This window comes from Streptomyces sp. NBC_00667, from assembly GCF_036226825.1.
GTDB lineage: Bacteria > Actinomycetota > Actinomycetes > Streptomycetales > Streptomycetaceae > Streptomyces.
Genome location: NZ_CP109022.1, coordinates 283,321 through 340,373, shown reverse-complemented (window position 1 = coordinate 340,373; position 57,053 = coordinate 283,321). Strand labels below are relative to the sequence as shown.

Genomic DNA, 57,053 nt, shown 5'->3' with positions numbered 1-57,053 from the left:
AACCGGCACGCCGGCCACGCCGACATCGTCCGAGAGCTGATCGACGGCAAGGTCGGTATGCGGGAGGACAACAGCAACATGGATGGCGGCGACGAGGCGTGGTACCAGGAGCACTGGAACCGACTGGAGGCGTCCGCCAAGGAGGCTCAGGCCAAGCAGCGCTGAGGTCGTTCGGGGAGGGGTGTGAGGCTGGGTTCCTCGGGTGCTGTCGAGACGGCCAGGGCGGTGACTTGTGCACGCGCCGTCGCTGCAGTCGCCCGCTGAAGGGCTAGCCTCGGCTCACCGGCCGGTCCGGCTCCGCCGCCCGCACGGGACCTGGCAGCCGAAGGAGTCTTTCCCATGACCACACGTCTCGACAGAAGCCGGCCCTATGCCGTCGCCCTGTTCCGCATCGTCACGGGGCTGTTGTTCGCCTCGCACGGTGCCGCTGCCCTCTTCGGTGTCCTCGGTGGCGCGCACGGTGGCGGCACGGTCGCGTTCGGGGTCTGGCCCGACTGGTATGCCGCAGTCATCGAGTTGGCCGCGGGGGGCTTGGTCCTGCTCGGTCTGGGCACCCGGGCGGCGGCTCTCCTTGCCTCCGGCTCGATGGCGTACGCCTACTTCACCGTCCACCAGCCTCACGCCCTGTGGCCGTTGCAGAACCACGGAGAGGCTTCCGTGATGTTCTGCTGGGCGTTTCTGCTTCTGGTGTTCACCGGACCGGGCGCTCTCGCACTGGACCGGCTGCCCGCCCTGCTTGCCGCGCGGCGCCTGCGCAGCCGTGGAGCCGTCCCCGCCGAGGCCGCTTCTTCCGGGTCACCCCACTGATCCAGGGGAGGTCGCGCCGGGTGGGGCGCGCCGCTGGAGGAACTGTCGTCAGAGTGATGCGTCAGCCCCTTGAGCGCGACCAAACACGCTCCCTAGCCGTAGGGGTTGAGTGCCCAGAAGCGGACGATGTCGCTGCGACGGTCGAACCACAGTTTGGTGGTGTAGCGGCTGCCGTCGCGGTCGAGCTCGTGCGACCGGATCCACTGGGGGTGGTCCGGCCCCTCGCCTTTGAGCGGCTTCTCGAACCACGAGTTGAAGTCATCGGCCGGCCCCTCGGAGACGAAGGCGTGGGCCGTCGTCAGCTCGGCAAGTTTTCCCGGTGCCAGCCGGGCGAGGCCCGAGAGCACCAGTTCCGGCGACGGTACGCCCCGATCGTTGTCCCGGCTGCTTACCCACTTGGCGTCGGTGAGCCGGCCCAGCAGCGGGAATGCCTGCTCCAGCGGCGTGGTGTCGGTGTGCCAGTCCCCCTCGGCCCCGTTCGCCACCTGACGCAGGGTCCACCAGGCGGGTAGGACCGCCAGCCCCGCCCCGATCCCGATCAGCTTCCGTCGCTCCAACGAGATCCCCCTCAGGCCTGACTTCGGAGGCACCTTATCCGGCTCGAGCACCCCACTTGGAGCACGTAGCGATCACAATCACCTACGCGCCCCAGGGGGCCGCAGTCACGCCCCCACAGGAGTGGGGCGAGGGCGACCGGCACTGCCCAGGGCAGAGCCGGCTCCGGCGGCGTCATTCGGATGAAGAAGGGGTGAGCTCGACACAGCACTCGCCGGGGCGGGGGGCGAGGACCGCCTGGACGGCGGTGGCCCGCAGCCCTTGCAGGTAGCCGCTCAGGTAGGCGTGGTTCATACCGCAGACCAGCTCCGGAGCCTTGGCGGCGAGCGGGTGGAAGGGGCAGTTGCGCAGCCTCAGCCGGGTGGGGCCCTCGCGTGCGGGCTCGAAGCCCTGCTGCTCCAGCATCCGTTCGCAGAAGGTCAGACCGCGCTCGGCACCGAGCCGGCCGGGGCGCGACAGCGCACGCTCCGCCTCGCCCAGCTCCCGTCCGCGTTCCCCGGCCGTGCGCATCGCGGCCTCGGCGGCGCTCTCCGAGTCCCCCTCGGTCAGGACGGCCTGCAGCAGCAGATCGGCCAGCAGCTCGTGGCGGCGGTCGGGGATGCTGACGCGGATCGGGGTGTCCGTGGGCTCGTAGACCTTCGGCTGTCGTCCGACCTTCCGGATGCCGCCCGGGCTCTCGTAGCGGGCGCGCAGCAATCCGGCGTCGACGAGCTTGTCGAGGTGGAAGGCGGCGAGCTTGCGCGATATGCCCACACTGGCGGCGGCCTCGTCGCGCGTGACAGGGCGGCGGGCGCGGCGGATGAACTCGAACATCCGCCGGCGCAACTCCTCGCCGAGGACGCTGAGCGAGGCGATGGCGGTGTCGTCTGCAGACGCCGGCTGAGTCATGTCGGAAGCCACACCCCCACGATAACGCCCACTTGTCTGGGCGCATCCCCTTCGCTTGCCTCGTCTTCCCCGCCACTTGACTCGCCTGCCGAATAACACCAAAATTTATTGGTGAAACAGGAAGGCTCGCCGCCCTGGCCCCACCGTTGCAGCACGCGGCGAAGCAGCAGGTCTGCGCGGTGCCTGTCGGCCCGTACGGGCGCGCGTTCCGTCCGGTGCCGTCACGGACCGGAACTGATCGTCAGGCCGTATGCGTACGTACGGCCTCCCCCAACACGTCTCTGGAGTTCTCATGGACATCGCCGCACTCCTCATGTGGGTGGTCACCGCGCTGGGTGGCTTCTCCATGCTCGGCGTCTGGATCAAGCGCGGCGGCCCGCAGGGTGGCAGCAGTAGCCGCCTGCCCGTCCCGGTGGTCTTCGGCCACTTCGGGCTGGCGGCGGCCGGCCTGGTGGTGTGGATCGTCTACGTGATCACCGACAAGGACGCGCTGGCGTGGACCGCGTTCGGCCTGCTCGTGCCCGTCGCGCTGCTCGGTTTCACCATGCTGGCCCGCTGGATCCCCGTCTACCAGGCCCGCGCCACCACGCCGGCAGCCGACCCGCAGGGGCGAGGTGCACCCGCCGAGCGCTACTTTCCGGTTCCCGTGGTCGCCGGACACGGCCTGTCGGCCGTGACCACTGTCGTCCTCGTCCTGCTCACCGCGCTCGGTATCGGAGGCAGCTGAGATGACCCAGCCCTCCACCCTCCCCGTGCAGGCGGGCGACGAAGACGCGCCGATACCCCACCCGCCCACCGTGCGGGTGGCCCGCCAGGCGGCGGGTGCGGACCTGGCCGCGGCGGAAGTCGCCGCCGCGGACTTCCTGCGGGCACTCGGCATCAGCACCGCCTCCGAGAGCCTGAAAGGCACCCCCGGCCGGATGGCCCGCGCGTACGCCGAGCTGTTCACCCCCCGCCCCTTCGATCTGACCACCTTCCCCAACGACGAGGGCTACGACGAACTGGTCCTGGCCCGCAGCATCCCCCTGCGGTCGGTGTGCGAGCACCACTTGCTTCCGTTCGTCGGCACCGCCCACATCGGCTACCTCCCCGGCCACCGCATCCTCGGCCTGTCGAAACTCGCCCGCGTCCTGGAACACTTCGCCTGCCGCCCCCAGGTCCAAGAACGCCTCACCAAGCAGGTCGCCGACTGGCTCCAGACGCAACTGGACCCCAAAGGCGTCGGCGTCGTCATCCAGGCGGAACACACCTGCATGACCCTGCGCGGCGTCCAGGCCACCGGCACCACCACCATGACCTCCACCCTCCTCGGCCTCCTGCGCACCGACGCCCGCTCCAGGGCCGAGTTCCTGACCCTGACCGGACTGCGGGGCTGAACCCACCGGGTGGCACCGGCCTGCCACTGGTCAGCGGGCGGTCAGTGCTGCGACGAGCCGGACGAACTCGGTGCGCTGCCGGCCGGTCAGAGAGGCGTACAACGGCATCTGCATCTCGTCGGTGAGCCGCTCTGCCCGTTGCCACTGGAGGATCAGGGCGGTGTCGACGGGCTGCGGGTCCTGCCAGCCGTAGTGGGCTGCTTCCTCGACACCCAGGTTGATGACCATGGCCGCTTGGGCGCTGAGCCCGCACGCGCGTACGGCGGCCAGGTGGCAGGCGCCCCGATGTTCCCGCAGCACGTGGATGCGCTGCATGGCCGCGCCGACCGGGTCGCCGCCGGGGCAGGGCTGTGCGCGCCAGCCGGCGAACAGCGGCAGCGCGTCGGGGTCGGCGGTACCGATCAGCCGTTGTGCCAGGTGGTTGAAGTGCTCCACGTCGACATCGGCAGGGATGTGCGCCCGCCCCCACGCGCGGACAGCCTGCGCGTAGCAGGCTGCGGCTTCTTCCGCCGGCATGACGAGCCGCCCCTCCATCCAGCCCGTGGTCACGAGTCGCGGGCCGAGGAAGCCCTGTGCCGCCTGGACCACGCCGGCCGGTGCCTCACCGAGTACTCCGAAGCGTCCTCGGCAGTAGAAGCCGCGGCCTGCGGCGAAACCGGCACGCAGACCGATCTCGGCGGTCGCCGCGTCGGACATGAACTCGTCGCCGAAGTCGTGGATGGGGCGGGCGACGGCGGCTATGCACTGGGAGATCTCCATGGACTGATGGTCGCCACCTTTATTCAGTAGATCAAGAAGCGGTTTCCTGGTCTGACCCTTTAGGTAATCTATTGATTCATGCTCGATGTCCGCCGCTTGCACATGCTCAAGACCGTCGCCGCCCGCGGCTCCATCACCGCCGCCGCCCGCTCCTTGGCGCTGACCGCCGGTGCCGTGTCCCAGCAGCTGGCCGCCTTGAGGAACGACGTGGGAGTCGACCTGCTGCGCCCCGACGGGCGAACGGTCGCGCTGACGGAGGCCGGCCGAGTCCTCCTCGAACACGCCGACCGGATCCTCTCCGCCGTGGAGGAGGCGGAAAGCGCCATCGCCGCGGTCAGGGGCACGGTCGGCGCCACCGCCACGCTCGCCGCGCTGCCCTCCACCGTCGCCCGGATCGTGGCCCCCGCCCTCGCCTCGCTCGGTACGTGCCATCCGCAGCTCACCGTGACCTGCTTCCTCACCGACCAGGCACAATTGCGGGAACTGGTGCTCGGCACCGTTGATGTGGTGTTGGGGCAGCGCTATCACCACCTGCCCGACGCGACCCCCAAGGGGATCGACGTCTCCCCCCTGCTCGACGATCCACTGCTCGTCGTCACCGCAGCCGACCAAGGGGACGCCCGGCCCGTCATCCTGCGGGAACTGGCCGCGCACGATCTCGCGCTACCACCGCCGACCACGGATTGCGGACAAGCCATCCTGCAAGGGTGCCGACAGGCCGGCTTCACGCCCACACCCCGCTACGTCACCGCCGACATCGCCGCCCAGATCACCCTCGCACGGGCGGGCCTCGCCACCGTGCTCGTCCCCCGTACGGCCATCGACCCGGCCACACCCGGAATCCGTACGACCCCCCTCGCGGACCACCCGATCCAACGCGTCCTGTTCGCCGCCACCCGTCACACCGAGAACGCGAACCCGACCACCACCGCCGTCGTCACAGCGCTGCGCGCAGCCTCCCGGGACGGGCAACCGGCCTCCCCGCCGCCACGCGAGGAGTGACGTGTCGCCCCGAGGCCGCGAGCGGGACCACACGGGTAGGGTGCGCGGCGGCCAGGTCGAGGAGTTCGTCGGCCGCGCCCGCGCCAGTGCCGCGCTGCGCGTGGGCCTCGCCCGGCGGGGCGCTGTGCACGGACGGCCGGCAGTTCGTGGGAGGTGACGGTCTCCCGTTCAGCTGGTGCGGTTCGGCGGTCCGTGGCGGGGATACGGGAGATCATGGTCGCGGACCGGTCGAGGAAGACACGGGGTTAGGGGAAACACGGTGGGGTTCCACGCGTCCGCGCTGGACGGAGTCGCTCGCAATCCGGTGCTGCCGACCCCGCTGCTGCTGCGCCTGCTCACCTTCGACGGGGACGGTGGCCGTCCGCCCCGTGAGGCCCTCCGGCGGGCCGGACTCCCCGAGCCGGCCGTCAAGGTGATCCTGGCCCACCCGAACCCGGGCGCCCGGATCGACTTCGCCATGAGCGTCAGGGCGGAGCCTGCCCAGCGGGCCCGGCTCGTTGACGATCCTTCTCCCGAGGTGCGGGCTGCCCTTGCGTACGGACCCGAGTGGGACGACCCGCGCACGAAGGTCGCGCCGCTCCCGGACGCCGTGTGCGCCCGCCTGCTCGACGACCCCGCCCCTCCTGTCCGGACGGCACTGCTGAACTCCCCCCATTTGGCGCCGTCGTTCGTGGCCTCGATGGCTACTCACCACAGTTCGGCAGCGCGCCGGGAAGCCGTGCGTGCGTGGGAGATCCTGCCGCCGGGCGAGCGGTCGGCCCTGCTCGCCGACCCCGACTCCGAGGTGCGGCGGGCCGCCGCGCTGGGGGAGTGCCGTCGGGACGCACTCCTCACCGCCGAACTCCTGCGCGATCCGAAGTCCGCCGCCGAAGCGCTGCGCCGAGGTCTCCTGCTGCGCCCCGACGCCGAGCGGTGCGTCACCGGGCGGACGCACCTGGCAGCCCTCGCCGAGAACCCGTCGCTGCCCGCCGACCTCGTGGAGCGGCTCGCCGTCGACGCCGACGAGGCCGTACGGCTCGTGGTCTCCCTCAGACCCGAGCTGGATGAGATGCGGCGCATGGCGATCGACTTCACGGTCGGGGACTTCGACAGGGGCGACGGCGTGCAGTGGGTACGGGACGGGCTCGATGACCCCGAAGTGCTGGGTCGGGCCGCGGCCTCCGCCCACCCGCTGCTCCGGCGCGCCGCCGCCCGCAGCCCCCACCTGGCACTCGACCTGCTGCGCCTCCTCGCACGCGTGGAGGACCCGGTGGTGGAGAACCTCTTGGGCATTCATCATCCCGACACCCCGGAGGAGGTGCTCATGCGTGTGTACGCGAGGCTCGGCGGGACGTTCTCCGCCTGGATGGCGGAGACGCACCCCCGCTTTCCCCGTGAGGGCCTCGCCGCCCGCTACGCGGACCACCCGGACGGGAACTACCGTCGGCTGGCCGTCCGGGACCCGGCCGCCACACCCGCGCTGATCGAACGGCTCAGCCATGACCCCGCGGTCTGGACGCGCCAGGCGGCGGCCGGCGACCCGCGCCTCCCGCTCCACCGGCTCCGCGAGGCGCTCCAAATCCCCGAACTGGCCTCCAGCGCGGGCGCCAACCCGGCGCTCCCCGAGGACGAGATGACCGCCGTCCTGGACCGGGCCGGTGTTCCTGCCTGACCGCCGAGGAGCAGCCGCGGCGCTTTCCGTCCCGATCTCCCTCCGCCGCTGGGCTGCAGGGCAGCGGTGAGCGAGTATGAGCGCATGCTGCTGCCCCACACCCATGCGAAGGCCGAGCTGATCGAGGTCGTCCGTATCACCGACCCCGCCAGGCACCTGACTTCAAAGGATCTCTCCGGTGACACCGTCGAGATCTGGGAGGGCCTGGAAGCCCAGCGGGCTTTGGAGCTGATCGCGGATCTCCCGAGGGGCGAGTGGCATCGGTGCTTCCTCCCGGGCTGGGGAGTCAGGGCACACAGCTCCACTGATCAACTTTTCGAGATCGCTTTCTGTTTCCGCTGTCGGGGTACCCGCGTCTGGGGGCCGGACCTCTCTCGTGAAGAGCAGGGACAAGCCTTCGATGCCGAGAGTCCGGCCGGTCTTGAACTCCTGCGTCGCTTCCGAGAATGCCTGCCGCACTGACCGGTGATCTCTCGCGTGGCGGGGAAGGCCACGGCCCCATGGCCGGGTGCTGTCACCTGCTGTTGTCGCGTTCGGGTCCGGGGTGGGTGGGGGAGCGGAAAGTGCGGCGGTAGGTGTCCGGGGGGACGCCGATGGTCCGGTGGAAATGCCGGCGCAGGGTGGTGGAGGTGCCCATGCCGGTGGCAGTGGCGATGGTGTCGATCGTGTCGTCGGTGGTTTCGAGGAGTTCCTGGGCGTGGCGGATGCGTTGGGTGTGGAGCCACTGGAGCGGGGTGGTGCCGGTGAGTGATTTGAAGTGGCGGCCCAGGTGGCGCGAGCTCATCCGTGCCTGCCGGGCCAGGTCTTCCACGGTGAGCGGCTCGTCCAGACGTTGGAGGACCCAGGGGAAGAGCTCGGCGAGGGGATGGTTGCCGGGGCCGGGAAGCGGGGTGGAGATGAACTGGGCCTGCCCGCCGTCGCGGTGTGGTGGAACGACCAACCGACGGGCGATCTTGTTGGCGTTCGCCGAGCCGTGGTCGAGGCGGACGAGGTGCAGGCACAGGTCCATGGCGGCGGCCTTGCCGGCGGAGGTGAGCACGTCGCCGTTGTCGACGTAGAGGACGTCCGGGTCCACCGTGACGTCGGGATGGCGTCGGGCGAGTTCCCCGGTGTGCGCCCAGTGCGTGGTGGCGCGTTTGCCGTTCAGCAGGCCGGCGGCGGCCAGGACGAACGCCCCTGTGCACAGCGATACGACGCGTGCGCCCGCCGCGTGGGCCGCGCGCACCGCGTCGACGAGTTCCACGGGCGGGTCCACATCCGTGTCGGCCCAGCCGGGAACGATCACGGTGTCGACGTGCGGAAGGTGGTCGAGTCCGTGGTCCATTTCCAAGCGGTAGCGGTCGATCCGCACGGCGCCCGGTCCGCAGAGGGAGAAGTCGTACCAGGGGTCCACGATGTGGGTCAGGTCCGACCCGAACACCTCGATGGCCAGGGACAGTTCGAAATGCAGCATGCCGTCGGTGACGGCCAGTGCGACGGTATGCATGTCCGAAAGTGTATGACGCATGTCGTTCCAGACGCTCGTGAGTGGCGCTGTTCGGCGACAGGATGTTCACAACGGATCACGGCGGAGCAACCGCGGATCGGCGAGTACGGAGAGCAACTCATGGGGTCTGACCGGCAGGTGGCGGTTTTCGGCGCGTACGGGCACACCGGACGGTTCGTCGTGGCGGAACTGCTCGAGCGCGGGTACACCCCTGTGCTGAGCGGCCGTGACGCGGACAAGCTGAAGGCTCTGGCGCACGAGGCCGGCCTGGAGGCCCGTGTGGCATCGGCCGACGACCCGGGCGCACTCGACCGCGCCCTGGCCGGTACGTCGGCCGTGATCAACTGCGCCGGGCCGTTCGCCTCCACGACGGCCCCCGTCGTCGAGGCCGCCTTGCGGGCCCGGATTCCGTACCTGGACGTCGCGGCCGAGATCGAGGCCAACCTCGACACCTTCGCGCACTTCGCCGACCGGGCGCGCGAAGCGGGAGCGCTCATCGTCCCGGCGATGGCCTTCTTCGGTGGTCTGGGCGACCTGCTGGCCACAGCGGCGATGGGCGACTGGACCGAGGCCGACTCGGCTCACGTCGCCTACGCACTGAGCCACTGGCACCCCACCGCCGGCACCCGCCTGTCCGGCGCGGTCTCCCGGGAGCGGCGCGGCGACTACCGCCTCCGCTACACCGGCGGCCAGTGGGAGCGCCGCACCGATGCCCCGCCCGCCCTGGAATGGTCCTTCCCCGCGCCGATGGGATCGCGTGAGGTGATCGGGGAGTTCACCATGGCCGACGTGGTGACCATTCCCAGCCATCTGTCCATCCCGGACGTGACCACGTACATGACCGCCGAGGCGGCCCGCGACGTCGTATCGCCCGACACGCCCGCGCCTGCCGCGAGCGACGAGAGCGGCCGGTCCGACCAGACCTTCCTCATCGACGCCGTCGTCCGATCGGGGGACACCGAACGACGTGCTGTCGCACGCGGGCAGGACATCTACGCCGTGACCGCGCCCCTCGTGGTGGAAGCCCTCGCCCGCGTCCTCGACGGCCGCACCCACGCGGTCGGCGTCGCCTCCGCGGGCCAGATGTTCGACGCCGCCGACTTCCTGCGCGCGCTGTCCCCGCACATCACCCTGGAACTGCGTCCGTAAGGATCGTGGTAGCGGACAGCCCATGACAGCCACTCCCCGAAGGAACCCCGCCATGCCGTACTTCGAGTCCGCCACCGACCGCACCCGCCTCCACTTCGTCGACTACGGCCCCTCGGACGGACCCGTCATCGTCTTCGTCAACGGCTCGTACTTCGGTACCGAGATGTGGGAGTACCAGATGCTGCCGCTGGCGGCCGAAGGCTTCCGCTGCGTGGGCTTCGACCGCAGGGGACACGGCAGGTCCGAAGACGTCTGGGGCGGCTTCGACCTCGACACCCTCGCCGGGGATCTTGGCTCACTCCTCGATCACCTGGACCTGCGCGAAGTCACCCTGGTCGGGCATTCGTTCGGCGCGGTCGAAGTGGTCCGGTACCTGACCCTGCGCGGCAGCGACCGCGTGGCGCGCGTGGCCCTCGTCGGCGCGATCGCCCCGGGCCCGGCCCGCTCCGCCGACCACCCGCAGGGACTGGACCCGGAGGTGATCCGCGGATTCAACGCAACCTTCCGCCAGGACCGGGCCACGTTCTTCGCCGACGGAGCCGACGCGTTCTTCGCCCGTCACCTGCCCGGCCCGCAGGTGTCGGACGCGTACGTGGCGTACATGGTCGACCGCTGCCACGGGGCAACGGCGCGGGCCGCCAACGCCCTGGGGGACATCCTGCCGACCCTGAACCTCGTCCCGGAACTGGTGAAGATCCGCTGCCCGGCCCTCGTCATCCACGGATCGGACGACGCCTCCGCACCCCTGGCCCTCACGGGCCGCCACACGGCGGACCTGATCCCCGGGGCGGAGCTGCACGTGTACGAGTACGCGGGCCACGGCCTGTTCGCAACCCACGCGGACCGCCTCAACGACGACCTGCGCGCCTTCGCTTCCACCCGCGCCTGACAGCCGAGCCCACGACTGAGGAGTGCGGGTACTTCCGCCCCACCTTGCCGCCGAGACACTCACCTGGACGGCGTCCGCCGAAGGACCGCCACCCAGACACCCCGACCCGAGGAATCCCTGCCGCCATGACCGTCCAGCCCACCCGCGCCGCCCTGACCATCGACGGCCGCACCCTGTCCTACCTCGACTTCGGCGGAGCCGGCCGCCCCCTGGTGAGCCTGCACGGCCACCTCTCCGAGGGGGCGTCCTTCACCGCCCTCGCTGCCGCCCTCGGGCCCGAGTGGCGGGTGATCAGCCCCGATCAGCGCGGCCACGGCGACTCGGACCGCGCCCCCGACTACACCCGCGCCGGCTACGTCGCCGACCTCCTCGCCCTCGTCGACCACCTCGGCATTGACCGCGCGGTCTTCCTGGGGCACTCCCTCGGCGCGTTCAACGCCGTCCACCTGGCCGCCGAACGCCCAGAACTGGTCGAGGCCCTGATCAGCGTCGACACCGCCGTCGACCTCCCCGACCACGGCACGAGCCCCCTTGCCTTCGTCCTCGACTTCCCTTACACCGCGGCCACCCGTGAGGAACTGGCCGCCGCCTGCGGACCTCTGGCCGCCGTCCTCGGCCCCGTGCTGCGCCCGCTGCCCGGCGGCTCCGGCTGGCGGCTGCCGTTCCACCCGCAGGACACCGTCGACTCCGAGAACCTCGTCCACGGCGACCACTGGAAGCAGTGGCTCGCCACCGACTGCCCGGCGCTCCTGATCCACGGGCTGCGCAGTCAGGTCCTGCCCGTCGAGCAGGCCCAGGCCATGTGCTCCAGACGACCCGGCACGATCTACCGCCCCCTGGACACCGACCACTTCGTCCAGCAGGCCGACCCCGAGGGCTTCGCCACCGCGGTCCGGGACTTCCTCGCGAGCATCTGAACCAACGAGGGCCTCGCACACGTTGGCTTCAACATGTACATGCCTAGCCGGCTTGCAGAGCGGCGAGGAGCCGCGTTCGCAGTAGCTGTACGGCTGGGGAGTGCCGGCCCCGGCGGGTGATGAGTCCGAGCCGGGCGTGCGTGGCGGCGTCGGTGAGCGGGACGGTCCGCAGGCCGGTGCCCCGTGTGGAGGACGCGCTGAGAACGGCGGCGCCGGCACCGCGCTCGGCGAGGCGGAGCAGGGTGACCGGGGAACTGGCGTCGATGTCCACGCGTGGGTCGAGGCCGACCTTGCGGCAGGAATCCTCGTAGGCGGCGCGAATGCCGGTGCCCGGGGAGAGGCAGAGGATCTTCTCACCCCGGAGGTCGGAGAGGCGCAGTTCCGTACGGTCGAGAGCGTGCCCGGCCGGGACGACGGTGGTGATCGGCTCGTCGATGACGATGCCCACCTCCAGCCCTGGGACGACGTCACCCGCGTAGCCGATGAGGGCCAGGTCGAGAGAGCCGGAGAGGACTTTGGCCTGGAGGTCGTCGGAGTAGCCCTCGTGAAGGCTGAGCTCGATGCCGGCGTGGGAGCGTCCGAGGTCGGCGACGGTGTCGAGGAAAGCCGGGATCGAGCAGCCCATGATCATGCCGAGACGGACCCGGCCGCGGACGGCATCGGCGAACTCGGCGGCGGTGTGCTGGATGGTCTCGAGAGTGGCGAGGGCGCTCTTCGCAAGAGGGAGAACGGCCTCGCCGGCCGGGGTGAGGCGGACTTGACGGCCGGAGCGGTCGAGCAGTTGCTGACCCAGTTCCGCCTCCAGCTTGGCCACTTGGGTGCTGATACCGGACTGGCTGACGTGCAGGCGATGGGCGGCGGCGGTGAAAGTGCCCTCGTCGATGACCGCGGCGAAGTAGCGCAGCTGGTGTACCTCCATATCCAGAGATGATAGATGTCATCTGATCCATGTGTTGGACGGATGGATCGCGGTGGTTGGAGGATGGAGGCATGACCACGACGAAGACTGCACGAGAGCTTGCCGAGACCTACTTCACCGCCTGGGAGGAGGGCGACTTCGAGGCCTTGCGAGGGTTGTTGGCCGAGGACGTCGACTTCGTCGGAGCGCTGGGAACGGCGTCGGGGGTGGAGGAGGCGCTCGCCGGTTTGAAGGGGCTCGGTCAGGTCCTGGAAAAGATCGACGTGAAGGTGCGGGTGGCGGACGGCGATGAAGTGATCACCTGGTTCGACCTGCACACGAGCGTTGCGCCGCCCACACCGACGGCGAACTGGATGCATGTGGAGGACGGGAAGGTCACCCGGATCCGGGTGACCTTCGACCCCCGCGGACTGCTGGCGGGATTCGAGAGGCACAACTGAACGGGGACGACTCGGGCACCACGTTGATCAAAAACCATTGCGCGCCCCCGTCGCCGCATCAGGCCGTGTTCGCCCTGCCGGCTCGCCGCGCCGAGGTACGCGCACGGCTGCTTCCGGGTGATCGCACACGCAAGCGCGCGTGGCGGAGACGTCGTCTCACGGCGGACGGGCCATGCTTCCGATCCTGTACGCCGGTCCGGCCGTACGAAACGCGCGTAGGGGAGTCCCGTGTCGAGCGAAGAGAACAAGAGGTTGGTTCGCCGCTTCTACGCGGAGATCGACAAGGGCAACGTGGAGGCCATGGACGCACTCGTGGCCGAGGACTACCAGGACCACTCGCCCCCTCCGTTCCCCGGGTTCGGGTCCGGTCGCGAGGGGCTCAAGCAGGCGTTCCGTCTCTTCTGGGAGGCCACTCCCGGGACACATGAGATCGAAGACCAGATCGCGGAAGGCGACAAGGTGGTGACCCGGATGACGGCCCGTGGAGTTCACGAGAAGGACCTTCCCGGCATCCCCGCCACCGGGAACCAGCTCACGATGACGGCGACGGTGATTCACCGCATCGAAAACGGCAGGCTTGCGGAGAAGTGGTCGGACAAGGACCTCCTCGGCTTCCTCCAGCAGCTCGGCGTCATTCCCACGCACGGCGGTACGCCGGAATAACCCGGGCGCCACCACGACCTGGCAGCCCGGGCGAGCCATGTGCGCCGGGCGGCACGAAACAGGGTCCGTCGGCGGCCATGGAGTGTCGGCCCAGCGGTGGAAGGAACGGCCCGCCCCACAGGCGACCCCGCGCGCCCGTCCTCAGTCCTCCGGCCACGTTCCGAGAGCGCGGGCGAGTTGGTCACTCTGCTCCCGGGTGATGCCCTGGGCCAGTCCCGTTCCGCACCGCGGGCTTCCCGGTTCGTCGCAGTAGAGGATGCCGGTGAAGGGTGCCTGGCTGCCGGAGAGCGGTGAGGGGGCCGGCAGCGTCCATCCGGCCGGCTCCCACAGCGGATGGTCCACCAGGAGGGCCCCGACCGCTTTCCGGGCCTCCTCCGCCGGGGCTCCCGTCCAGACCAGTGCGCCGTGGAGTACCTCGGCCGCGTCCGCGGGGAGGTCTTCGTCGCCCAGGGCGGGCAGCAGGAGCAGCAGCCGGGCGTTCGGGTCCTGCACTCCGGGGGCGGCCGGATCGGGGGTGCGGGCGATATGGATCAGTTCCCGCCAGGACAGGCCGGGGCCGGCCTGGTGCCCGTCCAGGGTGGCCAGGTACCCGTCGCGGCCCCAGGACGGATGGGTGATGAGGTACTCCGTCCCCGCGTCCTCCGCCAGGTTGCGCGCCAACACGACCGCGCAGTGGCCGCCGCCGAACGGAACCCGGAAGGCCGGCCACCGTTCCTCGTCCGACAGGGACTCGTAGGCGGAGTCGGTGTCGGCCTCGTCCGCACCGAACCACGAAGGCTCGGGTTCGTCGCCGTCCTCCGTCGAGCACAACCACATCAGGTAGGCGGCCCAGAACCCCGGCAGGGAGAGCAACTCCTCCCCGGGCACGACCGGGTCGGTCTCATATCCACGGATCATCACCAGGCCAGACTGCCAGCCGCCTCGGACATCCCCAGGCCGGCCCCTGCGTCACGAGGACATGCAACCCAGGCGCTCCCGTGTCTCGGCCACATCACGCATCGAGGGCCTTGCCCTGAGCCCCAGGGGCACGATGCGTGCGTCTCGGAGGCACGTGTCACACGTCGCGATGCCGGACGACGACCACCGCGAGGGCGACCGCTGCCAGCGGCCAGAGGGCGTACACGACCCAGGAGCCGGGGAGCGTGGCGGTGTAGCCCAGGGATCCGGGGTCGGGCTCCCAGGTCTCGACCAGGCGGGTCCAGGCGGCCGACACCATCATGTGTCTGGCATCGGCCGACCAGCGGTTGCTCTCCGAGAACATGGTGGGCAGCATCAGCAAGGCGAATACGCTGGTGAGCACGGTCCCGGCGGTATGCCGGAGCAGAACGCCGAGGCCCAGACCGACGAGGGCGCACACCGGAGCCAGCAACGCGGATGCCACCAGCGGCCGGAAGACATCGGGGTGGGTGATCGGAACGCCGGCAGCGCGCCCGTTCAGGATGGCCTGGGAGACCAGGAAGGATCCGATGGAGGCGGCCGTGCCGACCGCGGTCCACAGCACGGCGGTGACGACCGCCTTGGCCAGCACCACCGCGCCACGGTCGGGTACGGCCACGGTGGTCGTGCGGATCATCCCGCTGCCGTATTCGCTCACGACGGTGAGGGCGCCCATGCTCCCGGCGACGAGGATCAGCGTCATGTACCCGGTCGCCGGATAGGCGTCGTAGGCCAGGAAGCCGGCGGGTTCGGAGCCCGCGGCCTTGTCCGCCAAGGTGGCCACGGCGGCGGAACCGGTGACGAACAGGATGGTGAGCGCGAGGGTCCACGGGGTGGAGCGCAGGGACCGCATCTTGATCCACTCAGAGGCGAGCAGGTCACGGAAGCGGGCGGGCGGCTCGGCGAGGGACGCGGCCGCAGTGCTCGCGAGGGCGGAGGCGGGTGTGGTCATCGGGGCTGTCCTGCCTGGTATTCGACGCTGTCGGCGGTGAGTTTCATGAAGGCCTCCTCCAACGAGGCGGTTCGGGTGGTCAGCTCGTTCAGCAGGATCCCGTTCTCGAGGGCGAGCGCGGCGATCCGGTCCGCCGGCAGTCCGGTCACGGCGAGTTTCTCGGCGCCCGCCGATCCCTCCGGCTCGACCGACGCGCCCGCAGCGCTCAGTACTGCGGTCAGCTCGGCTGCCTCCCGCGTGCCGACCACCACGCCGAGGCCGGTGCTGCGGGCCGCGAAGTCCCGTACCGACTCGGCGGCGATGAGCCGGCCCCGGCCGATGACGACGAGCTGGTCGGCGGTGTTCTCCATCTCCGACATGAGGTGGCTGGAGAGGAAGACCGTGCGGCCCTCCGCCGCGAGGCGGCGGAAGAGGCGGCGCATCCAGAGCACCCCTTCCGGGTCCATGCCGTTGACCGGCTCGTCGAACATCAGCACCGGCGGGTCGCCGAGCAGGGCGGTGGCGACTCCCAGCCGCTGCTTCATGCCGAGCGAGTAGCCGCCGATGCGGCGGGTCGCCGCCTCGGCCAGGCCCACTTGGTGCAGCACCTCGTCCACCCGGCGGGGGGAGATCCCGTTGCTGCGGGCCAGGGCGGACAAGTGGGCCGTGCCGGTGCGTCCGCCGTGGACCTGGCCCGCGTCGAGGAGGGCGCCGACGTGCCGCAGGCCGCGAGGGTGGCTGTGGAAGGGGACTCCGCTGACGGTGGCGGCGCCGCCGGTGGGCGACTCCAGGCCGAGGATCATCCGCAGGGTGGTGGACTTGCCGGCTCCGTTGGGGCCGAGGAAGCCGGTGACCTGGCCCGGCCGCACGATGAAGGACAACTGGTCGACGGCGGTCTTGCCGCCGTAGCGCTTGGTGAGTTCATTGACTTCGATCACGTGGACAACCCTGCCGGGAGGGTCCCGTCCGGTCATGGGGCCGTGGGCGGCAATCGTGCGGCCGGGTTCGCCCGTGGGCGTACGCCCACGGGCCGATGCCGCGGGGTCGGTGGCTGGATAACCTCGCGGGATGAACGGCATATCGACCACCCCGTCGCCCGCGCGCGTCGCACAGCACGACGCGGGCACACGGCCGCGGGACGGCACAGCGCCTCGAAACGGCACACCGTCGATGACGAGAGCGAAGGTCATGGCCTGGGTGGGAGGCGTCCTCTACGTCCTCGCGGTGGGTCTGCTCATAGGAGGTGGGCCGCGGGCTTCGGGCACGGTCCACGGCATCGGGGCACTGCTGGCGGCGTGCCTGCTCGTCGGAATCCTACGGAGCAGGCCCATTCTGGCCCTGTCCATGGTGCTCCTCGGATCCATCGCCGTGGTCGTGGGCCCCCCGAGCTCCGCCCGGGTGGACCTGTCGGCTTCGTACCAGGGCCAGTTCCTGCCCTGTCTGGCGGTGGACCTCGCCCTGGCCTTCATCGTCGCCACCCGCCCGCGGCGGGCTTCGACCGTCGCTGTGGCTACGTCCCTCGTCGTCCAAGTCCTGCTCGTCGGCGGCTTCGCGCACGGCGAGGGCATGACAGTCAACCTCGTGATCGCCCTTCTGGCGATGGCCGCGGCCTGCACGGTCGGCCTCCTGAGCCGCGAGCGCCGCGAGCACGCGGTGGAACTGCGCGCGCAGGAGGTGGCTGAGGCCGTGGTCGCCGAACGGCTGGGGATCGCAAGGGAGTTGCACGACATGGTCGCGCACAGCATCGGCATCATCGCCATCCAGGCCGGGGTGGGGAGCCGGGTCATTCAGACCCAACCCGAGGAGGCCCGCGAGGCCCTGCGAGCCATCGAAGCCACCAGCAGAGAGACCTTGTCGGGCCTTCGGCGAACGCTGGTCGCACTCCGTCAAGCTGACCCGGACGCGGCGGCTTCGGGTCGGGCACCGCTCACGCCTTCGCCCGGTCTGGCCGACATCGAACGGCTGGCGACGGCGACGACGGACGCCGGCGTACGTGTGGACGTACGCCGCGGCGGGGAACAGCGCCCGCTGCCGGCCGACATCGACCTGTCGGCCTACCGTATCGTCCAGGAGGCTCTGACCAATGTGGTCCGCCACGCGGGCACCGGACACTGCCGCGTGAGCATCGAATTCGGGGACGGGGAACTATTCGTGGAAATCGTCGACGACGGGCGCGGTGCCACCGAGGGCGGCCCGACCCACGGCTTCGGCATCGTGGGCATGCGCGAGCGGGTCGCCTTGCTGCACGGCCGCCTCAGCGCCGGGCCGCGTCCCGAGGGCGGCTTCCGGGTGGCGGCGCGGCTGCCCTTGCCCGAGCCCACCGGAGTTGCGGTAGGGGCCCGATGACGGCCGCTCCCGTACGCGTCCTGCTGGCCGACGACCAGCCCCTGGTGCGGTCCGGCCTGCGCGTGATCATGGCTGACCAACCCGACCTGGAGGTCGTGGGCGAAGCGGCCACCGGCGCCGAGGCGGTCCAACTGGTCGGGGACGTACACCCCGACGTCGTGGTGATGGACATCCGGATGCCCGGCATGGACGGGATCGAGGCCACTCGACTCATCACCGCCGGTCCGGCGGCCGCCCGCGTCCTCATCCTGACCACCTTCGACGAGGACGACCACGTCTACGGCGCGCTCCGCGCCGGAGCGAGCGGCTTCATGGTCAAGGACATGGCGCTCGACGACATCCTCACGGCGATCCGCGTGGTCGCCGCCGGCGACGCGCTGATCGCCCCGGGTGTCACGCGCCGCCTGATCGCCGAGTTCGCCGGGCGCCCCGAAGCACCTCCGGCACGCTCTCCGCGGCAGCTCGAGGGCATCACGGAGCGGGAACGGGAAGTCCTCACCCTGGTCGGGCGGGGCCGGTCGAACACGGAGATCGCGGAGGACCTCTTCATCACGGTGGCCACCGCCAAGTCCCACGTGTCGCGCCTGCTCACCAAATTGGGTGCCCGGGACCGGGTCCAGCTCGTGATCACCGCCTATGAGAGGGGACTCGTCACGCTGCCCGGCTGAGCGCGTCCGACACCCGCACCGATCATCGGTCCGCTCCTCACACAGCCCCACCGCCGACCGCTCACGACGTTGCCGGGGCTCCGGCAGCCGGGGCCATCACACCGGGATGCATGCCGGCTCCCCCTGCGGAGTGCGCGGGTCGGGCATCGCCGCCCGGACGGACAGGTTCAGACCGAGCCGGCTGGACTGTCCAGCCCCAATCCAGTCAGGGCTGCCGCGACTGGCTTGGTCGTCGGCATGCGATGAGCATGACACGTCGGTGGCGCTGCCATAAATCGGCATCGCGTTGAGGCCAGTCGATACACGGGGTCTACGTCGTCACGTGCAATGTCCTCGTCAGGACGACGGCACTGGTGGCGAAGTCCCCCATGATGGGGGGCCCGCAGCGGTTGCAGTCGGTGACCGGCTGAGAGACGACTCGGGCGCTGCACATCACCACAACGCGACCGACCACACCGGTCACGATGATGTTGTCGCATATGCCAAAAGAATGTGCCCAACAGGTGGCTTTCCCGGATCAGACCGGCGTGCTGCGGCAAGGTTTCGAACCAGTCATGTATCCCTTGGGCGTCACGGCGATGGAAGGCGGGAGACGATGGTCGGGCGCAGGGAATTCCTCATGGCCGGTGGAGCTCTGGGGGGTGCGGCCATGCTTTCCACGGGGTGCTCTTCGAGCACAGGCGGATCGTCGGCAGATCACGGGACGCGCCACGGGGGTCACGGCATGGGCACTGCGGACGCCCCGGTGCCGCAGACCCCTCCCCTGGAGAAGTACGTGGACCCGCTGCCCAGGCCGATGACGGCCGTCCCGGATGTTTCCGCCTACCCGGGCGCCGACTACTACGAGCTCACGATGCGGCAAGGCACGTGGCGCTTCCACCGCGATCTCGGGCCGGCAACCGTGTGGGGTTACTGGGCCACGAACCCGCACGATCCTCACAAGCCGATCGGCATGGGCTATCTGGGGCCGACCTTCAACGTGACCAAGGACCGGCCGACGGTCATCAAGTATCGCAACCACCTGCCGACCACCCATCTGTTCCAGTCCGTGATCGACACCATTCGCAAGGCGGACCCCGAGCTCGCCCCGATTGCACCGCCTCCCTACAAGACCAAACCGCCATTTCCGCAGAACGTCAACGTGTGGAACGTCGTACACCAGCACGGCGGTTTCACAGCACCACAGTCCGACGGCATGCCGCTGCACTCGTTCAGCCCCGACGGAATCCACGCCGAGTCCTATACCACTTTGAACCCGAGCCGGGTCAAACGCAACGAAGCGATCTGCGCCTATACCAACCAGGACCGTTCGTGCATGCTCTGGTACCACGATCACGGCATGGGGATGACCAGCCTCAACGTGTACGCGGGCCTCGCCGGTCTCTATCGTGTGGGTGACCCCGCCGATGAGGGGCTCGGCCTGCCGCGAGGGGAATTCGAAGTCCCACTCATCCTGCAAGACCGGACCTTCAACCGGGACGGATCGCTCGCCTATACGATGGCTCAGCGGGAAGGGGAGGACACCCCGGTCGTCAACGGGAAGGCGTATCCCTTCCTCGCCGTCGAACCGCGACGCTACCGGCTGCGCATTCTCAACGGTTCGAACGAGCGCTTCTGGCGACTGAGGTTCGACGTTCCCAGGGACGTACTGCCTCAGCCCACGTTGCCGTTCTGGCTGATCGGCACCGACGGCGGCTTTCGCACTCCATTGCAGATGCTGAACTTCCTGATCGGGTCAGCCGAGCGGTACGACCTGATCGTTGACTTCGGTCAAATGCCAATGGGCACGAAGATCACATTGAGCAACTACCACGCGCCGGTCCACTACCCCGGTATGCCGGGCCTCGGACCGCAAATCTCGGAAATCATGCAATTCCGGGTCACGAAACCGTTGTCCGGAGGGTCGGACAAGACGACTCCGCCCAAGGACCTCAAACTGCCGGTAGCCGTGCCCATCGTGCCGAAACCGAACACCCGTCGGCGGGAATGGGTCGTGTACCAGCACAAGCTCTTCAGCACCATGACGTTCAACGCGGTGCCGTTCATGGAACCGTCCGAAGACTTCATCAAGGCGGGCTCGTCAGAGATCTGGGAGTACGTCAATCCCAACCATGACGCCCACCCGATGCATGTCCATCTCGTCAACTTCCAGGTCGTGAACAGGCAGCCGATCGATGCAGCCGGCTACCAGGCGGCTTACGAAAAGTGGATCGACGGTGGCCGCAAGCGGGAGGACAGGCCGGTATTGGCCAAATATTTCACCGGCCCACCGATTCCGCCGGACCCGGACGAAGCGCAATCCGACAAGGACACGGTCAAAGCGTATCCGGAGACGGTGACCAGGATCATCAGTCAAGAATTCAGCCCGCCGACGAATCCGATCGCGTCGATTCCGGGCAGCGGAACCGCATTCCCAGCGACGTACGTCCACCACTGCCACCTTCTTGAACACGAGGACGACGACCTGATGCGTCCGTGGACGATCGTGGGCCCTGGTGATCACAGCGGAGACCCCAGCGGCGACCACGGCGGCGACCACGGCGGCGACCACGGCGCTGACGACGACGAAGGCGACGACCTCTGAGGGATCGATCGACCCGCCTGTGCTGGTCCGTTCCCAACGGCCGACAGGTGCCGGAACAGCATTCGTGCCACCACTCGAAATCCGTGCTAGAGCGATGATTCCTCCTGCTGCAGGAGAGGCCCATGAGCGAACCCAGCCCGCGTGAGACCCCGACGCCGGCATCCGCGGCAGCAGGCGATGACACTCCCGCCCCTGGTGTCATCGGCATCGGACTCGCCGTTGTGCTGACGTTCGCGCTCGCCCAGGGCTCGTGGCAGTGGTTCGCCACGTTCATCGGAGTGACGCTCCTCGCGGTGATGCTCGCCTTCCAGCACCGGGCGGAGTGGACGCCGGGCATCCGTTCGGCATACCTGCGCGGCCTGGTCGCCTACGCGCTGGTCGTAGGCCTGTGCGTGGCGCTCGCTCTCGCCCCCCTTCTACAGCGTCAGGCCTGGCTGTTTCCGATGCCGGGCACGCGTCGTGAGTGCGAGCTGCTGGGCAGGTACCAGGCCCTCCAGGCGGAGGCCGCGCTCGGCAACATGACCGGCACTGACGGCGCGGCCCTGGCGCTCGCACAGGAAGTCCAAGCCGGTAAGGCTGTTGCCGAGTGCCTCGCGGCCACGACGACCCTGTGGCTGCCTCTCTACGGTGTGGGAGTGGCAGTGCTGGTGGGCACCGGTGCCTGGTTCCGCGATCGGGCCCGGCACCGCACGGGTCGGGTCGGCTAGCGGCGCCTGGACACGGCGCGGGTTCTGGTCGGCAACGGCGTGATCACATGCAGCAACGCCGATCACCGGAGCCGGCAGCCGGTGGTGCGGCCTGCGTTCCCCCGCGACCAGGTGGGCAGGTACGCCCCGTGATGAGCGACGGCGCCGTGCAGGATCTTCGGGTACGCCGCATGTCGGGCCGCCTGCTCTGGGGGATCATTGTGGCCGCTCGGCCTGTACATGCCCTCGGTGCGGGGAGAGTTGATCGGTTCTCTTGCCCGCCTCGCGCAATAAGAAACGCATAAAATTCGAACGCATGGGTGGAGCGTGGCCGGGCAGTAGGCGGTTCGGAGGTTGATAACTATGGTTCCCCTGCTTCTTGTTCTTCTGCTCGCTCTGATCCTTTTCGGTGCCGGTTTCGCGGTGAAGATCCTCTGGTGGGTCGCCATCGCAGTTCTGGTGCTGTGGCTGATCGGGTTCGTCGCCCGCCCGAAGGGCGGCAGCGGTCGCTGGTACCGCTGGTAGTCGCACACGACAATAGCCAGGAGCTGACACCGCAAGCCGGTGGCCTGCGCCCTTCCCAGGGTGCAGGCCACCGTCATGTCCAGGGCCGGGGCGGAAACCGCTATCGGGTGAAATGGGACGTCGGGGGTATCCGTGAGGTAGCCGGGGCGGTCGCCGTGACACAGCAGGGAACCTGCTCACCTCCAACGATCGACGGCCGTCCCGGCCCCGGTCATGAGGCGGCGGCTTGATGTGAGGCACGGACGGTGCTCTGCGTCGAACCCTTGTCAGCGCCCCGACTGGACTGCCCCGGCAGCATGCCGTGGCCGCCGCTCGGCGCGGCGGAGACTGCATGATGACGAGAGTGTACGGATGCCGCGTCGCCACATCGGATACGTCGAGCCGGAGGCCGGAGAAGTGCACACCCTGCCTGCGGAAGCCACGTTCGAGAAACCGGTCGAGGAGGCCCCGCTGATCGAGCGTCTCCATCGTGCGGATGTGCAGCCCTCCGGCCCGCGACTCCACCGTTCGAGGCTTCGGGAGACGCTCGAGCACATCGATCCCGGCAAGCCCCGGCTCGCACGCGCGCATCAGTCCGGTCGGCCCCGCGCCGACGATCACTACCAGCGTGTCGGTCAAGGTCAACTCCTTGGTCGTCGTTCAGTCGAGCTGGTCAAACCGGGGTGAGCCCTGCAGCGGAAATCGACGTGGAGCCGCCGACGTCCGTCCGCCGGTGACGGACATGCGTGATTACACCTGATTGCCGCCTGCTCCTACCGGCTGATCCGACGGGGGACCGCCACCGCGAGGAGTTTGTCCGGATTGCGCATGGCGTAGAAATGGGTGATCTTCCCGTCGTCGGTCTCGATCAGGAAGACGCCTTCCAGGCGTTCGCCGCTGAGGACGAGGGCGGGCGTGTTGTTGCAGTTCACCCTCTCGATCCGCAAGTCCGCCAGCCGCTCCAGGCGGAACAGGCTCATGAGGACCGCGGCCACCCTCTCCGCTCCGACCACCGGCCGGCGTGCCGCGGTGGCTTTGCCGCCGCTGTCGGCGGTCCAGGTGACGTCCGGTGCGAGCAGCGAGAGCAGTCCGTCCAGGTCGCCGGTGGTCGCCGCGGTCAGGAACTGCTCGGTGATCCGCGCGGTCGTGACGGCATCGAGGGGCTCGAAGCGCTTGCGCCGCGCCCGTACGTGCTCACGGGCACGGTGCGCCACCTGACGCACCGTCGACACGGACTTGCCCACCGCCATGGCGACGTCTCGGAACTCGAAGCCGAACACCTCGCGCAGCACGAACACCGCACGCTCATCGGGGGTGAGTGTTTCGAGCAGCACGAGCATCGCCATCGAAACCGACTCGGCGAGCAGCACGTCGGCTGAGGCGTCGTTCTCGTCCAGGAGCAGCGGCTCGGGCAGCCACGGGCCGATGTAGTCCTCGCGGCGGCGCGCGCTCGTCCGCAAAGCGTTGAGTGCCTGTCGGGTCACCAGTTGGGCCAGATACGACTTGGTGTCCCGTACCGTCGCGAGGTCCACTTCGGCCCACCGGAGATAGCTGTTCTGCAGCACGTCGTCGGAGTCGGTCGCCGAGCCGAGGATCTCGTAGACGATCGTGAACAACAGCGGCCGCAGCAGGGTGAACCGCTCGGCGTGCTCGTCGGTGCTCACGGAGAGGTGGCCTTCCGCGCGGCGGAGTCCGCTCCCGAGGGACGCGGGCCGCCCTTCGGCCAGCCCATGGAACCCGGCTTGACCGCCTCGCGGCGGATCCGCTTCGCGACCACGAACCTGCAGGTCACCTCCTTGATCGCCGCTCCCGCGCGGCCGCCGATGTAGAGGTTCACCGCGGTGTCGTCCTTGCGGGCGAGCTGTCGGATGCCGGCACGCCGACCGAGGCTGACGCACGCCCCGGTGAAGGCCAGATCGATCACGGCTGGTTCGGTTCCCGCGATACGGCTCAGCACGGTGTCGGCAGCATGCGCCCCGAGCGGCCCGGCGGCGTAGCCGCTCATCCGCAATGGCTGTCCCGAGGGTGCGGCGGCGTCGCCGGCCGCGACGATGCGGTCGTCGTCGACGCTGGTCAGCGTCTCGTCGGTGAGCAACCGGCCGATCGGGTCGGTGCGCAGCCCGCTCTCCGCCGCCAGTTCCGGCACCCCGAAACCTGCCGTCCAGATCGCCAGCGCGCTCGGACGCACCCCACCGTCGGCAAGGACGACCGCGTCCTGTCGGACCTCGCTCACCGAGGCGGCCTCGAGTACGGCGACACCGTGCCGGGACAGCCACGTGGCGATGTACCGGCGGCCGGGCGCGCTGAACGTCGGCGCCAGGGTGCGCCCGCACACCAGCGTGATCCTGCGCCCTTGCTCGGCCAGCTCGGCGGCCGTCTCGATGCCGGTCAATCCGCCGCCCACCACGGTGACCGGAGCATCGAGGGGCAACTCCTCCAGCCTGGTACGCAGCCGCTGTGCGGACTTCAGCTCAGCGACGTCGTAGGCGAATTCGGTCGTGCCGGGCACCGATGCAGGTGTCGCTCCGGTGCTGCCGACCGCGTAGATCACATAGTCGTAGTCCAGTGTGCGTCCCGATGCCAGCCGTATCGTGCGGGCGGCGGCGTCGATGCGCGTGGCACTGTCGACGACCAGCTCGATGCCCTCGCCGAGCAGCGTGCCGTAGTCGATCGTGGCCTCGCCGGTACGGGCCACGAACTGATGCAGCCGGATGCGTTCGACGAACTCCGGGCGCGGATTGACCAAAGTGATGTCGACGTCGGGGCGTGCCCGCAGGCGGTTGGCCGCGAGCGTCCCGGCGTACCCACCGCCGATGACCACGACCTTGTTGGGGCTGCTGTGTTTGCTCATGCCCTCAAGACACCGTGTGCCGACGGAAACGTGACACCACGCGAAGTGACGTGCGTCACTTACGGGCTGAGCCGCGATTGATTTTGTCCGCAGGTCGCGGCAGCAGTTGCCGGCTCGTCGAGCAGCAGCCTGGCTGGCGCAGAGTCGATGTATACGAGCACGGACAGCACCCTGTGCCCTTCTACGAGAAACTGACGGGAAGCACCGCATCCCGTTTCGCCTTCGCCGGGGTCACCCTGGCAAGCGTCGGCCCCTGACGGCAGTCGCGGAGGATCTTCCAGTTCTTCATCCGGGCGAAGGTGTGCTCCACGCGGGCGCGGACGCGTCGGTGTTCGGCGTTGTGCTCTTCCTGGGCACGCAGGAGGGGCGGCCGGCTCGTCTGCGGTGCGGGAGGATGAGCCCGGGTGCCGAGGTAGGCCCCGCCTGCGATGGCTGTCGTTCCGGCGGCCCTGGCGGGCAGGTCCGACTCACGCCAGACGTGGGCGTCTGCCTTGTTTCCCGGCGCCGGGCGGGCGCTCGCGACGATCAGTCGGCTGTCCGTGTGGATGATGACCTGCACGTTCGCCGAGAATCGGTAGTTCCTCGACGAGGCGGCAAGGTGCGGTCGCGGACCGGAATCAAGGTGCCGTCCACGATCCACAACCGGTCCACGTCGGCCACCGGCCGCGGGGCCGGCTCCAGCGCCGGCAGCGGCCGCGCAACCGCTGGATCACACGGCAGACCGTTGCCGAGGAGACCCCAACCAGCAACACCCGTTCCGCCAGCGGCAGGCACCACGGACGGTCACTACCAGGACCGTTTCCGCCCCGCTCCCGGACCACCCTCACCAGCCTCGCGAACCGGTCGATCCGCAAGCCCGTGAACGTCTCCACCCACACCGGCTCAGCCCGCAACGCCCCACCCATAAATGGAAAATGCCCAAGCCTGAGCCTTCTGCAACAACCTTTAGCCGGGTTCGGGTCCGTCATGGATGGTCAATGCTCCGGCGAGGTCGAGGTCGGCGACAGTGCCGTTTGCTCCGGCGCGGACGAGCAGCACTGCGCCGAGCGCGGTGCTCCAGAACGTCCTGGCCTCCACGCTGAGCGGTCGACGGGTCCTCCAGCCGCGACTGTCGATGAGCTGGCTCACGAAGCGCTCGGATTGCCGGAACAGCAGCTGGAGGTGCTGGTCGACCACGGGAGCGAGTTCGGGCTTGGAGATCCCGGCGGCGAGTGCGCGCGCGACCGAGGGGAGCGAGGGCATGGCCAGGACGGCGCGGGCAACGTTGCGCCGGAATGCCGCCGCGTCGGGGGCCTGGCGCCCGATGCGCTCGATGCGTCGGGCGTCGTGCAGCAAGCCGAGAAAAGCGGCGTGCACGAGCAGCGCGTCCTTGGAGCCGAAGTAGTAGGTGACCTGATTCGGGAAGGCGTCTGCCGCTTTCGCGATCGCCGCGACGCTCAACTCGGCACCGGGCCGCTCCTTGCAGAGCTGTGCAGTGGCCTCGATCAGCCGGCGCCTGGTCGCGCGACCGCGGTCACGCGACCGACCCGGCGTTGATCGGGCTTCGGTTCGCTTCGTCTCCACGCCCAAATTGTATGTGATACAACAGGGTTTCGCTCGCTTGTATCGCATACAAGAAAGGTCCATGGAATGCACGGGACTGAAGTCGTAGTGACCGGACTCGGCGCCATCACGCCACTCGGTGGGGACGTGGTGTCCACCTGGGACGCCCTGCTCGCCGGCGAGTCCGGCATCCGCGGCGGCGTCCTGCCCGGCCACGAGGGCGCCGGCCTTCCCGGCGCCGTGGCGGGGACGATGGCGATCGACCCCGCTGCATCGCTGCCGCCGGTGCAGGCCAGGCGGCTCGACCGCTCGCAGCAGGCAGCCCTCACCGCGGCGGCGGAAGCATGGGCCGACGCCGGCGCCCCGGACGTGGACCCCGACCGGCTCGCATCGGCCATCGGCACGGGCATCGGGGGCATACGGACGCTGTTGAAGGAAGACGACGCACTGGAGGCGGCCGGGACCCGGCGCGTCTCGCCACGCACGGTCCCGATGCTCATGCCCAATGCCGCGGCGGCGCTGATCAGTATCGAGTACGGCGCACGGGCGGGGGTCTACACGCCCGTCTCGGCGTGCTCCTCCGGTGCCGAGGCGATCGCCCTGGGGGCCAGGCTCATCCGCGCCGGCGAGGCGGACGTGGTCATCGCGGGCGGGACCGAGGCCGCGATCACCCCCATCACCGTCGCCGGCTTCGCCCAGGCCCAAGCACTCTCGCGGCACACCGCTGAACCCGCCTCGGCGTCACGGCCGTTCGCCGCGGACCGCAGCGGATTCGTCCTCAGTGAAGGCGCGGCTGTCGTGGTGCTCGAAAGCGCCGAGCATGCCAACGCACGGGGCGCCCACGTCCACGCGGTGCTCGCGGGCGCCGGCATCGCCGCCGATGCCCACCACATCACGGCGCCCGCTCCCGACGGCTCCGGTCAGATCTCGGCCATGCGGAAAGCCCTCGCACAAGCCGGCTTGGCGCCCGAGCAGATCAGCCACATCAACGCCCACGCCACCGGCACACCAGTCGGCGACGTCGCCGAGGCACACGCGATCGGAGAGGTCTTCGGCCGCGCTACCGTCACGGCCCCCAAGGCGGCGCTCGGCCATCTCTTCGGCGCCGCCGGCGCGATCGAGGCGCTCATCGCCGTCCTCAGTGTGAAGCACGGCGTCATCCCGCCCACCCGCAACCTCACCGCGGCCGGCGTCGGTCCCGACATCGACCTGGATGTCGTCGCCGAGCGACGAGACGTCCCCCAGGAGGCCGTGCTCAGCAACTCCTTCGGCTTCGGCGGGCAGAACGTCTCGCTCATCGTCACCGGCGCACGGCACCACACGTCCCTTGCGGCAGGCGAGTCGCATGCGCAGCATCGTCGTACGTGACACCACCGCAGCGCGGTCGGCGTGAGCCGCCGCCCGGGGCATGACGCATGGCGAGGCTGCTCCGATCGGGACGATCAGAGCCCCGATCGGCGGCTTCCGTGACCTTGCGGCGCCCCCCGCCCCGCCGAAATGCCGGGAGGTGCGGGCTGAAATACGCTGGTGATGTGGCCCACGGAGGTGTGCGATGAGCCATGACACGGGGGCGGACGTCGATCAGCTGATGGCCCTTTCCCGCCCCGCTCTCGACGACCTGTTCCGCATGAGCCGCGCCGGCGGGATACCCGTCGGTGAGACGCGCGGCACGGTGCTCGTGGCGCGCGGGGCGATGGTGGCGAAGGTGGCGGCGCGGTGGGCACGGCTCCTCGCGTGGAAGGGCAAGGTCTTCGACGCCGAACGGGGTGAACTGCGCAACAGGGTCACGCCGCTCGGAGTGCGCGCGATACGGGCCAAGGTCTACCGGGGCGCGAGCCGGCTCGACAACGGGGAGTGCACCGTACTGGACTACTCCCGGACGTCGCTCCTCGCGCACTGGATCCGCGACGAGATCCGGGAGGTCAAGCCCGGCGTCTATCTCGGCATCGTCTACTGGGGGCGGCGCAAGGTCCTCAACTTCGCCCTGTCCTACCCCGGTTCGCCGGCACCGGCTTCGGCCCGCCGCGCGTCGCAGCAGATCGCCGTCACCATCGGGGCCACGCTGCCTCCGGAGCGGGTGGCCGAGGTGCAAGAGGTGTTGGCCGAGGCACATCGCAGGGGGACCGGGGGCGAGTTCCTCCCCTTCGCCGAGCTGGCGGGCGTCCACTTCGCTCGTGTGGTCCTCGTTCCCGAGGAAAAGGACCACGCCGGGCAGACGATGCCGGCGAGCATCGTCTACATGAGCGAGGTCGACGCTCCGATGGACGCGCACCTCGCCGACCTCGTCGGCAAGGCCGGCAGCGGACTGGAAAAGGTGTTCGGGCACTGCGAGGGCTATCCGCCGCCCCGAGAGCCGGATGCCACGCGGGTCGCCTGGCTACGGGCCCATGCCGTGCCCAGCTCGGCCTTCTACGTCAACACCGTCGGCCGGGGCCTGCACCGGATCCGGCAGGAGGACCGGCTGCGCGAGGCGATCCAGGAGTTCCTCGACCAGCGCGGCGCCGAGCCGGCCGGCGCGGATCCGGCACAGGTACGGGCCGCCATCCAGCGGTACGTCACCGGTCGCCCGGACCTGGCGTGGGCACGGGCGGGTCCCGCGCCGCCCACGCTGCGGTGGAGGATGCGGGAGGCGGCGCACCTCGTGGGGGTTCCGCTGGCCGCGATCGCCCTGCTGCCCGTCATCCTGATCGGCCTGCCGGTCTGGGTCGTGGTGCTGCGCCGGCACGAAAGGCGTGACGTCCCCAGCCGGGAGCGGCCCTCCCCCGACCACGTGGCCAGGCTGGCGGCCTGCGAGGACTTCACCACGCAGAACCCGTTCACGGCAGTGGGCCTCGTCAAGTACGGCCGGTTCCGGCGGGCCACGCTGACCGGGGTGCTGTTCGCCGTCGACTACGGCGTGCGCCACTTCTTCAACCGGGGCAGCCTCGCCGGGGTCAAGACCATCCACTTCGCCCGCTGGCTGTTCATCGATGACAGACGGCGAGTGATCTTCGCGAGCAACTACGACGGCAGCCTGGAAAGCTACATGGACGACTTCATCGACAAGGTCGCCTGGGGCCTCAACGCCGTCTTCAGCAACGGCCACGGCTATCCGCGCACCAGGTGGCTCGTGCGGGACGGTGCCGAGGACGAACTCGCCTTCAAGCACTATCTGCGCTGCCACCAGTTGCCGACGCAGGTGTGGTACTCCGCGTACGACGCGCTGACCACGCGCAACCTCGACACCAACGCCCGCATCCGCGCCGGTCTCTTCGGAGAACTCGGCCCGGCCGAGACCCGGGCCTGGCTCGCCTTGTTCTAGAGAAGGGTGTGACGGTGATGACAGCAGCTGCGCGCCTGGAACTGGACGACATCCAGGGCCTCGTCGCACGCGGCTACAGCGCACTGGAGTCGGCCTGCTTCCTGCTGCTCACGGTGGACGACCCGGTTGTCGCACGCTCCGCGCTGGGACGACTCGCCCTGCTGGCGACGAGCGGCAGCGCGGAGCCACCGGAGTCGGCCCTGAACCTGGCCTTCACCTCGGAGGGCATGCGCCGCCTCGGACTGGACCCCAGCGAACTCGACGGATTCTCACATGAGTTCGTCTCGGGCATGACCGACCCCAACCGCTCCCGTCTCCTGGGAGACGTGGGGGAGAACGCGCCGAGCCACTGGCGCTGGGGTGGCCCCGACTCCCCGCCCGTGGACGTCCTCGCACTGTTGTACGCCCGGGACGAAGGGCGCCTGGACCGGCTGGAGTCGCAGGTTCGCCACGACGTCCTCGCCGGGGGCGGGCTCACCGAGGCCGTCCGCCTGGGCACGTCCCGGCTGACCGATCGCGAGCCCTTCGGCTTCCGTGACGGCATTTCCCAGCCGCTGGTCGAGGGGCTGTCGAAGGCCACCGCCGACGACGACGCGGTCAAGGCAGGGGAGTTCGTCCTCGGCTACGCCAACGAATACGGACTGCTCACCGACCGGCCGCTGCTGCCCGCCGCGTGCGACACCTTCGGCTTGCTGCCCCGCGCGCCCGACGGCGGCGGCGCCGCCGACTTCGGACGCAATGGAAGCTATCTGGTGTTCCGGCAGCTCAGGCAGGACGTCGCGGGCTTCCACCGGTACCTCGAAGAGGCGACGCGTCACCCCGACGGCGCCGACGATCCCGAGGCCCGCGAGGTGCTCGCGGCACGCATGGTCGGCCGCTGGCGCAGCGGCGCGCCACTGGTGCACGCGCCGCTGCGGGACGCCCCGAGCCTCGGCTCGGACAACGACTTCGGTTACTTCGCCACCGATCCGGAGGGCCTGAGCTGCCCCCTCGGCGCCCACGTCCGCCGGGCCAACCCGCGCGATTCGCTGGATCCCCGACCCGGATCGGCCCAGTCGGTCGCCATCGGCCGACGCCACCGGATCCTGCGCCGCGGCCGTGCGTACGGCGACGGGGACGGGGACAGAGGCCTGCACTTCCTGTGCCTGGGGGCGAACATCTCCCGCCAGTTCGAGTTCATCCAGCACACCTGGCTGAACAACGCCCACTTCAATGGGCTGTACGACGGCCCGGACCCGCTCGTCGCGGCCCGTCAGAACCACGATGCGACGTTCACCGTCCAGGCGAGGCCGGTCCGCACCCGCTACCGCGACCTGCCGCAGTTCGTCTCGGTCCAGGGCGGCGCCTACTTCTTCCTGCCCGGCCTCCAGGCGCTGCGCTACCTGTGCGAGGGCGCGCGACCGGGCGGACACCGGTGAACGCGCGACAGCGGCTCAACGACGCGGTCCTGGCCTGTGTTCGGCTTGAGCGGCGCATCGACCCCTACATCCGCCCCACGGCCGACCGCCTCCTCCGCGGGCCGGTCCAGACCCTGGTGCAGTGGTGCGTCAACGTCCGCCGCCACGACGAGCACCTGCGCATCGCCGAGGAGAGGTCACTGCCCGACGAAGCGGCCACCACCGAGGCCATTGCCCACCAGATGGCCCGGTTCATCATGCGCGAGTACACCCCCGGTACCGCCCAGCGAGCCGGAAACACCAAGACCTACGGCGTCGTCCACGGAGAGTTCACGGTGCCGGACGGGCTCCCCGAGCGGCTGCGCCACGGAGTGTTCAGCCACCCGGCGACGTACCGGGCCTGGGTCCGCTTCGCCGGTCCGGGCCCCCTCGCACCACCCGACATCCAGGACAACGGAGTGCTCAGCATCGCCGTCAAACTGCTGGGCGTCGACGGCGCGACACTGCTCGACGACGAGCGGGGCACCCAGGACTTCACGGGCATCACCACGCCCACGTTCACCACGCCGGACATCACCGAGAACCTCAAGCTGCAACAGCACGTCTACGCGGGCACCCCCGTCCTGTACTTCATCGGCCCCCGCCACCCGCACCTGTGCGACATGGTCATGCAGGGCCTGTACGCCAAAACCCACTCCAGCCCCCTGGAGGCGCGCTACTGGAGCTGCGTTCCGTACCTGCTCGGCGAAGGCCAGGCCATGCAGTACGCCATCGCCCCGCGCGACGGCGTGCGAAGCCGCGCCCCGTGGCACCCGGTCGACGACTACCTGCGCCAGGCCCTGGCCGCCACCCTGCGCGAGCGCGATGTCGTCCTCGACTTCCTCGTCCAACTGCAGACGGACCCCCACCGGATGCCGATCGAGAACGCCTCTGTGGTGTGGCCCGAGCGCCTGTCGCCCTTCGTGCCCGTTGCCACACTGCGGCTGCCGCGACAGGAGTTCGCCGGCGCGGAGCAGTTCGCGCTCGCCGATCGGCTGACCTTCAACCCTTGGCACGCCCTGCCCGAGCACCGCCCCCTCGGTAACCAGAACCGCGCCCGCCGTGCCGTCTACCTGCGCCTCTCACACCTCAGGCAAGCGATGAACGGTACCCCGCACACGGATCCCGGCACGACAGCCGCATGACGCGCGGACAGGCGCAATGTCTACTATCGTCGTATATGGGCCGGTAGTTCCCGCAGCGCCTCTTTCCCGCACTGTCCCTTCGGAAGGGTAATGGCCATGGACGCGCGCTCCTTCGCGCGATACAGCCTCGCCGGAATCCGGCTGGTGAACGGTGTGGCGGCGCTACTGGCCCCACAGGTGGTGGCCCGTCGGCTGGGGGCGGATGAAACGCAGCCGGCCCTCGGCCACGTCCTGCGCATGTTCGGTGTGCGAACGGTGTTCATCGGAGCCGAACTGCTGTTCCTCCAGGACCCGGGCCGGATCGCCCGGGCCTTGCGCGTCGGCACGGTCATCCACACCAGCGACGCGCTGTCGGCCGCCGCGGCCGGCCGGCGCGGCACGCTTCGGCCCCGGGCGGCGGCAGCCGCCACGGCGATCTCCTCGCTGAACGTCGCCCTCACGCTGGTGGCCCAGTGGCCGCGGCGTGAGTCCGAACTGACCCCTTCGACCGAGTTGGCTGCCGAAAGGAACCCCACGATGCGAAAAGGCCCTTTCCACGCCCGGTCCCGTGCGAACCCGACGGTCCACGCCGACGGCAATGGCGCCTGCTCGCCGTTCGTGCGCCTGCACGACCAGCTGGCGCTGGCCGTCGACCGCAAGGTCGGCTGGCAGTGCCTGCCCAAGCCGCTCGGCCTGCTGACCCTCATGGGCCTGCGCGACAATCTGCGCCGCAACAACCTCCACGACACCAGCGGCTACCCCGCGCAGGGGGTGCCCGACATCGAGCCGCCGGCCGCACGGCACCTCACCGAGCGCACCGCCGACGGCTCCTACAACGACCTCGACAACCCGCGCATGGGCATGGCGCACTCCCGTTTCGGGCGCAACGTCCCGCCGGACGTGACCTTTCCCGAGCCGGAGCCGCAGATCCTCACTCCCAGCCCGCGCGAGGTCAGCCGTACGCTCCTCACCCGGGACGAGTTCATCCCTGCCACGTCCGTCAACGCACTGGTCGCCGCATGGCTGCAGTTCATGATCCGCGACTGGGTCAGCCACGGACAGGGTGCCATCGACGACCCCTGGCGGATCGAACTCGAGGGCGACGACCTCTGGCCGACGCCACCGATGCTCGTGCCCCGGACCCTCCCCGACGCCACCCGCAGCGAAGGCGGCGACGGCCTGCCGCCGACGCACATCAACGAGAACTCGCACTGGTGGGACGCCTCCCAGCTCTACGGGAGCGACCTCGCGACCCAACGGCGGCTGCGCTCGGGCGCGCACGGCAAACTCAAAGTTGCACGCGACGGCAGGCTGTTCCCCGATGCCCCGGAGCTGGATCCCGCGAACACTCCCGGCTTCTGGCTGGGCCTGCTGATGATGCAGTACGTGTTCATCCTGGAGCACAACACCATCTGCGACCGGCTGCGCCGGGAGTTCCCCGCCTGGTCGGACGAACAGCTCTTCCAGCGGGCGCGCCTGATCAACGCCGCGCTCATTGCCAAGATCCACACCGTGGAGTGGACCCCCGCCGTCATCAGCCACCCGACGACCGTGGCCGCGCTGCGCGCCAACTGGTACGGCCTGCTGGGCGAACGGGTGCAACGGCTGCTCGGCAGGATCAGCAGGAACGAGCTGCTCAGCGGCATCGTGGGCGGCAGCACCGATCACTTCGGCGTCCCGTACGCCCTCACCGAGGAGTTCGTGGCGGTCTACCGGATGCACCCCCTGGTGCCCGATGACTGGAGCTTCCGCTCGGCCCTGGACGACTCGCTGCTCCAGGAGACGGATTTCCGGGAACTGACCGGCAGGCGCGCGTACGAGGTGTTCGCCGGCCACGAGCTGCCGGACCTCTTCTACTCCTTCGGCACCTCGCACCCCGGCCTCGTGACCCTGCACAACTACCCCAAGTTCCTCCAGGAGTTCCAGCGCCCGGACGACAAGCTCATGGACCTGGCGGCCGTCGACGTGCTGCGCATACGCGAGATGGGCGTGCCCAGGTACAACGAGTTCCGGCGTCGGCTCCACCTGGAGCCCGCCGCCGACTTCGCGGCGCTGACGGACAACCCGGTCTGGGCCGAGGAGATGCGCCGGCTCTACGACAACGACATCGAACGCGTGGACCTGATGGTGGGCATGTACGCAGAGCCCCGCCCCAAGGGCTTCGCCTTCAGCGACACGGCCTTCCGGATATTCGTCCTCATGGCCTCACGCAGGCTCAACAGCGACCGATTTCTGACCAGGGACTACACGCCACAGGTGTACACGCAGACCGGCCTGGACTGGATCGAGAACAACAGCATGACCAGCGTGATGCTGCGCCATTTCCCGGAACTGCGCTCAGCCCTGCGGTCCGTGGACAACGCCTTCACCCCGTGGACGACGCTCCGGCCCCCCGCATGAGGCTCCGCCCTTGGGCCTTCCCCAGCCCGGCAGCGGTGTTCTCGGCGCCCGGGACGACCGCCCCTTCGTCGTCACTCTGATCGTTGGTCTCGATTCAATGCCGCAGGAGTTCGCAGAAGCGGTCCAGGGCGCGGTCGGTGCGGCGGCGGTCGGCTGTGGTCGTGAGATCGAACAGGAGACCACGGATGACGGCCATGACCAGCGTGGGAGTGACAGAGTCGTCAGGGCCGGTGGCGATGTCGCGGAACGTGGAGCCGAGGATGTCGAACCAGTCCGTGATCGCCTCGGCCCGGTCCGGGTAGTTCTCGGGGTGAGCCAGGCCGTCGGCGTGCACCTCGAAGAACAGCCGGACGAACGGGGCGCGCTCCGGTGCGCTGATCCAGGCCCAGATGCCGCGCAGTCGTTCCTCCGCAGAGGCCGCCTCCGGAGGGAGGTTCTCGGCCAAACGTGTCGCACCGCGGCGGCGGGCCTCGGCCAGGACGGCAGCTACCAACTCCTGTTTGCTGCCGAAGTCATAGAGCAGCATCCGCGGACTGGTATCGAGAGCCGCAGCCAACGGCCGCAGGCTCAAACCGGCCAGACCGTGCGCCAGCACGTAATCGGTCGCCCGCGCCAGCGTGGCCTCCCGCCGGGCGGGATCCGGGGGTCGTCCCACGGTGAACCATCCTCTCCGTACTGCCGGTCTGAGCCTGCGTCAGTATATGGTACGACTGTTTCAATAACGGGAGGAGACAGTCATGCACACGCTCGACCGGGCACTCGCACTGGGCGCCGGAGGGCCCGTCGGCGCGGCCTGGATGGCAGGACTGGCCTGCGGACTGCGCCGCGGCGGGGTGGATCTCAGCGAGGCAGATCTGATCGTCGGCACCTCGACCGGCGCGATCATCGGTGCAGTGCTGGCCACCGGTCAGGACCCCGGCCGGCTCGCCACTCCTGTGCGCCCCGCCGACTCCGACGGCACCCCGCCCCAGGTGGACGGGCGCCGACTGGGCGAGGCGTTCGCCGTGCTTCGCAATGCCGCCGCGAACCCGTCCGAGGCGCGGCGCCGAGTGGGCCAGATCGCGCTCGCCGCCGAGACCGGCCCCGAGCAGGCACACATCGCCCGGATGCGCGCCCTGGCCGGCGCAGACCAGTGGCCGGACCGGAAGCTGCTCATTACCGTGCTGGACGCTGAGACCGGCGAGCAGGAGGTCTTCGACCGTGCCAGTGGCGCCCCGCTGCCCTCCGCCGTGGCGGCAAGCACGGCCTTCCCGGGCATCTACCCGCCGATCACCGTCAACGGCCGCCGATACATGGACGGCTCCCTGCGATCGGCTACCAACGCCGGACTCGCAGCCGGAGCCCGCACGCTCGTCGTGATCGACCCACAAGCGCACCTCTTTCCCCGCGAGTTGCTCGACCAGGAGCTGGCGGTCGCCGGGGCGCACACAGCGGTCGCCATCGAGCCCGATCCGGCATCAATACGCGCGTTCGGCTCAGACCTGAACGACCGCAGGGCTTGGGAACCGGCGTACCAGGCGGGTCTGCGCCAAGCCGCCGATGCCGCGGAGAAGCTCCGCCTCGCATGGGAGACCCGATCCGACACGGACGGAGCGCCCCGACGGTGACGAGCCACCGCACCACCGGAACAGCCCCACCACAGTCGCGGAGCATAGCGCTCCGCAACTGTGGGCCTCGGGGGACCGCGTTCAGGAGAGACGGGTCACCCGGGTGGCGAACGACGGTTCGGCGAGCCGGGTGCCGACCGCCACCGGCACGGTCTTCGAGCCGGGGCCGTCGCCCACCGTCAGCACGGCCACCTCGGTGCCGGTCTTGGCCTCGTGGGGTACGGACTTGCCGCCGGCCGTGCCGAGCGTGAACCGCAGCCGCTGGCCCGGCACACCGATCACGGCGAGGTCCTTCGTCGCGACGAGCGGGGTCCGGCCGCCGAGCCCGTCGGAGACGTAACCGACCGTCTGCCCCTTGTGGATCACGGGAGCGGCGGTGAGGGCCTTACGGACCGCCTCGATGACCTTGCGGCTGTTCTTCAGCACCAGCTTCAGGCTTTCCCGGCCGTCTTCGTCCGGGCCGTCCACGTGCTGGTCCATCATCGTGCCGAGGATCAGCGGGGTGTCACCGCCGACGGGCTGGTCCGCGGCCCACATCAGGGTGCCGCCGGCCGGGGTGCTGGACCCCGTCTTGATGCCGATGTTGCGCAGACCTTTGACCGAGAGCAGGTCGTTGCTGTTGTCGATCGGCTCGGGCAAGCCCTCGATCTTGGCGTGGTCCATCGCCACGATCACGCGGAACGTCTCCTCCTGCATCACCGCTTCGGCGAGCTTGAGCTGGTCGACGGCGGTGCTGACGGTGCCGGAGTTCAGACCGCTGGCGTCCGTGTACGTGGTGTCGCGCATCCCGAGTTCCTTCGCGGCGGCGTTCATCTTCGCGACGAAGGCCGCCCCGTCGTTCCCGCTGTCCCAACGAGCGAGCAGGCGGGCGATGTTGTTGGCGGACGGGAGCATCATCATCTTGAGCATGTCCCGCTCACTGAACTTCTGTCCGGCGGTGAGCCCTTCGGCCCGCGACTCGTGATCGGAGTTGCCCTCGGCGACCGCCTTGGCGTCGACCTCGATGAGGGGGCCGGGGTCGCCCTTGCGCAGCGGATGGTTCTTGAGGATGACGTACGCCGTCATCACCTTTCCCACGCTGGCCGTCGGCACCGGCTTCTGCTCGCCGAACGTGCCGATGTCGCCGGAGCCCGGGATGCGGACGGCCGCCTGGCCCTCGGCCGGCCAGGGGATGGCGGTCGTGCCGTCCAGGGTGACCGAGTCCTGCGTGGCGACGAGTTGGGGGGTGGGAAGCGGGCGCAGCATCTGACCTCCCGCGACGGCGGCGGCGAGCAGCAGCACGATCGGGGTCCACACCTTGACGCGGCGCACGAGGGTGCGGCGCGGGGTCTCCGGAGGGAGAGCGGTGGGGGTGAGCTCGGCGAGCAGTTCGAGGGGCGGGCGGGGGGTCTCGCGGGTGGGTTCGAGGACCGGCGGTTCGGGCGCGGGCTCCGGCGGCGATGCGGGCTTGGTGGCGTCGGGGGCCTTGAGAACGCCGAACTGGCTGGTGCGCTCCGGGTCGTGCGGCTGCGCCGCCGCGCGGGTACCGGTCGGCTTCTCGGCGGCGAGGTCGGCGCCCGCGTCGTTCGGCTTCCGCAGCGCGGGCGCCTCGTCCCCCTCGGTCGCCTGCCGGTCGCCGGTCCCGTCCTCGGGCCGCTCGGCCACCTCCTCCGGGTCGGGGGAGGGGGAGCAGGCACCGGCCTTGTCCCGCGATTCCCCGGCGGCCTGCCGGGCGTCCGCCCTCTTGTCGACTCCGTCCTTCCGGGGCCCGCCCTCGGGCCCGGATATACCGGCCCGGCCGCCGTCGGTAGGCGGGGCGCCCGCCTCGCCGTCGCCGGGGGCCCGCGCGCCCGCCAGGGTGGCCGTTCCGCGGGCCTCGGCGCGCGCCGGGGTGTCGTCCTCCTCCGGCTGATCGTCCCCCTTGGCCCACGAAGGGCGTCGCGCCGGTGCGGTGTCGTCCGGGGCGTCCGCGCGCTTCGCGCCGCCGTCGGCCGTGGCGGACGCGCCGCCATCGGTGCCCCGCGCTCCTGCGTCGGCACCCTGAGGGTCGGGGACGTCGTCCTGAGCGACGCGGCCCTCGTCCTCCACACGTACGTCCGCCCCTGAACCGGAGCCCACGCCGGCCGGGATCTCCTCGTCGCGGGCGTCGGCCCGCGCGGTGGGGGACCCGTCGTTCCCGGGGACGGGCGTGTCCGCGGGAGGCTCCGCGCTTACGGGCCTGGTCTTGCCTACGGTTTCCCGGCCGGGGGAGTCGGCCTGCGCCGGGCGGGTGTGCCCGTCCGCAGGGGTGCCCTCTTCTTCGTCGGTGTCGGTGTCGGTGTCGGTGTCGGTGTCGGCGGCGGTGTCCGCGTCCACGGCTTCGGCCTTGGCCGGGGTCTCCCGCTCGGGTGCGCGCCTCCCCGAAGCGGTGTCAGTCTCCAGCGGTTCCCCGTCGTCCCGGGTCCTCCGTACCGCGGAGTCCTCGTCAGCAGCCGCGGACGACGCCTCGGCCTCCCCTTCCCCGGCGGCCGGCTCGCTCTCGGAAGCGGTGCCGGAGCTCGGCTCCGCCCCGGTCGGCTTCCGCCCGGTGACCGGTTCGTCGGCGTCGTCCCCCTCCGGCCCGGCCGGGGCTTCGGTATCGGCGTCGACCCCCTCCCGCCCGGCCAGGGCAAGCGTGTCGCCCGTTCCGTCGCCCGCCACCGTTTCCGCCTTCATCCACGTCCACCTTGCTGTTCACGCCCGGCTCCGCCGGTCTCACCGTCACGTCGCGCGTGCCCGTCCCGGGCCCGTTGATCAAGTAGATGTTCGACCCGGCTCCCGCGTTCCATCCTCGCCGGTACGGGCGCCCGAAGGATGGACAAGCCTGGTGCGAAGATCGCCCTAGAGCTACCGTCCGCCCTGTCTCTCTACGCGTCAGAGGCGGCTCGCCGCTTGGACGGAAGCACCGGAAGCAGCAGGGAAGGGAACGGGGGACCTGCACGCCGGCCTCGCGCTTGAACCGCTCGTGCGGGGCGTCCCGCCGGTCCGGTCCCGAGCGATGACCCCGCAGGCGGTGTCCCGGCAGGCTCCATGCAGGCAAGGGCTGCGACCATGTCCACAGGACATCATCCTCGTGGCCGCGGCTGCCTCGATGCTCCCTACCGGCGGGCGCAGCTCCAAGCCCCCATTCCCTGTATGGCCGCCAGCCTTTTGGCAGTGGTGATCTGCTCCTTCTTCGTGGCCAGGTCGGCTCGCCTGGCATATCTGTGGCCCCCGGCGGCTTTCCAGCTCGACTGGGTGAACTGCAGGCCGCCGTAGTGGCCATTGCCCGTGTTGGCGTGCCAATTGCCACCCGATTCGCACTGGGCGATTGCATCCCAGTTGACGCGGGGCTTGAAGGGGTGGATGGCCGCATGGGCGCTCGGATCGGTCAGGGCGGTCTGGTAGAGGAGCGCGGCGCAGAGTAGTGCGAGGAGGGCGCTTGCGGTTCGCCGGCTCACTTGAATAGGAGACATCGGTCTTCCTTTACGGTCTGAACGGCCGGCCCACATATCCGGCCGCTCTGCTTACGGTCGTCAGGCCATGGCTTATGCGCAGGCGCCGGCGAATCGGGTGGCGCCCGGCGGAAGGTCGTCGACGAGGCGCCGCCTTTCGACTCATCACTTGTGGTCGGGGGGTGGGGCATCGGAGTCGTGGGTAACAGGCCACGTCACCACCCCTGTCGCCTGCTTCGCCGAAGCCGAACCGGTTGACCGCCTCAAGCGGGCCCGGACGGCCGGCCTTCTGGAAGAACTGCGCCGACTCTTGCACCGGATACCACGAGCCGTTGTCGTGTCTCAGCCCGCCAAACGGCTGCTGGCGAGCGAGGTGTGATGTAAGGTCCGGCGGCCGGAACGGGGAAGGTGCTGGAGGTCCACCTCGCGCTGCTGCCGGCCCATTGTTGTGCTCTTCGTGGGAATTGAAGCCTGCACGTCCACTTGCCCGCTGTGTCTCTGAGCCGGACGCGGTGGATGTCAACTCTCGCGCGCTGCGGAACCACTGCTGAGTAGTTAGTAATTGTCATAGTCCAGTAACGCTTCGCGATGCCTGACAGGATGTACTCCAATGAGGTGGTGAAGGTCTTGTAAAGCGCGTTTGACAGGTATCTTTTATCATTTTTTGTTCCCGATGTCGTGGATGCGCATCGGTGCTGTGCGCGGCTGGTCGGCCGAGGGCGGTAAGTAGTCCTCCGCCATGGCCTCCGGCGGTACGACTTCCGGCCATGGCTCGGAACGGGGACCCCCGGCCACGTCAAGGGCATTGACAGAAGATGAACACATTCGGACGCTGGGAGCGCTCTCAGGCTTCAATACGCCCATCCCTGTCCCGCCGCCCCCCACCTTGGCGGGCCCCCCACGCAAGGAGGAAGAGAGTGTTCCGCTTAACGAGATCCCTCGTATCCGCTGTCTCGGCGATGGTGGGAGCCGCCGGTCTCCTGTTCATCGGGCCCTCGTCGTCCGCAGAGGCCGTACCGGCGACCATCCCGTTCACGATCAAGAACACCTCGGCCCGCAGTGAGCCGGTCTACCTCTACAACCTGGGCACCCTGCTCGCGTCGGGCCAGCAGGGCTGGGCCGACGCCAACGGCACGTTCCACCCCTGGCCCGCGGGGGGCAATCCGCCGACCCCCGCGCCCGACGCGTCGATCGCGGGTCCGGCCAACGGGCAGACCAAGACGATCCGGCTGCCCAAGTTCTCGGGACGGGTCTACTTCTCCATCGGCCAAAAGATCGTCTTCAAGGTCAGCACCGGAGGCCTGGTGCAACCTGCCGTGCAGAATCCCTCGGACCCCAACCGGGGCATCCTGTTCAACTGGTCCGAATACACGCTCAATGACGCCGGACTGTGGATCAACAGCAGCCAGGTCGACATGTTCTCGGCTCCCTACGCGGTGGGCGTGAAGGCGGTCGACGGCACGGTCAAGAGCACCGGTCGGCTCAAGCCGGGCGGGTACAGCGCCGTCTACGGCCGGCTGCGCTCGGCCGGCTGGGGCGGATTGATCCAGAGCCGCCCCGACGGCACACCGGTGCGGGCACTCTCGCCCGGCCACGGTATCGAAGCGGGCGGAATCCCGGCCGACGCCATGAACGACTACATCAACCGGGTCTGGAGCAAGTACAGCAGTTCCACGCTCACCGTGACACCGTTCGTGAACGAGCCGAACACCAAGTACTACGGTCGGGTCTCGGGCGACGTCATGAACTTCACCAACGGCTCGGGAGCGGTGGTCACCAGCTTCCGGAAGCCGGACTCCGACAGCGTCTTCGGCTGCTACAAACTCCTGGACGCACCCAACGACACCGTTCGCGGTCCGATCTCCCGCACCCTGTGCGCGGGCCTCAACCGGTCGACGCTCCTGACGAACCCGAACCAGCCCGATGCGAACGGCACCGACTTCTACCGCGATGCCTTCTGCAACCACTACTCCCGCATCATCCACGAACAGATGGCTGACGGTAAGGCGTACGGCTTCGCCTTCGACGACGTGGGCGCTCACGAGTCACTCGTCCACGACGGCGATCCCCAAGAGGCCTTCATGACACTGGAACCGCTCGACTAGGACGTCTCCGGGCCGTTCTCGCCCCTCCGCGCCGTCACCGGGCGGAGCTCTGCGGCCGGCGAAGTCGACGCCGGCCGCAGGAAGCGCCCGGCGGAGAGCTTCTCGATCCGTTCCGGGTGGGTGTGACGCGCCACCGCCGGATGGGACCGCGCGGATGGCGCGGCGGGGTCGAGGGGCATGAGGGCGAGGCGGGTGCGCTGAGTGGGTCCTGCGCTGCCTCGTGTAGGGCGCGCATCGATCGCGGATCGCGTTCAGGTGACTACTTTGCCTGCATGCCGAGTGCTCAGACGCCGTTGAAGCTGCGAGACGTTCCGCGCTGGGCGGTGGGGTTGTGTCTGTTCGGGCTTGCCGCCGGTCTCTTCATGATCCTCTGGTACGGGGCAGATCCGCCGTTCCGGGCCAGACCCTCAGCGGACGGCGAACTGCTGCTGCAGTTCGCGGCGACGGCGGATACGGCCCGCGCCATCGTGAAGGACGGAGGCGGGTCCAAGCTCTTCCAGGACGGCCTCGTGCTGGACTGGCGCTGGTTCATCCCCGGATACGGCGCGGCCCTCGCCGGGGCTTTCGGGCTGGGGCATCTGCTCCTGTACCGGAAGTCCACCCGCCTGTGGGCCTGGCGCGCGCTCCTTCTCACCCCTGTCGCGCTGGCGGCGGACTGCGTGGAGAACATCTTCCTCTGGAAGGCCCTGGACCGGATCAAGGCCGCCCCGGACGGTCCTGCACTGCCCTGGGTCGGCGTCTTGCGGACGGCCGCGGAGCGTGATCTGGAGCGGGACCTGCAGTGGGCGACCTACTTCGCCCAAGTGAAGTGGGCGCTCGTCATCCCGCTGGTGGCAGCGGCCGCGCTGATCGTCGTCACCCTCTACTGCCGTCGTGTGCAGGACCCCTCCTTCATGGAAAGCGCGCGGGAGAACCATCCCCGTCCCGTCGTCGCCCACACCGATCGGCCTGCCGACGAGACGGAGTGCCAGCGGAGCCACCCCGACGTGATCCTTCCGCCCGCCGCGCCCCACGACTGGGAGCCCCTGCCCGAGTGGACCGCCCCCGACCCGGCACGACCACACCAGGCCCCGGCTCAGGACCCCGACGGCAGCACGGTCACCCGCTGGCGCACGCGTGCGTACCAGCCGCCGGACCGAAAGCCCGCGGAGCTCGGCTTCTGCGTTTCCGGCGGCGGTATCCGGTCGGCCTCGATCACCCTGGGCGCGCTGCAGGCGCTGCGCGGGCAACTGCTCAAGGCGGACTACCTGGTGGCGGTGTCCGGAGGCGGGTACACAGCCGGAGCCCTGCAATTGGCCCTGACCGGTGCCCGGCTCAAGGACGCGGAGGGGAACCCTTCGGTGCGGCCCGGCCTTGCCGAGCCCGCCGACGCGTTCGCGCCGGGCAGTCCCGAGGAGGACCACATCCGCCGCCACGCCAAGTACCTGGCTGATACGCCCAAGGAGAGGATGCACGCCGCGGGGGCGGTGCTGCGGGGCATGGCCGTTTCCTTCGGCATGCTGGCGCTGGTCTTCACCGTGGTGGGACAGTTCCTGAACGCGTTCTACTCGCACCTTCCGCTGACCGACCTGCACCGCTTCATGCCGCAGGTGAAGGAGTTCCCGTCGACGTGTGAAGTTCCGGACGTCTCGAAGTGTCCCGTGGTACCAGAGGTGTTCCTGCCGTCCTTCCAGCTGTATCCGCACGCCTGGCACCCGGTTCTCGCCCTGTTCGGCCTGGCAGGTCTGCTGTCCGTGGGAGCCGCATTCGTGGGGGCGCGGAACATGAGGTCCCGCCCCGCCTGGCTGCGCGGCATCGTGAACTCGATCGTGGCGATGGCCCTGGCGGTCGCCCTCATCTCCATCGTCCTCCCGGCAGTGATCTGGTTCTTCGCCTGGCTCGCGCACGAGCAGGGGGTGGTCTACAACGACGGCAGGGGGCTGTCGCTGCTCGCCGCGCTCACGGCGGCGGCGACTGCGGTCGGCACCTGGTTCACCGTCGTCCACAAGACGGTGAAGGAGTTGCAGCCGGACGGGGAAAAGGCGGGCATGTTCGGCAAGGGCGGTCCGTCCCTCGTGGTTCAGGTCGGCACCGGCTGGGTGAAGATGCTGGTGTGCTGGCTGGTGCTGCTCCTGGTCGTGTTCTTCTACCTCGCCCTCATGTCCTGGGTCGCCGTTTACGCCGGTAGCTGGGACACCTGGTGGAAGGCCGGGATCCCGATCGCCCTGTTCGTGCTGTCGTTCGTGATCGACCAGACCACCTTCAGCCTGCACCCCTTCTACCGACAACGTCTGGCGGGTGCCTTCTCCGTGCGGCGCGCGGTGTTGAAGGACGGCTCGGTGGGCGCGCTTCCGTACGATTACAACCACGAGCCGACCCCGCTGGACCCCTACGCGGAGCGGGTGCAGGGCTTTCCCCGGGTCATCTTCGCCGCCTCGGCCGCCATCTCGCTGCGCAATCGCACCGCCCCCGGGCGCCCCGCCGTGCCCTTCACCTTCGCCTCCGACTACTGCGGTGGCCCCGACACGGGCTGGGTCCGCACCGAGACCCTGCAGAACACGGCGCCCGCCCTGATCGGACGCGACCTGACCGTACAGTCCGCCGTCGCCGTGTCAGGAGCGGCCTTCGCCTCCGCGATGGGCACTCAGACGATGTTCATGGAGCGGCTGCTCGCCCTGTCCAACGTGCGGCTGGGCACCTGGATCCCCAACCCGCTGTACCTCGCGGAACTGGCGAAGTACGGGCCCTGCCGGCTCATGCCGCGGCTGCCACGGGTACGGCGGCTGCGCTACCAACTGCAGGAACTGGTGGGCTGGTACTCGGATACGACTCCCTTGCTGCTGTGCACGGACGGCGGGCACTTCGACAATCTCGGTCTGGTCGAGATGCTCCGGCTCCGCTGCCGGACGATCTACGTCATCGACTCCTCAGGGGATTCGCCGCCACTGGCCACCACCCTCGCGCAGGCGGTCACGCTCGCCTACGAAGACCTCGGAGTGAAGATCACCTTCGAGGTCGCGGGGCAGAACCTGCTGGACCTGGTACCCGGCAGCGCCGAACCGCTCCAGCCCGAGACGCCGATGGCCGCGCTGAACGCCCGGTTCTCCGCCACCAGCGTGGTGCGCGGCACGATCGAGTATCCCGAGCCGGTCGAGTTCTCGCCCGGCACGCCGGCCGACACAATGGGGACGATCATCTTCGCGAAGGCCAGTCTGACCCCCGACATGCCGTACGAACTGCTCAGTTACGCCCTCAGGGAGAAGGCCTTTCCCCACCAGGCCACCTTCGACCAGTGGTTCGACCATGCCCAGTTCGACGCCTACCGGGAGCTCGGGCACCACATCGGCACCAAGGCCGCGGGCAGCGCGTCCTGACCGCAGGCGACCGGCGGAAGGTACCGGACGCCGCGGGCCTCCTCCCCGGCCCGCACGCGGTGGCCGGCCCAGGTCACCTCCGCAACCAGGTGGTGACGGCGGACCCCCTGGGGAAGCACAAGTGCGCCGACAGCGCGTCGCGGGCGACAGGCGACCTGGTTGCGCCGACGTCCGTAGCCGTGAGCCCCCTGCGCGGTGACCTCGGCGGACGGGGCGGCGTGGCTGCTTGTCCCGATGCGGGTGCCGTGCGTGTCATGGGTCCCGTCCCGTGAACGCCCGGCCGCGTGAGGGAAGGGCCCCGCCGCTCCCTCGCCCGGGAGCGGCTACGAGCATCGGCGCTTCGCACACCCGGCGCAGGGCGTGGGTTTCGCCGCATTCGGACCGCCGGGCACCGGCCGGGGACGGCGGGACGAACGAACGCTGCCGACGGTGAGGGAACCATGGTCAAATTTCCCACGCGCCGCTCCCTGCTCACCGCCGGGACCGGCGGATCGCTCGCGGCCGTAGCCGCGGCCTTCCTGCTCCGGGGCCGCCCCGGGGAGCCGGTCCCGGAGCCGTCCTCCACCCAGCCCGCAGCGTCCGCCTCCGGGACCGGTTCGCTGCGCACCGACCTGACCGCGCACAGCCGGCTACTCGGCCGGAACGTCCCGTACAGCCTCTACCTGCCCGCGGCGGTGAGCTCCGTGCTTAGGCGCGGTGGGCAGGACGGCGGGCTCCCGGTCGTGTTCCTGCTGCACGGAGTGAGCGGTAAGCACACCGACTGGGTCTCCAAGGGCGGCATCGTGGCGACCCTGGAACGGGCCATCGCGGCGGGCCGGATCCCGGCGTGCGCCCTCGTCATGCCCGATGCCCGGCGCGACCCGGGCGAGCCCGGGGGAGGCCAGGACGAGACGTTCTACATCAACGACGCCGGATCCGGCCCCGGCGTCCTGCGCTACGAGGACATGTTCATCGAGGAGTTCGTCCCGACCGTCGAAAAGGCCCACGGGCTGGGAGGCCGGGCGGAGAACAGGTCCGTGGCCGGGCTCTCCATAGGGGGCTACGGCGCCCTGTGGTACGCCCTGCGGTACCCGGGTCTGTTCAGCGCCGCCGCCGGGCTGAGCACGGCACACTTCACCGACGAGGGCTACCGCGCCATGCCGATGAAGGAGTGGAACCGCTTCTTCGGCCATGCCTTCGGCAGAGACCGGGCCGGATCCGCCCGGCTGACGGACCGCTTCATGAACTACAACCTGGCCGCCGTCATCCGGCGCACCGCGCCCGCGCGGCTCCGGCACACTCGCTGGTACCTCGGTTGCGGGACCGAAGACACCAACTTCCTGCCGGGAACCGGAGACCTGCGCACCGCCTTCGCGGCCCGCGGAGTGACCCCCGAGGCAGTCCTCCAGCCGGGCGTCCACGGCTGGTCCTACTGGAGCGTCGCGGCGGAGCCGATGCTGGACTTCCTGGGGAGGCAGTTCTCTTGACCCCGGACCGGGCCCGTAGCCTTGCTACTGTCGGCCCTGTGAGGGCTTCCCGCCATCTCCTACGGTCGTTGACCGGCCTCGCCGCGGCCTTTGCCATGGGCGCCTGTGGCTCCGCGCAGCCGGGTCCGGTTCCCAGCGCCAAGACCTCTCCTGCCTCCGCCGGCGCTTCACGGCCGGTCCGGAGCGCGACGCCATCACCGGCTTCCGTACGGCCGGTACCCGTCGACTGTCGCAGGATCCACTGCGTCGCCCTGACGTTCGATGCGGGCCCGGGCCCCGACACGGCGCGCCTGCTGGACGTCCTCAGGGCGAAGGGCGTCAACGCGACGTTCTTCCTCCTGGGAAAGAACACTCTGGCCCGTCCGGCACTCGTACGACGAGAGGCCTCCGAGGGGCATGAACTGGCCAACCACACCTGGACACACAAACACCTGACTGAAGCCTCCGCAGAAGAGATCCGCCACGAGCTCGTCCTTCTCCAAGAACGAGTCAAGGAACTCACCGGCCGCACGCCCACCTTGATGCGCCCGCCTCAGGGACTGACCAACTCGCGTGTCGCCGAGGTCTGCCGCTCCCTCGGCCTCGCACAGATCCTGTGGACCGTCACGGCGAAGGACTACCGCGACCACGACCCCGAGGTCATCACGAGTCGCGTCCTCCAAGGCGCCGGCACTCGGCCCCACGGCGGACCATCGACGACTTCCTGCTGCGCTTCGGCACCGCGCAGGGCGGGTCACCGATCCGGGCGGGTTCTTCGACAACGGCGGGCAACAGTGGTTGCGCGACCCGGACGGGCTCCGGGCGCCCGAACACGACAGGGGCGAGAGGCGGGTGGGTGGCGGCGATGTCGCCGTCGCGCCGGCCCGGCAAGAACCAGCCGAGCACTGCGACAAGTGAGCATCTCCGGCGCTGCGGCGGACTACCCGGTTCCTGACGGTGCGCCGTGGCCACGGCGCACCCGTCGATTCGGCCGACTGCCGCCCGAAATGGCGTGGTCGTCCTCGGCCGGGCAGCGTGGTGCGCCCACGCCCCTTCGCCCCGGAGGTACGCCGATGCCCCAGAAGGCAGCCGCGGTGCCGGGTCCGCCGAAGTCCGGGCCACCTCTGTCACGGTCCGGGGCCGCTCAGGCGACCTGATGCGGCTGGGGGCCGTCGCCGCCGGGTACGCCGTCGTCCAGCTTTTCCTCGTCGTACCGGGGACCGGCCTGGGGTGGGACGAGACGGTGTACGTCAGCCAGGTGTCCCATGCCTCTCCGGCCGCGTTCTTCAGCGCCCCACGCGCCCGCGGAATCACCTACTTGGTCGCCCCGGTCGCCGCGGTCACCTCCTCCGTGCCGGTACTACGGGTCTACCTGGCGGTTCTGGCGGCAGCGGGACTCCTGCTCTCCCTGTGGGTGTGGAGGCGGCTGTTTCCCACCCCCGTGCTCGCTCTGGCGGGCGGCCTGTTCGCGGGGCTGTGGATCACCGTCTTCTACGGTCCCCAGGCCATGCCGAACCTCTGGGTAGCCTTCGGGGCGCTCTTCACCGTCGGGTGCTTCCTGCGGGCCGCCCGCAATCCGAGGACCGCCTCGCGCTGGCCGGCGTCGCCTCGGGGGTGGCATTCGCCGCACTCATGCGTCCCGATGACGCGGTGTGGCTGGTCATACCTCTGCTCTGCGCCGCGTTGGCCGTTCCGCCTTGGCGGCGGGCCGCCCTCGCGGCGGTCCTGGTTGCCGGCCTCGTCGTGGGCGGCGCGGAATGGGCAATCGAGGCCCACCTTCGCTATGGCGGCCTCCTGCCCAGGCTCCGAAGGGCGAGTGAGATCCAAGGCGGTCTGGGCTGGAACCCGGCGTTCGCCGACCAGATGCGCTCGCTTGGCGGCCGGACCCTGTGTCGTCCGTGCGATGGGCCGTTGTCCCGGCCTTACCCGGCCCTGTGGTGGTTCGCCGTGCCACCGCTGACCGCGGGCGCGCTCTTCGCGGCCTACCGCAAGGGAAGGGTGCAGCTGGTCGCCGTACCCACTGCGGTCGCGCTGTTCCTCGCCCTGCCGTACCTCCTGATGATCGGATATGCGGCTCCCCGCTTCCTGCTGCCCGCATACGCGCTGCTCGCCATCCCGGTCGCCCTGTGCCTGACACAACTGATCGCCGCGTGCCGAACCCGCCCGCTCGCCCTGAGCGCGCTCTGCGCCGCCCTGGCCGCCCATCTGGCGCTGCAGTTCACGATCGCTGGTGGTGCAGCGGCCCGCAGCCGCGCCGACCGGGTGGCATTCACCGCAGTCGCCGGCGAACTACGCCGCTTGGGCGTGCGCCCGCCATGCATCCTCAGCGGCGCAGAGGCGGTCCGTGCCGCGTTCGCCACCGGATGCGCTGCCCGTCAGGTGTACGGGGGCCACGACGGCAGCATCACCGCCGACGGGCTCATCTCCCTGGCGCGGACCCGGCCGACGGCAGTGCTTGTGTCAGGAGACCTTCCACCGCCGCATTGGGCCCGCAACTGGCGCCCCCACCCGCTGCCCGACCTGCCGGACCAGCCCGGTTACCGCGCATATCTGGCACCATCGACGCACCCGGAGCATTTTTGATCACGTCACCCCAGCCTCATTCCCGCCGCCGCGGGCGCTGCCGCCTGCGGCGTGCGACGCTGGAGGGAGAACGCCCACGAGCACCCGGACCCGAGCGCCGGGGGACGCGGGAGGTCCGATGGGACGGGATGTCCCGGCGTTGATGTTCACCCGGGAGGACCGGCGCCGCTACCGGGAAAAGACGCAGTCCTGCCTCGACGCGTTCGCCCGCATGCTGCGCGAGGCCCGCTTCGATTACGAGCGGCCCCAGGTCGGCCTCGAGATCGAGCTCAACCTGGTCGACGGCTCGGGCGAGCCGGCCATGTGCAACAGCGATGTTCTCGCCGCCATCGCAGACCCCGCCTGGTCGACAGAGCTGGGCCGCTTCAACCTGGAGATTAACCTTCCGCCCCGGCGGCTGGCCGACGGCGGTCCTGACGCCTGGGAGCGTGAGATCCGTGACGCGCTCAATCACGCCGAGGAACGGGCCGCGACGGTCGGCGCCCACCTCGTCATGATCGGCATCCTGCCGACGCTCCAGCAGAAGGACGTGGGAGGGCACGCCCTCTCGGAGAACCCGCGCTACCAACTCCTGAATGAGCAGGTGTTCGCGGCCCGCGGCGAGGACCTGCGGATCGCGATCGACGGGGTCGAAAGGTTGCGGGCGTACGCCGACACGATCACCCCCGAGGCGGCCTGCACCAGCGTCCAGTTCCATCTCCAGGTCGCCCCCGACGACTTCGCCCCCTACTGGAACGCGGCGCAGGCCATCGCCGGGATCCAGGTCGCCCTCGCCGCCAACGCGCCCTTCCTGTTCGGCAAGGAGCTGTGGCGCGAGACCCGTATCCCGCTGTTCGAGCAGGCCACCGACACCCGTCCCGAGGAGATCAAGGTGCAGGGCGTACGGCCCAGGGTGTGGTTCGGGGAGCGCTGGATCACCAGCGTGTTCGACCTCTTCGAGGAGAACCAGCGCTACTTCCCCGCTCTGCTGCCCCTCTGCGAGGACGAGGACCCGCACGCCACCCTCGAAGCGGGGAACGTGCCCGAGCTGGCAGAACTGAGCCTGCACAACGGAACCATCTACCGGTGGAACCGGCCCGTTTACGCCGTCGCCCACGGCAAACCGCACCTGCGCGTGGAGAACCGGGTGCTGCCGGCCGGCCCGACCGTGGCCGACATCCTCGCCAACGGCGCCTTCTACTTCGGCCTGACTCGGGCGCTGGTCGAAGAGGAGCGCCCGGTGTGGTCCCGCATGTCCTTCTCCGCCGCGGAGGAGAACCTGCACCTCGCCGCCCGGCACGGCATAGACGCCTCGCTCTACTGGCCGGGCATGGGCGAGGTCCCGGCCGCCGAACTCGTCCTGCGCCGGCTGCTGCCGCTTGCGCACCGGGGCCTGGAAGCCACGGGCATGGACGACGTGTGGCGCGAACAACTGCTGGGCGTGATCGAACAGCGCTGCGTGTCCGGGCGCAACGGCGCCACCTGGCAGTCGGAGATGTTCCACCACCTCGACGACAACCTGCGCCGCCACGAGTCGTTGCGTCGGATGACGTGCCAGTACATGGACTTCATGCACATGAACGCCCCGGTCCACACCTGGCCCGTCGACTGAACGGTCCTCTCGCCCGGTCTCAGCCGGTGCCCTCGTGCGCGCCGACCTTCCCCGAGACCGCGTCCTGGAGCGGGGTCATCCGGTTCACCAGCTGCTGGAAGTCGGCGGTCCGGCCGTCGGACCACTGGCCCATGGCGACCACCATGACCCGGCCGTGCCCGGTGAAGGCCTGGACCAGCCCGCTGTCCGCGGGCAGAGCCGGCAGACCCGATCCGGGAGGCGGAGCCTGAACAGCGACCTGGTAGTCGTCGAAGGCCATCGACAGCTCGGTCACCAACCTCAGAGTGTCCTGCGGGTCCTTCATCGTGAAAACGGCCATGTTGTACTGGTTGTTCCGGTCGTCCTTGTAGAGGGCGATCTGCTCGCCGACGCAGCCGGCGCTTTCCTCGATCATGGCGGCCAGCCGGCGTCCGACCCCGCCGGGCTCCGTGCAGGAGTCCATCAGGCGCGAGCCCAGCCGGGTGAAGGCGGCCCCGGAAGGACCCTTGACCTGCTCAGGGAACAATTCGACGAGCGGCATCACGGCCCGCGCGCCGGCGGTCGCGGCCGTCGTGCTCCGCGGCGATACGGCCGACGGCGGCGCGGTCGACGGCGGCGCAGTCGCCGACGCGGCGGACGTGGCCCCGGCAGGTGTGGGCGCGGCCGGAGCGGGGGCGGCGGTTCCGTTGCCCGGTGCAACCCCGGTGTACTTCAGCACGGCGAAGGCGGCCCCCGCCGCCAGCAGTGCCAGCGCCAGGTTCCGCGGCCACACGCGCCGCGTCCGGGGCGCGGGCTGCTGACCTGAGCCTCCCGTGCCCAGCCCGGCCCGGTCTGCTTCGAACCGCCGGACGAAGTCATCCCACTCGTCCGGGTCCGGGCCGCTCCGACCCGTGGGTATCTCGCTGTTGTCAGTCACCCAGGAACCCTAGTGATCAACGCGGCCCAACTGAACAGCAGCAGGTCACAGCCGTATTACTCTGCAAACTGGCAGGGGACCGACGCGCTCGCGAACGCCCGGTGTCCCGGCGCCGGAATGTGGCAGCGGCAGCGGAGCGGGCCGTACCGGGGCACGCACCGTCAGACACCTCGGCGGGCCCGCAGCACGTCCGGCGTCAGGTCGTCCTCCAGTACGAGGCCGGCCGCGGCGAGTTCCCGGCCCAGCTCCCGCCTCGGCAGCGGCCACAGGAGGAAGGACTCCCGGGCGTGGCGCAGGACCCGCCCCTGACGGCACACCAGGTAGGAGTAGTCGTAGCGGATGCGGCCGTCCTCGGCGCACTGGGTGAGCAGCCCGTGGTAGGTGTCCATGCCCAGCCGGACCTGCCCCAGCCCGCGCCGCACCGGCTGCGCGGGAACGCCCGACGGCGGCCGGTCCAGGAACAGCAGGCCGCCCGGCACCAGCAGTCCCGCCAGCACCCGCCACAGCGCGCGGCGCTCTACGGGCGGCAGACAGGGCACCAACCGCAGGCAGACGGCCAGGTCGGCGGGCCCGTCCAGCGACAGGTCGAGGGCGGAGCAGGCGTGCACCGTCACCCGTTCCCCCGCGGAACCGCCCACCGGGGGGTGCAGCCGGGACAGCAGCACGGTCCGCATCGCGGGCGAGGGTTCCACCGCGTGGACGGGTACGTGCGAAGCGCCGATCAGCACCCCGGTGACCAGGCCCGTCCCCGCGCCGACCTCGACGATCCCGAGCCGCGCGGCGGCTGCCGGAGCGGCGAGGGCGAGTGCGTGCCGGTGGTAGGCGCGGGCGTGCAACAGGTCGTAGAACTCGGCCGACACGGCGTACGCCTCACCGGGCGCCTCCCCGGAAATGCCGGGGAGCCCGGAATGGCCCGATGACCCGGGGACGCCGGGGACATCGGGGATGCCGGGGACGCCGGGGCGGCCACAGCGCTCCGGCGGCGCTTCGCGTTCGGCCGGTCGTAAGTCCACCCGTCTGTCCATCGGGCCATCATGGCCGCACGCGTCCCGCCCCACGAGCCCTCGATCCGGCCACGGAGGCCGGTCCGCGTCCCGCTCCGCCCCGGCGTCACGGGGCGGAGCGGGAGCCTCCGGCTAGCGGGTCAGCACCGCGGCGGCGACCGAAGGCGGAACCGGTGCGAGGGCCGCGGGCCGGGTGGTGAAGGTGCCGCGGCCCCGGGTCCGCCCGCGCAGCCGGGTCGCGTAGCCGAACAGCTCGGCCAGCGGCACGACCGCCGTGACCAGCGCCGTCCCCGGCCCGGACGTGGAGCCCGAGATCCGGCCGCGCCGGGCCGCGAGGTCACCGAGCACCGCGCCGACACCGTCCTCGGGCACGGTCACGGTGACCTCCACCACGGGTTCCAGCAGTTCGACGGTGCTCGCGGCCAGTGCCTCGCGCAGGGCGAACCGGCCCGCCGCACGGAACGCCGGCTCCGAGGAGTCCTTGGAGTGGGTGGCCCCGTCGGTGAGCGTGACCCGCAGCCCCGTCACCGGGTACCCGCCGAGCGGTCCTTCGGCGAGGGCGTCCCGGCAGCCGGCTTCGACTGCCCGCGCGTACTCCTGCGGCACCCGGCCACCGACGACCGTGGACCCGAACGAGAAGCCCTCGGCCTCGTCCAGCGGCTCGACGTCGATGACGACGTGCGCGAACTGGCCCGCACCGCCGTCTTGTTTGACGTGCCGGTAGACGAAGCCGGTGACGCCGCGTACGACGGTCTCCCGGTAGGAGACCTGCGGGCGCCCGACGACGACCTCCAGGCCGTGACCGCGACGGATCTTCTCCACGGCCACCTCCAGGTGGAGTTCACCCATCCCCGACAGCACGGTCTGGCCGGTCTCCGGATCAAGGCGCACCCTCAGCGAGGGGTCCTCCTCCACGAGGTGTGCCAAGGCCGCCGAGAGCCGCCCGGTGTCGCCGGTGCGGGCCGCCTCGACCGCCACCGACACCACCGGTTCGGCGACCGATGGCGGTTCGAGGACCAGTGGAGCCCCCGGCGCCGACAGGGTCGTGCCGGCCCGGGCAGCCTTCAGCCCGATCACGGCGACGATGTCGCCCGCCACCGCCTCCTCCCGTTCCTCGTGCCGGTCGGCCTGGACCCGCAGGATCCGGCCGATCCGCTCCGTACGCCCCGTAGCGGCGTCCAGTACGGACTGGCCCTTGCGCAGCGTGCCCGAGTAGACCCGTACGTAGGTGAGCCGTCCGGTCGGCGTCGCCGTCACCTTGAAGGCCAGTGCCGCGAACGGCCCGGTCGGATCGGGGGAGCGCTCCTCGGCCGGACCGCCCGCCGCACCGGTCGTGCCCCTTACCGGCGGCATGTCGGCGGGCGACGGCAGGTACGCGAGTACCGCGTCCAGCAGCGGCTCGATCCCGCGGTTGCGGTAGGCCGACCCGCACAGCACGACGACGCCCTCCCCGGCGAGCGTCAGCTCGCGCAGTGCGCGGGCCAGGGTCGGCCCGCTCAGCGCCGAAGCCGCGCAGAACTCCTCCAGGGCGTCCGCGTGCAGAGCGGCGACCGTCTCCTCGAGGAGCCGGCGGCGCCGCTGGGCCTCCTCCCGCAGTTCTTCGGGCACCGGTCCGCTCTCGTACGTGCCGTCCGTGCCCGCGCGCCCGTCCGCGTGACCGTCCGTATGCCAGTGCAGCGCGCGCATCTCCAGCAGGTCGACGACCCCGGTGAATCCGTCCTCCCGGCCGATGGGCAACTGGACCACCAGCGGTATGACGTCCAGCCGTTCGCGGAGGGAGGCGACGGCCGAGTCGAGGTCGGCGCCCGCCCGGTCGAGCTTGTTGACGAACGCGATCCGCGGCACCCCGTGCCGGTCGGCCTGCCGCCACACCGACTCGCTCTGCGGCTCGACTCCGGCGACGGCGTCGAACACCGCGACGGCGCCGTCGAGGACGCGCAGGGACCGCTCGACCTCGTCGGCGAAGTCGACGTGGCCCGGGGTGTCGATCAGGTTGACGCGGTGGCCGCCCCAACTGCAGCTCACGGCCGCGGCGAAGATGGTGATGCCGCGATCGCGTTCCTGGGCGTCGAAGTCGGTGACGGTCGTTCCGTCGTGTACCTCGCCGCGTTTGTGGATGGCGCCGGTCGCGAACAGGATGCGTTCGGTGACGGTGGTCTTGCCCGCGTCGACGTGGGCGAGGATGCCCAGATTGCGGACGGTGGCGGGGTAATGGGTGGCGAGGGGTCGCCGGTTGCTGCGCATGGCCCGGGGCCTTTCGAATGATGAGGGAACAGGCAGCGCGATTCCCGGAACTGCACACGGCACACGGCCCCGCCTCGCCCGGCCAGGCCGGCGTGAGCCGGCAGCGGGGTGCGGAGGGAGGGGCGGGAACTAGGACAGAGTCACGGGCATACGGTGGCGGCCGCGCAGCCGGCACCGGGCATCGCGAGACACCGGGATCACGTCGTACCGGGCCGGGGGAACGAAGGCGGTGGTGCGTCGCATGCACATGGCCCGGTTCCCCTTCTCTTCACTCGGCGTGGTCACGCGGTGCCCTGTCGGCAGCGCGTGGGGCGAGTGTAGTGAAGGCGCTCGCGAGCGGGCGCGGCATTTTCCGGCTTGCGCGGAGGGCGCGAGAACACGGCAGTGGACCGCAGGCGCCGGCGGGCGCCCGTAGGGGTCAACGATCATCGGCAGGTGGCCCGTGGTCCCCTTGCGTCAGGGGGTAGCCCGCGGCCCACCGCCAGGCATTTTCATCGGTAGCGCAGTGGTGTCTGGGATCGCCGGCCGCGGTGGTGCGGCCGACGGTCAGGCCACCGGGCGGATGCGGTCACCGGTTGCTTGGCGCAGCGCAGCCTGCAGTCGGTCGCGGGTCTCGGTCTGGGCGGCGATCCGTTGGTTGAGGACTGCCAACCGTTCCCACGCGATGCGCAGGCCCTTGCCCGAGGGCGGGGCGGCAGCCACGTCGCCGTCCAGGCAGGGCAGGAAAACGCGCACGTCGTCCAGGGTGAGTCCGGCGGCCAGCAGGTAGCGGATGTTGCGCACCCGCACCACCGCCCGCTCGTCGTAGACGCGGTAGCCGTTGGAGGCCCGCTCGGATGAGATCAGCCCGGCCTGCTCGTAGTGCCGCAGCGCACGGGCGCTCGTCCCAGTAGCCGTGGCCAGCTCACCGATCCGCACCCATTCCACCTCCCGGAGCACTTCTATCACGCCACGACCGCTCCGCCGTCGATCGGGAGTACCACTCCTGTGACGAACGAGGCGCCCGGTGCGGAGAGTTGGGTTATCGCCCAGGCCACCTCCTCGGGTCGGCCGATCCGGCCCAGCGGGGTGTGTGCCAGCTGCCATTCCCGCACCGCTGCCCTTCGCTCCGGGGTCAGGCCCTGATGTTCGCCGATCGGAGTGTCGATCGCGCCAGGCGCGACCGCCACGACCCGGATCCCGCGGGGCGCCAGCTCGACCGCCCAGCTGCGGGTCAGCAGTTCCAGGGCGGTTTTGGTCGCCGCGTAAATCGAGCTTCCCGGCCAGGCCCGTTGTCCCACCGACGTGCTGACGTTGACGATCACGCCGTGCGACTCCCCGAGGAGCGGCAGCATGGCCTGGGTCAGCAGGACCGGGGCGACGAGGTTGGTGGCGAACTGGGCTGTGATCGTCTCCGGCGTCAGGGTGCCGAGGGCGCCGCTGCGCACGATGCCGGCGTTGTTGACCAGCACGTCCAGCCGACCGTGCGTCTCCAGCACGGTCTGGAGGATCCGGTCGGGCCCGCCCGGAGCGGCGATGTCGGCGGCCAGCGGGGTGATCCGCTCGTGCCCGGTGGAGGTCTCCTTGAGCGGTTCGATCCTGCGTCCTACTGCGATCACGTGGGCTCCCTCGGCGGCGAAGGCGTGGGCGGTGGCCCGGCCGATGCCGGTGCCGGCCCCGGTGATGACGACGACCCTGCTGTGCGGTGCGGTGGTGTTCATGCCGGCCATCGTGCAACCTTGTCGCCAGCGGCAAGGTCAAACGCCTTCGCCCACGTGCCAGATGTGTCGAGCCGTGCGCTGGTCGGGAGTTGCCGGCCCATCACCTCCTCGAGCTGGAGCTCTCGGCCGCCGCCCGGACGCCGCCGTGCCATCTCCGGGTCCGCTCGCTGCCAACCCGGGTCGCCTCCCGCATGTGATGAGGCCAGAAGCCGCCCGGAAGGCAGAACGAGCAAGCGCACGGCGTCGGCATCGGCATCGGCATCGGCTTCGACCCCCGAGTGGCCG

At 70.2% G+C, this 57,053-nt stretch carries 50 protein-coding genes and 1 pseudogene (1 of these 51 running past the window's edge); 29 read left to right on the top strand and 22 right to left on the bottom strand.

Going from position 1 to position 57,053, the window contains the following annotated elements:
- Both OHA81_RS01605 and OHA81_RS01600 read left to right on the top strand, forming a co-directional pair.
- Positions 1 to 165, top strand: partial view of a DinB family protein gene (locus OHA81_RS01605; RefSeq protein WP_329191968.1) — the 3' portion only. Its footprint begins 429 nt before the window's first position; only the last 165 of its 594 coding nucleotides appear in the window; its start codon lies beyond the left edge, outside the window; its stop codon occupies positions 163 to 165.
- Positions 166 to 339: 174 nt separating this feature from the next.
- Positions 340 to 807: a DoxX family protein gene (locus tag OHA81_RS01600; RefSeq protein WP_329191966.1), complete on the top strand. Its 468-nt coding sequence runs from the start codon at positions 340 to 342 to the stop codon at positions 805 to 807.
- A 92-nt stretch (positions 808 to 899) separates the two neighbouring features.
- Here the strand turns inward: OHA81_RS01600 and OHA81_RS01595 are convergent, their stop codons facing one another.
- Together OHA81_RS01595 and OHA81_RS01590 are read right to left on the bottom strand one after the other, a co-directional pair.
- Positions 900 to 1,364: a hypothetical protein gene (locus tag OHA81_RS01595; protein WP_329191964.1), complete on the bottom strand. Its 465-nt coding sequence runs from the start codon at positions 1,362 to 1,364 to the stop codon at positions 900 to 902.
- 172 nt (positions 1,365 to 1,536) lie between these two features.
- Complete coding sequence (locus OHA81_RS01590) at positions 1,537 to 2,262, bottom strand: helix-turn-helix transcriptional regulator (protein WP_329191963.1); 726 nt, start codon at positions 2,260 to 2,262, stop codon at positions 1,537 to 1,539.
- Positions 2,263 to 2,542: 280 nt separating this feature from the next.
- Between OHA81_RS01590 and OHA81_RS01585 the strand changes: the two genes are divergently transcribed.
- Positions 2,543 to 2,977: a hypothetical protein gene (locus tag OHA81_RS01585; protein ID WP_329191961.1), complete on the top strand. Its 435-nt coding sequence runs from the start codon at positions 2,543 to 2,545 to the stop codon at positions 2,975 to 2,977.
- Between the two features lies 1 nt (position 2,978).
- Entirely contained in the window at positions 2,979 to 3,626 is a 648-nt protein-coding gene (gene folE, locus OHA81_RS01580; RefSeq protein WP_329191959.1) for a GTP cyclohydrolase I FolE, read from the top strand.
- Between the two features lie 30 nt (positions 3,627 to 3,656).
- Here folE and OHA81_RS01575 read toward each other — a convergent pair whose 3' ends face one another.
- Positions 3,657 to 4,385, bottom strand: a complete 729-nt coding sequence (locus tag OHA81_RS01575; RefSeq protein ID WP_329191957.1) for an SCO6745 family protein — start codon at positions 4,383 to 4,385, stop codon at positions 3,657 to 3,659.
- Between the two features lie 78 nt (positions 4,386 to 4,463).
- Here OHA81_RS01575 and OHA81_RS01570 point away from each other — a divergent pair, with 78 nt between their 5' ends.
- From OHA81_RS01570 to OHA81_RS01560, 3 genes are all read left to right on the top strand, one after another.
- Positions 4,464 to 5,387 carry a LysR family transcriptional regulator gene (locus OHA81_RS01570; RefSeq protein WP_329191955.1) on the top strand — a complete coding sequence of 308 codons (924 nt, stop codon included), beginning with the start codon at positions 4,464 to 4,466 and terminating at the stop codon, positions 5,385 to 5,387.
- A 259-nt stretch (positions 5,388 to 5,646) separates the two neighbouring features.
- Positions 5,647 to 7,038: a Mucin-2 gene (locus tag OHA81_RS01565; RefSeq protein WP_329191953.1), complete on the top strand. Its 1,392-nt coding sequence runs from the start codon at positions 5,647 to 5,649 to the stop codon at positions 7,036 to 7,038.
- Positions 7,039 to 7,122: 84 nt separating this feature from the next.
- Positions 7,123 to 7,500, top strand: coding sequence for a hypothetical protein (locus OHA81_RS01560; protein WP_329191951.1), 378 nt, complete (start codon positions 7,123 to 7,125; stop codon positions 7,498 to 7,500).
- Between the two features lie 52 nt (positions 7,501 to 7,552).
- On the opposite strand, the gene OHA81_RS01555 is transcribed toward OHA81_RS01560, so the two are convergent.
- Positions 7,553 to 8,524: a helix-turn-helix domain-containing protein gene (locus tag OHA81_RS01555; RefSeq protein ID WP_329191949.1), complete on the bottom strand. Its 972-nt coding sequence runs from the start codon at positions 8,522 to 8,524 to the stop codon at positions 7,553 to 7,555.
- A 120-nt stretch (positions 8,525 to 8,644) separates the two neighbouring features.
- Here OHA81_RS01555 and OHA81_RS01550 point away from each other — a divergent pair, with 120 nt between their 5' ends.
- From OHA81_RS01550 to OHA81_RS01540, 3 genes are all read left to right on the top strand, one after another.
- A complete protein-coding gene (locus OHA81_RS01550) occupies positions 8,645 to 9,673 on the top strand; it encodes a saccharopine dehydrogenase family protein (RefSeq protein WP_329191947.1) in 1,029 nt (342 codons plus the stop codon).
- Positions 9,674 to 9,725: 52 nt separating this feature from the next.
- Complete coding sequence (locus OHA81_RS01545; RefSeq protein WP_329191945.1) at positions 9,726 to 10,562, top strand: alpha/beta fold hydrolase; 837 nt, start codon at positions 9,726 to 9,728, stop codon at positions 10,560 to 10,562.
- A gap of 125 nt (positions 10,563 to 10,687) precedes the next feature.
- A complete protein-coding gene (locus tag OHA81_RS01540; RefSeq protein WP_329191943.1) occupies positions 10,688 to 11,479 on the top strand; it encodes an alpha/beta fold hydrolase in 792 nt (263 codons plus the stop codon).
- Positions 11,480 to 11,522: 43 nt separating this feature from the next.
- On the opposite strand, the gene OHA81_RS01535 is transcribed toward OHA81_RS01540, so the two are convergent.
- Positions 11,523 to 12,398, bottom strand: coding sequence for a LysR family transcriptional regulator (locus tag OHA81_RS01535; RefSeq protein WP_329191942.1), 876 nt, complete (start codon positions 12,396 to 12,398; stop codon positions 11,523 to 11,525).
- Positions 12,399 to 12,469: 71 nt separating this feature from the next.
- On the opposite strand from OHA81_RS01535, the gene OHA81_RS01530 reads away from it, so the two are divergent.
- Positions 12,470 to 12,838, top strand: a complete 369-nt coding sequence (locus OHA81_RS01530) for a nuclear transport factor 2 family protein (RefSeq protein ID WP_329191940.1) — start codon at positions 12,470 to 12,472, stop codon at positions 12,836 to 12,838.
- A gap of 228 nt (positions 12,839 to 13,066) precedes the next feature.
- The gene (locus OHA81_RS01525; protein ID WP_329191937.1) at positions 13,067 to 13,501 is read left to right on the top strand and encodes an ester cyclase; all 435 of its coding nucleotides are present in this window, start codon (positions 13,067 to 13,069) and stop codon (positions 13,499 to 13,501) included.
- A gap of 141 nt (positions 13,502 to 13,642) precedes the next feature.
- Here OHA81_RS01525 and OHA81_RS01520 read toward each other — a convergent pair whose 3' ends face one another.
- The 3 genes from OHA81_RS01520 to OHA81_RS01510 form a co-directional block, all read right to left on the bottom strand.
- Positions 13,643 to 14,398 (bottom strand): hypothetical protein, encoded by a 756-nt coding sequence (locus OHA81_RS01520; protein ID WP_329191935.1) that lies wholly within the window; start codon positions 14,396 to 14,398, stop codon positions 13,643 to 13,645.
- Positions 14,399 to 14,555: 157 nt separating this feature from the next.
- Positions 14,556 to 15,389, bottom strand: a complete 834-nt coding sequence (locus OHA81_RS01515) for an ABC transporter permease (RefSeq protein WP_329191933.1) — start codon at positions 15,387 to 15,389, stop codon at positions 14,556 to 14,558.
- Positions 15,386 to 16,306, bottom strand: a complete 921-nt coding sequence (locus OHA81_RS01510) for an ABC transporter ATP-binding protein (protein WP_329191931.1) — start codon at positions 16,304 to 16,306, stop codon at positions 15,386 to 15,388. Before OHA81_RS01510 ends, OHA81_RS01515 begins: the two co-directional genes overlap by 4 nt.
- Before the next feature lie 232 nt (positions 16,307 to 16,538).
- Between OHA81_RS01510 and OHA81_RS01505 the strand changes: the two genes are divergently transcribed.
- The 5 genes from OHA81_RS01505 (at position 16,539) to OHA81_RS01485 (ending at position 22,177) form a co-directional block, all read left to right on the top strand.
- On the top strand, positions 16,539 to 17,714 hold the full coding sequence (locus OHA81_RS01505; RefSeq protein ID WP_329191929.1) for a sensor histidine kinase: 1,176 nt from the start codon (positions 16,539 to 16,541) through the stop codon (positions 17,712 to 17,714).
- A complete protein-coding gene (locus OHA81_RS01500) occupies positions 17,711 to 18,382 on the top strand; it encodes a response regulator transcription factor (protein ID WP_329191927.1) in 672 nt (223 codons plus the stop codon). The genes OHA81_RS01505 and OHA81_RS01500 overlap by 4 nt, the downstream gene beginning before the upstream one ends.
- A gap of 724 nt (positions 18,383 to 19,106) precedes the next feature.
- On the top strand, positions 19,107 to 20,966 hold the full coding sequence (locus OHA81_RS01495) for a multicopper oxidase family protein (protein WP_329191925.1): 1,860 nt from the start codon (positions 19,107 to 19,109) through the stop codon (positions 20,964 to 20,966).
- A gap of 122 nt (positions 20,967 to 21,088) precedes the next feature.
- Positions 21,089 to 21,673 carry a hypothetical protein gene (locus OHA81_RS01490; RefSeq protein WP_329191923.1) on the top strand — a complete coding sequence of 195 codons (585 nt, stop codon included), beginning with the start codon at positions 21,089 to 21,091 and terminating at the stop codon, positions 21,671 to 21,673.
- A 342-nt stretch (positions 21,674 to 22,015) separates the two neighbouring features.
- Entirely contained in the window at positions 22,016 to 22,177 is a 162-nt protein-coding gene (locus tag OHA81_RS01485) for a hypothetical protein (protein ID WP_037792689.1), read from the top strand.
- Positions 22,178 to 22,564: 387 nt separating this feature from the next.
- On the opposite strand, the pseudogene OHA81_RS01480 reads toward OHA81_RS01485, so the two are convergent.
- The 5 genes and pseudogenes from OHA81_RS01480 to OHA81_RS01460 all read right to left on the bottom strand — a co-directional run.
- Positions 22,565 to 22,747 (bottom strand): annotated as a pseudogene (locus OHA81_RS01480) (FAD-dependent monooxygenase); the annotation flags it as partial.
- Between the two features lie 182 nt (positions 22,748 to 22,929).
- Positions 22,930 to 23,820, bottom strand: coding sequence for an RNA polymerase sigma factor SigJ (gene sigJ / locus OHA81_RS01475; protein ID WP_329191921.1), 891 nt, complete (start codon positions 23,818 to 23,820; stop codon positions 22,930 to 22,932).
- Positions 23,817 to 25,007 (bottom strand): NAD(P)/FAD-dependent oxidoreductase, encoded by a 1,191-nt coding sequence (locus OHA81_RS01470; protein ID WP_329375201.1) that lies wholly within the window; start codon positions 25,005 to 25,007, stop codon positions 23,817 to 23,819. The genes sigJ and OHA81_RS01470 overlap by 4 nt, the downstream gene beginning before the upstream one ends.
- 181 nt (positions 25,008 to 25,188) lie before the next feature.
- A complete protein-coding gene (locus OHA81_RS01465; RefSeq protein ID WP_329191916.1) occupies positions 25,189 to 25,566 on the bottom strand; it encodes a transposase family protein in 378 nt (125 codons plus the stop codon).
- Between the two features lie 386 nt (positions 25,567 to 25,952).
- Entirely contained in the window at positions 25,953 to 26,570 is a 618-nt protein-coding gene (locus tag OHA81_RS01460) for a TetR/AcrR family transcriptional regulator C-terminal domain-containing protein (protein ID WP_329191914.1), read from the bottom strand.
- Positions 26,571 to 26,636: 66 nt separating this feature from the next.
- Here OHA81_RS01460 and OHA81_RS01455 point away from each other — a divergent pair, with 66 nt between their 5' ends.
- The 5 genes from OHA81_RS01455 to OHA81_RS01435 all read left to right on the top strand — a co-directional run bounded on the left by OHA81_RS01455 (position 26,637) and on the right by OHA81_RS01435 (position 34,810).
- Positions 26,637 to 27,917 (top strand): beta-ketoacyl-[acyl-carrier-protein] synthase family protein, encoded by a 1,281-nt coding sequence (locus OHA81_RS01455; RefSeq protein ID WP_329191912.1) that lies wholly within the window; start codon positions 26,637 to 26,639, stop codon positions 27,915 to 27,917.
- A gap of 184 nt (positions 27,918 to 28,101) precedes the next feature.
- A complete protein-coding gene (locus OHA81_RS01450) occupies positions 28,102 to 29,850 on the top strand; it encodes a hypothetical protein (protein ID WP_329191910.1) in 1,749 nt (582 codons plus the stop codon).
- Positions 29,851 to 29,867: 17 nt separating this feature from the next.
- Positions 29,868 to 31,268: a Dyp-type peroxidase gene (locus OHA81_RS01445; protein ID WP_329191909.1), complete on the top strand. Its 1,401-nt coding sequence runs from the start codon at positions 29,868 to 29,870 to the stop codon at positions 31,266 to 31,268.
- Positions 31,265 to 32,431: a hypothetical protein gene (locus OHA81_RS01440; RefSeq protein WP_329191908.1), complete on the top strand. Its 1,167-nt coding sequence runs from the start codon at positions 31,265 to 31,267 to the stop codon at positions 32,429 to 32,431. The genes OHA81_RS01445 and OHA81_RS01440 overlap by 4 nt, the downstream gene beginning before the upstream one ends.
- A 96-nt stretch (positions 32,432 to 32,527) precedes the next feature.
- The gene (locus OHA81_RS01435) at positions 32,528 to 34,810 is read left to right on the top strand and encodes a peroxidase family protein (RefSeq protein WP_329191906.1); all 2,283 of its coding nucleotides are present in this window, start codon (positions 32,528 to 32,530) and stop codon (positions 34,808 to 34,810) included.
- Between the two features lie 94 nt (positions 34,811 to 34,904).
- Here the strand turns inward: OHA81_RS01435 and OHA81_RS01430 are convergent, their stop codons facing one another.
- Positions 34,905 to 35,465, bottom strand: a complete 561-nt coding sequence (locus tag OHA81_RS01430; protein ID WP_329191904.1) for a TetR family transcriptional regulator — start codon at positions 35,463 to 35,465, stop codon at positions 34,905 to 34,907.
- Between the two features lie 82 nt (positions 35,466 to 35,547).
- Between OHA81_RS01430 and OHA81_RS01425 the strand changes: the two genes are divergently transcribed.
- Positions 35,548 to 36,417 carry a patatin-like phospholipase family protein gene (locus OHA81_RS01425; RefSeq protein ID WP_329191902.1) on the top strand — a complete coding sequence of 290 codons (870 nt, stop codon included), beginning with the start codon at positions 35,548 to 35,550 and terminating at the stop codon, positions 36,415 to 36,417.
- 81 nt (positions 36,418 to 36,498) lie between these two features.
- On the opposite strand, the gene OHA81_RS01420 is transcribed toward OHA81_RS01425, so the two are convergent.
- Positions 36,499 to 39,090 carry a D-alanyl-D-alanine carboxypeptidase gene (locus OHA81_RS01420; protein ID WP_329191900.1) on the bottom strand — a complete coding sequence of 864 codons (2,592 nt, stop codon included), beginning with the start codon at positions 39,088 to 39,090 and terminating at the stop codon, positions 36,499 to 36,501.
- A gap of 422 nt (positions 39,091 to 39,512) precedes the next feature.
- Positions 39,513 to 39,869 (bottom strand): transglycosylase family protein, encoded by a 357-nt coding sequence (locus OHA81_RS01415; protein ID WP_443056396.1) that lies wholly within the window; start codon positions 39,867 to 39,869, stop codon positions 39,513 to 39,515.
- Positions 39,870 to 40,807: 938 nt separating this feature from the next.
- Here OHA81_RS01415 and OHA81_RS01410 point away from each other — a divergent pair.
- The 4 genes from OHA81_RS01410 (at position 40,808) to OHA81_RS01395 (ending at position 47,908) form a co-directional block, all read left to right on the top strand.
- Positions 40,808 to 41,953: a glycoside hydrolase family 64 protein gene (locus tag OHA81_RS01410; RefSeq protein ID WP_329191898.1), complete on the top strand. Its 1,146-nt coding sequence runs from the start codon at positions 40,808 to 40,810 to the stop codon at positions 41,951 to 41,953.
- Positions 41,954 to 42,225: 272 nt separating this feature from the next.
- On the top strand, positions 42,226 to 45,306 hold the full coding sequence (locus tag OHA81_RS01405; protein WP_329191896.1) for a patatin-like phospholipase family protein: 3,081 nt from the start codon (positions 42,226 to 42,228) through the stop codon (positions 45,304 to 45,306).
- Positions 45,307 to 45,746: 440 nt separating this feature from the next.
- Positions 45,747 to 46,772 carry an alpha/beta hydrolase gene (locus OHA81_RS01400; protein WP_329191894.1) on the top strand — a complete coding sequence of 342 codons (1,026 nt, stop codon included), beginning with the start codon at positions 45,747 to 45,749 and terminating at the stop codon, positions 46,770 to 46,772.
- Between the two features lie 95 nt (positions 46,773 to 46,867).
- Positions 46,868 to 47,908, top strand: coding sequence for a polysaccharide deacetylase family protein (locus OHA81_RS01395; RefSeq protein ID WP_329201942.1), 1,041 nt, complete (start codon positions 46,868 to 46,870; stop codon positions 47,906 to 47,908).
- Here OHA81_RS01395 and OHA81_RS01390 read toward each other — a convergent pair.
- Entirely contained in the window at positions 47,896 to 48,018 is a 123-nt protein-coding gene (locus tag OHA81_RS01390) for a hypothetical protein (RefSeq protein ID WP_329191892.1), read from the bottom strand. The two genes, OHA81_RS01395 and OHA81_RS01390, sit on opposite strands and share 13 nt — an antisense overlap.
- Positions 48,019 to 48,383: 365 nt before the next feature.
- Here OHA81_RS01390 and OHA81_RS01385 point away from each other — a divergent pair, with 365 nt between their 5' ends.
- Both OHA81_RS01385 and OHA81_RS01380 read left to right on the top strand, forming a co-directional pair.
- The gene (locus OHA81_RS01385) at positions 48,384 to 49,334 is read left to right on the top strand and encodes a hypothetical protein (RefSeq protein ID WP_329191891.1); all 951 of its coding nucleotides are present in this window, start codon (positions 48,384 to 48,386) and stop codon (positions 49,332 to 49,334) included.
- Positions 49,335 to 49,452: 118 nt separating this feature from the next.
- Positions 49,453 to 50,925: a glutamate--cysteine ligase gene (locus OHA81_RS01380; RefSeq protein WP_329191890.1), complete on the top strand. Its 1,473-nt coding sequence runs from the start codon at positions 49,453 to 49,455 to the stop codon at positions 50,923 to 50,925.
- 19 nt (positions 50,926 to 50,944) lie between these two features.
- On the opposite strand, the gene OHA81_RS01375 is transcribed toward OHA81_RS01380, so the two are convergent.
- From OHA81_RS01375 to OHA81_RS01355, 5 genes are all read right to left on the bottom strand, one after another.
- Positions 50,945 to 51,820 (bottom strand): hypothetical protein, encoded by an 876-nt coding sequence (locus OHA81_RS01375; protein ID WP_329191888.1) that lies wholly within the window; start codon positions 51,818 to 51,820, stop codon positions 50,945 to 50,947.
- Between the two features lie 161 nt (positions 51,821 to 51,981).
- Complete coding sequence (locus OHA81_RS01370) at positions 51,982 to 52,845, bottom strand: class I SAM-dependent methyltransferase (protein ID WP_329191887.1); 864 nt, start codon at positions 52,843 to 52,845, stop codon at positions 51,982 to 51,984.
- A gap of 111 nt (positions 52,846 to 52,956) precedes the next feature.
- The gene (fusA, locus tag OHA81_RS01365; RefSeq protein WP_329191886.1) at positions 52,957 to 55,068 is read right to left on the bottom strand and encodes an elongation factor G; all 2,112 of its coding nucleotides are present in this window, start codon (positions 55,066 to 55,068) and stop codon (positions 52,957 to 52,959) included.
- Between the two features lie 546 nt (positions 55,069 to 55,614).
- Positions 55,615 to 55,986, bottom strand: coding sequence for a MerR family transcriptional regulator (locus OHA81_RS01360; RefSeq protein WP_329201940.1), 372 nt, complete (start codon positions 55,984 to 55,986; stop codon positions 55,615 to 55,617).
- A gap of 26 nt (positions 55,987 to 56,012) precedes the next feature.
- Complete coding sequence (locus OHA81_RS01355; protein WP_329191884.1) at positions 56,013 to 56,777, bottom strand: SDR family NAD(P)-dependent oxidoreductase; 765 nt, start codon at positions 56,775 to 56,777, stop codon at positions 56,013 to 56,015.
- Positions 56,778 to 57,053: the final 276 nt, after the last annotated feature.

Coding starts and splice junctions, on each gene's coding strand:
- OHA81_RS01600 (WP_329191966.1), top strand. CDS start 340: ATGACCACACGTCTCGACAGAAGCCGGCCCTATGCCGTCGCCCTGTTC.
- OHA81_RS01585 (WP_329191961.1), top strand. CDS start 2,543: ATGGACATCGCCGCACTCCTCATGTGGGTGGTCACCGCGCTGGGTGGC.
- folE (WP_329191959.1), top strand. CDS start 2,979: ATGACCCAGCCCTCCACCCTCCCCGTGCAGGCGGGCGACGAAGACGCG.
- OHA81_RS01575 (WP_329191957.1), bottom strand. CDS start 4,385: ATGGAGATCTCCCAGTGCATAGCCGCCGTCGCCCGCCCCATCCACGAC.
- OHA81_RS01570 (WP_329191955.1), top strand. CDS start 4,464: ATGCTCGATGTCCGCCGCTTGCACATGCTCAAGACCGTCGCCGCCCGC.
- OHA81_RS01560 (WP_329191951.1), top strand. CDS start 7,123: ATGCTGCTGCCCCACACCCATGCGAAGGCCGAGCTGATCGAGGTCGTC.
- OHA81_RS01555 (WP_329191949.1), bottom strand. CDS start 8,524: ATGCATACCGTCGCACTGGCCGTCACCGACGGCATGCTGCATTTCGAA.
- OHA81_RS01550 (WP_329191947.1), top strand. CDS start 8,645: ATGGGGTCTGACCGGCAGGTGGCGGTTTTCGGCGCGTACGGGCACACC.
- OHA81_RS01545 (WP_329191945.1), top strand. CDS start 9,726: ATGCCGTACTTCGAGTCCGCCACCGACCGCACCCGCCTCCACTTCGTC.
- OHA81_RS01540 (WP_329191943.1), top strand. CDS start 10,688: ATGACCGTCCAGCCCACCCGCGCCGCCCTGACCATCGACGGCCGCACC.
- OHA81_RS01535 (WP_329191942.1), bottom strand. CDS start 12,398: ATGGAGGTACACCAGCTGCGCTACTTCGCCGCGGTCATCGACGAGGGC.
- OHA81_RS01530 (WP_329191940.1), top strand. CDS start 12,470: ATGACCACGACGAAGACTGCACGAGAGCTTGCCGAGACCTACTTCACC.
- OHA81_RS01520 (WP_329191935.1), bottom strand. CDS start 14,398: ATGATCCGTGGATATGAGACCGACCCGGTCGTGCCCGGGGAGGAGTTG.
- OHA81_RS01515 (WP_329191933.1), bottom strand. CDS start 15,389: ATGACCACACCCGCCTCCGCCCTCGCGAGCACTGCGGCCGCGTCCCTC.
- OHA81_RS01505 (WP_329191929.1), top strand. CDS start 16,539: ATGACGAGAGCGAAGGTCATGGCCTGGGTGGGAGGCGTCCTCTACGTC.
- OHA81_RS01500 (WP_329191927.1), top strand. CDS start 17,711: ATGACGGCCGCTCCCGTACGCGTCCTGCTGGCCGACGACCAGCCCCTG.
- OHA81_RS01495 (WP_329191925.1), top strand. CDS start 19,107: ATGGGCACTGCGGACGCCCCGGTGCCGCAGACCCCTCCCCTGGAGAAG.
- OHA81_RS01490 (WP_329191923.1), top strand. CDS start 21,089: ATGAGCGAACCCAGCCCGCGTGAGACCCCGACGCCGGCATCCGCGGCA.
- OHA81_RS01485 (WP_037792689.1), top strand. CDS start 22,016: ATGGTTCCCCTGCTTCTTGTTCTTCTGCTCGCTCTGATCCTTTTCGGT.
- OHA81_RS01470 (WP_329375201.1), bottom strand. CDS start 25,007: ATGAGCAAACACAGCAGCCCCAACAAGGTCGTGGTCATCGGCGGTGGG.
- OHA81_RS01455 (WP_329191912.1), top strand. CDS start 26,637: ATGCACGGGACTGAAGTCGTAGTGACCGGACTCGGCGCCATCACGCCA.
- OHA81_RS01450 (WP_329191910.1), top strand. CDS start 28,102: ATGAGCCATGACACGGGGGCGGACGTCGATCAGCTGATGGCCCTTTCC.
- OHA81_RS01445 (WP_329191909.1), top strand. CDS start 29,868: ATGACAGCAGCTGCGCGCCTGGAACTGGACGACATCCAGGGCCTCGTC.
- OHA81_RS01435 (WP_329191906.1), top strand. CDS start 32,528: ATGGACGCGCGCTCCTTCGCGCGATACAGCCTCGCCGGAATCCGGCTG.
- OHA81_RS01425 (WP_329191902.1), top strand. CDS start 35,548: ATGCACACGCTCGACCGGGCACTCGCACTGGGCGCCGGAGGGCCCGTC.
- OHA81_RS01420 (WP_329191900.1), bottom strand. CDS start 39,090: ATGAAGGCGGAAACGGTGGCGGGCGACGGAACGGGCGACACGCTTGCC.
- OHA81_RS01415 (WP_443056396.1), bottom strand. CDS start 39,869: ATGTCTCCTATTCAAGTGAGCCGGCGAACCGCAAGCGCCCTCCTCGCA.
- OHA81_RS01410 (WP_329191898.1), top strand. CDS start 40,808: ATGGTGGGAGCCGCCGGTCTCCTGTTCATCGGGCCCTCGTCGTCCGCA.
- OHA81_RS01405 (WP_329191896.1), top strand. CDS start 42,226: ATGCCGAGTGCTCAGACGCCGTTGAAGCTGCGAGACGTTCCGCGCTGG.
- OHA81_RS01400 (WP_329191894.1), top strand. CDS start 45,747: ATGGTCAAATTTCCCACGCGCCGCTCCCTGCTCACCGCCGGGACCGGC.
- OHA81_RS01395 (WP_329201942.1), top strand. CDS start 46,868: ATGGGCGCCTGTGGCTCCGCGCAGCCGGGTCCGGTTCCCAGCGCCAAG.
- OHA81_RS01390 (WP_329191892.1), bottom strand. CDS start 48,018: ATGGGACACCTGGCTGACGTACACCGTCTCGTCCCACCCCAGGCCGGT.
- OHA81_RS01385 (WP_329191891.1), top strand. CDS start 48,384: ATGCGTCCCGATGACGCGGTGTGGCTGGTCATACCTCTGCTCTGCGCC.
- OHA81_RS01380 (WP_329191890.1), top strand. CDS start 49,453: ATGGGACGGGATGTCCCGGCGTTGATGTTCACCCGGGAGGACCGGCGC.
- OHA81_RS01370 (WP_329191887.1), bottom strand. CDS start 52,845: ATGGACAGACGGGTGGACTTACGACCGGCCGAACGCGAAGCGCCGCCG.
- fusA (WP_329191886.1), bottom strand. CDS start 55,068: ATGCGCAGCAACCGGCGACCCCTCGCCACCCATTACCCCGCCACCGTC.
- OHA81_RS01355 (WP_329191884.1), bottom strand. CDS start 56,777: ATGGCCGGCATGAACACCACCGCACCGCACAGCAGGGTCGTCGTCATC.